Here is a 55,809-nt window from a genome sequence, read left to right as displayed (position 1 = left end):
GCTGGCCGCCCAGGCGCACTGCCGGGGCGGCGCGGCCCGGGTCCGGTTCTGGTGTGCCGCGGCCGCCACCGCCCTGTTCGGCGTCGCCGTGCTGACCTCCGCCGCCGGGCGGTCCGCGGCGGTGCATTCCCGGGTTCTGGCCCTGGCCGCCGGGCTGCTCTACCTGCTGGCCTTCGTCCCGCCGCGCCGGCTGAGCCGGTTCTGGTCCACCGGCGCCGCGTACGCGATGACCCAGCGGTTGCTGACCGTGGCACCGGACGCGGACGCGGCGGAGACGTGGCGACACTTCTGCCACGGCGCCAGCCAGGTGCTGGGCGCCGACGTGGCGGCGGTTCTGCTGCCCACGACCCCCGGGCGTCTGTCGGTGATGGCGTACGACGACCGGGTCCTTCTTTCCCGCGAGGCCGATGACCGCGACGTCGGCGACCTGCTCGCCGCCGGCTGCACCATCGACGCGCTCGCCGGCTGGACCGGACCGCCGGCCGTCGCGGTCGAGCTGGCCCAGGCCACCGGCACCCGCTACGTCACCGCGACGCCCATCACCACGGTGGCCGGGCGGGGCGCGCTGGTGATGCTCAGCCGCTACCGGAGCCTGTTCGCCGACGACGACATCGCCCTGTTCACCGAGCTCGCCGACCAGGCGGCCGCCCTCGCCCAGCGGGCCGTGGTGCTGGCCGAGCGGCAGCGCCTGGCGGTCATCGTCGAGTCGTCGCCCAACGCCGTCATCGGCCGCTCCCTCGACGGCGTGATCACCAGCTGGAACGCCGGCGCGGAACGCCTGTACGGCTACCCGGCGGCCGAGGCCCTGGGCCGCGACATCGCCTTGATCTTCCTGGAGGGGCAGGAGGAGACCGAGCGCGAGCTGGTGGCCCGGGCCGCCGCCGGCGAACGCGTCGAGCAGGACAGGGTGCGGCGCCGTCACCGGGACGGCCGCATCGTCACCGTCGCGCTGACCCTGTCGGCCATCTGCGGTCCGGACGGGCAGGTCACCGGCGTGGCCGGCATCTCCCGCGACATCAGCGAGCGCCGCCGGGCCGAGCTCATGTTCCAGGGCCTGCTCGAGGCGGCGCCCGACGCGATGGTCGGCGTCACCGAGGACGGCACGATAACCCTGGTCAACGCGCAGACCGAGAAGCTTTTCGGGTACGCCCGCAAGGAGCTGCTCGGGCGCAACGTCGACATCCTGGTCCCCGAGCGGGTGCGCGCGGCCCATCCGGGGCAGCGTGCCCGCTACTTCGCCGAGCCGAGAACGAGGCAGCTGGGCGGGGGCGCCTCATTGGCGGCCGTACGCAAGGACGGCTCGGAGTTCCCGGCGGAGATCAGCTTGTCGGCGTTGGAGACCGATCAGGGCATCATCGTGTCGGCCGCCATCCGCGACGTCTCCGACCGGGTGGCCGCGCAGGCCGAGCGGGAACGCCTGATCACGCAGGCCGAACGCGACGCCGCGGAACGGCGCCTGCAGCACACCCGCCGTTTGGAGAGCCTCGGCCAGCTGGCCGGCGGTGTGGCCCACGACTTCAACAACATCCTGGCCATCATCGGCAACTACACGGAGCTGGTGCTCGACACACTGGACGCTCCGAACCCGGCCCCGGCCGACCTGGCCGCGGCCCGCGACGACCTGGGCCAGATCAGGCATGCCGCCGAGCGGGCGGCCCAGCTGACGAAACAGCTGTTGTCCTTCGGCCGCCGCGACGTCACGCAGGCGCAGGTGCTGAGCCTGAACCACGTGGTCGGCGACGTCGAGCAGATGTTGCGCCGCACCTTGGGCGAGCACATCCACCTGATCACCCACTTGGACCGCGAGCTGCGTACGGTGCACGCCGACCCCGGCCAGCTGGAGCAGATCCTGGTCAACTTGGCCGTCAACGCCCGGGACGCGATGCCCGGCGGCGGCACCCTGTCGATCGACACCGGCAACGCCGACCTGGGCCCCGACGACGCCGGCAACTACAACCTGCGCCCAGGTTCCTACGTACGCCTGCGGGTGAGCGACACCGGCGCCGGCATGCCGCGGGAGGTCCAGGAGAGAGCGTTCGAGCCGTTCTACACAACGAAGCCGCGCGGCGCCGGCACCGGCCTGGGCCTGGCCACCGTCTACGGCATTGCCACGGCAGCCGGCGGCGACGTGCACCTGTACTCAGAGCTCGACATAGGCACAACAGTCACCATCATGCTGCCGGCCACCGACCAGCCACTGGCGGAGGGCCCCGCAGCCGAGCCGGCAGGCGAACCCGCCGACCAGACACCCGCACACGAGACGATCCTGATGGTGGAGGACGAGGACGCCCTGCGCCAGACGACAGCCCGCATCCTGACCCGGGCCGGCTACGAGGTCTTGGCGGCCGACGGCGGCCCCCAGGCGATCCACGTGGCCCAAACTCACCCCGGCGGCATAGACCTGCTGCTGACCGACGTCATAATGCCCAAAATGATGGGCAACGAGGTAGCCACCCGGGTAGCCGCAGTACGCCCCGGCATACCCGTCCTCTACATGTCCGGCTACGCCGAACCAGTCCTCACCGACAACGGCACCCTTCCCGACGGCTTCATCATGGTCGAAAAGCCCTTCACGAGCCGCGAACTACTCCACCGAGTCCAAGACATCCTCACCCGCCAGTCCGCGGCAACCCCTTGACCCAGCCCAAGCGGTGATCGCGGCGACGCCGCTGACCTCCCATTCACCACGGAAAGCATTCGATCAGACAGGCAAGGAACGTTTACCGGTTCCATCCCTCACCGGTCGATGGATTCCCCGTCGAAATTCCGAACAGCGCCGTTCGAGAAAGCGCGCTAGAGTCGCTTCATTCGGCGGAGAGACTGCCGCGCTTACGAGTTGAATGCCGCCGAATACTGCGTAATGCCGCCTGCCCAAGTAACACTGCACACGCACGCCGGGCTCAGGCTGCGCCGAAACGTCCGACGCCAGATGGCGCGACCGCCGCTCACAGCCAAGACCCACGGCCGGCCCCGGAGACCCACACCGCCAGCCAAACCCGGTTCGCCCAGTGCCCTCCGCAGGCGCCGCCACCTCAGCCCTCGCTGGCACCCCGGCTCGGGCTGCCGTCCCGGCTTGGGCTGCCGTCCCGGCTTGGGCTGTCGCCTCAGCGTGCAGCACTACTGCCTCGGCCTGGGCCGTCGGCTTGGCCCGCGCTAGCGGCTCGGTTCGGGCTATTGCCTCCGGCTCAGCTTGCAGTGCTACTGCCTGGCCCTGGTCTGCCGGGTTGGCCCGCGCTGGCGTGTCGGCTGGGGTTGCGGCCTGGGCCTGGTCTGTCGGCTTGACCTGCGCTGGCGGCTCGGCCTGGGTTGTCGCTTCGACCGGGACTGCCGGGTTGGCCTGCGCTGGCGTCTCGGCTTGAGCTGTTGCCTGGGCTGTCGGCCCAGCTTGCAGCACTACTGCCTGGGCCGGGGTCGTCGGCTCGGCCTGCGCTAGCGTCTCGGGCTGGGCCGACGCCGCCGGCGCAGCCAGCTCGGCTTGCGCTACTGCTTCGGGCGGGGCTGGCTTGTCCATGCGGGCGACAGGCGCAGCCGGCGGCACGGCGTCCGGGTGGCCAGCAGCTACGGCCTGGTCAGCGGGACCGCACGGGTCCGGCCGCACCCACGCGATGTCGTCATCCCATATGAGCGGCGGTATCCGCTCGTACGAATCGTGCAAGCCCAGCTCCCCGCACCTCCGCGAACAGCCATGCAACCTGCATAACTTAAACGCATGGCGCCGCTTGAGGCCCCACTGCCGCCGGTCCGCGTGATCGAGACGGAACTGCACCATCTCCGGCGAATGGCTTGGCACCCCAGACCAATCCCGCCAACCAGCAATTACCGACCTGGAAAAGAATCCGAGCTGCGCCATAAGCCATTATCCCGCACTCGTAAGATCGATAACAATGAAACGATCACGCTAGTTGCGAAGAATATCACCGGATTTTCAGCAAGGCGGCGAATCAGCGCATTTCCCGGTCAGTGAGACGCGCATTCTGATGCCGTGTCTGGTGCACGGAACGCGCCCTCTCATTGCTCGGCGTGAGTAATGAGAGGGCGCCGGGCACATACGAGGGCGGCGGGCCGCCGTTGAACCCCGAGCCGGCGTGCAAGTAAGGCTGGCCGAGTCCGGCGGGCTTGACCTGCGGTGCGCAAGCTCTCGGGCTGTGGGCTGGATCGCGAAGGAAAGAGGGGCGCGGGCCAGGCCGAGGGGAGCGGGGGCGCGGGCCAAGTCGAGGAAAGAGGGGTGCGGGCCAAGTCGAGGAAAGAGGGGTGCGGGCCAGGTCGAGGAAAGTGGGGTGCGGGCCAGGTCAAGGAACGAGGGGCGCGGGCCGGGCCAGGTCAAGGGGGAGTGGGGCGCGGGCCGGGCCGGGAAGTGAGGGCGCGGGCTGGACCGGTCAGGGGAAATGGGGTGCGGGCTGGACCGGTCAAGGGGCGTGGGGCGCGGGCCGGGCCGGTCAGGGGAAATAGGGCGCGGGTTGGACCGGTCAAGGGGAATGGGTGCGGGCCGGGCGGTCAGGGTGGTGAGGGCGGGGGTGTGCTGGATCGGCCTGGGGAAGCGGGCGAGGGGTCTGGGCTGGGTCGACCTGGGGAAGCGGGGGCGGACTGGGTTCAGGCTTTGACTCGGTGGTGGATTAAGGTGGCGCCTACCGCTATCAAGGCGAGTGGGATGCCCAGGCGCCAAGCGGCGACGATCATCAGGCCTCGGGGATCTGTGGCGGCGGCTACCTCCTCGGTGGCTGTTATCAAGCCTGCGGACAAGGCCAGGCCGGTGGCCAGCAGGATGCGCTCGTCGATCAGGGTCCAGAGCAAGAGGGCGATCATCAAGGCTGACTGGGACCATGGGGGCATCGTGTAGTCGACGGCCCAGGCGATGGCCAGCAGGATCGGGAGCGGGTTGCGGACCGGGAGCGGTGGGCCGGGGAGCAGCAGCAAAACGGCGGCCAAGGTGTACGCGGCTATCGCGGCCGTGCTTGTCTGGTCGGTGCCGGCCAGCAGCAGGGCCGAGAGGGACAGGCCCAGGGCAGGCACCCGGGTGCCCAGCATGACGGCGGCCGCGGCCAGGCCGGCGCAGATCCAGGTGGCGATCATGAGGTTGTTGAGCAGGATCACGCCGTACCTCAGGTCGAGGATCGGCGCTGTGGCCCCGGCGACCAGGAGCATGAGAGCGGCCGCGCGCGTGGCGTAAAGCCAGCGCAAGCGGGCCGGATGGCCGCCGCCGCTGCGGGCGCGCAGCGCGCCCAGCAGAAGCGATGGGGCCTCTCGGTGCCAGCGGCGGCCGGTCTCCTCGAGCACGCCCAGCATCTCGTCGCGGGGATGGTCGGAGGGATAGAGACGGACCATCGCCTCGTACGGGGTCATGCCGGCCTCACCCGCAGGACGATCCGGGCCGCCTCGGCCATCCGGGTCGCCTCCACCTCCAAGGCCGTGCGGCCGTCGGGGGTCAGCGCGTAATGCCGGCGGGCGCGGCCGTTGACCACCTCGTCGCGGACCACCTCGATCAGGCCGTCCCGGGACAGGCGGTCGAGGGCCTGGTAGAGCGTGCCGGTGGACAGCGTGACGCGCTGCTGGGACAGCTCGGCGGCGCGCGTGATGATCGCGTAGCCGTGGCGCGGCTCGTCCTGGAGCGCCGCGAGGATGAAGTACGTCGGCTCCCTCATGCGGACACCATATGTTGGTTACTTACATATGTAAAGCGTTCATGTAGCGGGCGATGCGGCCGTCCTCGACCGCGCGGATCCAGAGCTCTGCCACGCGTGGGTCGCTCTCCCGGCGTACACCGGAATGAAGTTGATCTTTGGTCAGACGGAAGGTGTCGGCCGGGATCGCGGCCAGCGTGCGGGCACGAGCGATGGCGGCGTCGAGAGGGCCGATCTCGTCGATGTGGCCGGCGGCTAGCGACTCCTCGGGAGTGAGAGTCGCGCCGGTCAGTACGGCCTGACGAGCGGCACGCCCTCCGAGGATGTCCAGTGCGAGCGCCGGGAACGGCACGCCCACCAGCAGCTCGGTCACGCCGAGGGTGCCACCGCTCATGACCCGCTGGTCGCACGCGAAAGCCAGGATGGCGCCGCCCGCGATGGCGTGCCCGTTGATCGCGGCGACGGTGGGCTTGCCCAGGGAGAGGACGGCGTGGAAGGCGTCCTCGAGCGCGGGCAGGAACTCGCGGACGTACGCGGCGCCGCCCTCGATGACGCGCCAGAGGTCGACGCCGGCCGAGAAGGCGCGACCGCCGCCGGTCAGCACGGCGGCGGTCGCATCGTTGTGGTCGAGCTCGGTGAAGGTGGCGGTCAGGGCGTACAGCAGCTCGAGATCGAGGGCGTTGACCTTTCCGCGGGTCATCCGGACGACCGCGACACCATCGCGGTCATCGACCTGGATCAGTTCATCCGTCATGCACCCATCGTCGAGGCCTCGGGCAAGCGCTCCTCATGGGTGATCGGGTGGCTGCGTTCGAGAGCCGCGCCCTCGACGTCCACGTTGGGCAGGATCCGGTCGAGCCAGCGCGGGATCCACCAGGCCGACCGGCCGAGCAGGTGCATCACGGCCGGGATGACCAGCATGCGTACGAGGAAAGCGTCGGCCAGCACGCCGAAGGCCAGGCCGAAACCGAGGGACCTGATCATCGCGGTGTGCGAGAAGATGAAGCCGCCGAAGACCGAGATCATGATGATCGCGGCCGCGGTCACGACCGTACGGCCGGCGTGCACGCCCTGCCGGACGGCGAGACGGGCCGGGGCGCCGTGCGCGTACGCCTCCCGCATGCCCGACACCAGGAAGAGCTGGTAGTCCATGGCCAGGCCGAACAGGATGCCGATCAGGATGGTCGGCAGGAAGCTCAGGATCGGCCCCGGATCGTGCACGCCGAAGACCGCGCCCAGCCAGCCCCACTGGAAGATCGCGGTGATCGCCCCGAACGTCGCGAACAGCGACAGCACGAAGCCCAGCGTGGCGGTCAGTGGCACCAGGAGCGATCGGAAGACGAAGATCAAGATGATCAGCGAAAGACCGAGGACAACACCGAGATAGAGCGGCAGTACGTCGGAGAGCTGCTCCGAGATGTCGATATTGCCGCTGGCGCTGCCGGCGACGCCGAGCGTGACGCCACCGTCCAGAGGTGACAGGTCGCGCAGGTCGCGGACGAGCTGCTCGGTCGACTCGCTGGACGGGCCCTCGGCCGGAATGACCTGGAAGGCCAGCAGCGAGCCGTCCTTGGACTGCCCGATCGGGGCGACGGCGGTGACGTCGTCGGCGCCCATCAGGGCGGTGCCGACGCGGACCTGCTCGGCCAGCACCTTGTCGCCGGTCACCGCGGCCGGCAGCTCGGCCACCACCAGCAGGGGGCCGTTGACGCCGGCGCCGAACTTCTCCTCGGTCAGCTTGTAGGCCTGATATTGCGAGGAGTCCTGTGCCTCCGAGGAACCGTCGGGCAGGCCGAGGCGGATCGACAGCGCCGGGATGGCGATGACGATCAGGGCGGCCAGGCCGGCGAAGGCGGTGAGCAGGGCACGGCGGGTGCTCATCGGCTGGCTGGGCGGGGTGACGGCGGTCTGCTTCCGCCGGCCGAGGACCCTGGGGCCGATCAGTGAGAGCAGGGCCGGGGTCAGCGTGACGGCCACGACGACGGCGACCGCCACGCAGATGGCGCCGACCGTGCCCATCATGCCGAGGAAGCCGATGCCGGTGACGTTGAGCGCGAGCAGGGCGACCAGCACGGTGGCGCCGGCGAAGACGACGGCGTTGCCGGAGGTGCCGTTGGCCAGGCCGATCGACTCGTGCAGGTCCACACCGGCCCGCAGTTGGCGGCGGTGCCGGTTGAGGATGAACAGGCTGTAGTCGATGCCGACGGCCAGGCCGAGCATGACGCCGAGCACCGGGGTGATCGACAGCATGTCGACCGCGCCGGACAAGGCGAGGGAGGCGGTGACGCCGACGCCGACGCCGACGAGGGCGCCGACCAGGGGCAGGGCGGCGGCGATCAGGGAGCCGAGCATGACCAGCAGGACGATGGCGGCGACGACGACACCGACGACCTCGCCGACGCCGAGGACCTCGGGGACACCCTGGGTGATGTCGTTGGAGAAGGCGGCCTCGACGCCGACCGGGACACCGTCGGTGACGTGGTCGACGACGCCGTCCTTGGTCTCCTGGGTGACCTCCATGCGCGGCTTGTCGAAGACCACGGGTGCGGTGGCGGCGCTGCCGTCCTCGGAGACCAGCCGGATCTCGGCGGACATGGCCAGCAGCCGCTGCGACAGCTTCAGTTTCTCGCTCTGCCCGCCGGGCTGCTGCGCCGCTTGCTCGAGCTGGGCGGCTTGCTGGGCCGCCTGCTGCTGGGTGGTGAACGGGTCGGTGGCCGACGCGACCCCGTCGAGCTCGCCGGTGGTCTTGAGCAGCGCGGCCACGACGGCCTGCTGCTCCTCGGTGAAGGCGGACCCGTCGGTGGTGTGGAAGACGATGGTGCCGGAGCCGCCGCTGGCGCTCGGGAAACGCTGCGCCAACTGCTGGGTGACCTGGTCGGTCTTCGTGCCGGGGATGGTGACCTGAGACGACAGGGTGCCGCCGAAGGCGAAGTACGCGGTGACGGACAGCCCCAGGATCACCACCCAGGCGATCAAGACGGTCCAGGCCCGCCTGGCGCTGAAACGCCCCAGACGGTAGAGCAACTCGGCCACGGGGGAGTGCCTCTCTGATATCAGGTGGGGTAACCGGTACGAATGCTGTCGATGAGCCGGTCGAGCAGGTGCTTCCAGAGACCTTGCGATTCCGCGTCGACCACGGCGCCGGTCTCGGCGATCCAGTGGTGGGCGATCACCTCGGTGCCGTGCATCAGCGAGCTGACCAGGATCTCCGCCCCGAGCGCGTCCAGATCGGCGTGCCGGTCGGCGAGAAGGCGGGCGAGGTCGATGGACGTACGGGAGAAAGTGGCTTGAAAGATCTGCTGTGGCCGCGGATCGCCGGCGCCGAAACCGCCGAGGGCGCGATAGAGAAAAGCGATCAGCGAGGGTACGTCGGTGGATCGCAACGCCGCGGAGACGGTCTCGAAGGTCGACGCGGCCGGTGCGGTGCTGATCCTGTCGAGCACGTTCTCGATGACGACGCCGAGAACCTCGGTGCACACAGTGGTCACCACGTCGTCGATCGACGCGAAGTGGTTGAAGATCGTGCGCCGCGAGACGTCGGCCCGCTCGGCCAGCAGATCGACGCTGAGCCGCGCGTTGCCGTCCTCGGAAATCAGCTCTTTGGCCGCGTCGAGAATGGCCCGCCGATGCCGTGCCTTGAGCGCCGCCCGCCGATCCGTCACGGTGCTTACATTAAGTGCATCGTTGCACTGGGCGCAAAGTAGGGTGTGATCATGGGCTTGGCCGATGACATCAACACCCTGGTGGACTTCTGCGCACGGCGTGACGTGCCCGCGCTGACTCCCGGAACGGCCGACGTGGCGATCCTGTTCGGCGGCAGCATCGTGGCCGGCGCCGAGGTCTTCGCCGACGCCATGCGGGCGGGCGTCGCCGGCCACTACATGATCGTCGGCGGCGAGGGGCACACCACGGCCGCGCTGCGGGAGACGCTGGGCGTGACGGGCGGAACGGAAGCGACGCTGTTCGACCGCTACCTCCGGGAGCGGCACGGCCTGGCGGCCGACTTCCTCGAGGAGGAGTCGACGAACTGCGGTAACAACGTCACTTTGGCGTTGCGCCTGTTGCGGGCCGAAGGCGTACGACAGGAAAGCCTGATTTTGATTCAGGACGCCACGATGCAGCAGCGGATGGACGCCGGGTTCCGCAAGCACGCGCCGGCGACCCGCCTCGTGAACTATGCCGCCCACCGGACTCTGGTGACAGAGAGCGATGGGCGGCTGTCGTACGTGGACCCGCCCGTCGGCATGTGGTCCATGGATCACTACATCACGCTGCTCATGGGCGAGATTCCGCGGATGACCGGTTACGGTCCCACGGGGCGTGACTTCATCGCGCACGTCGACGTGCCGGACGAGGTCCGGCGCGCCTTCGAGCGGCTGCGGCCGGTCTACCCGGTCAGGGAATGAGCAGGACCCGGCCGAAGGCGGCGCGGCTCTCGATGTAGCGGTGAGCCTCGGCCGCCTCCGACAGCGGGAACTCGCGGTCGATGACGACCTTGAGCTCGCCGGAGGCCACCCGGCCGATCAGCTTCTCGATCAGGGCGCGGGTGCGGGCCGGGTAGTGCGACATCTCGGCGCCGAAGTAGACGCCGTTCAGCGAGGCGCTCTTGCCCATCAGCGGGCCCAGCTGCGGCGAGTACGTGTCGCGGCTGGCCTGGCCGACCCAGCTGATCCGGCCGCGGTAGGCCAGGGCGTTGATGCTGCCCTCCAGCGTCCGGCCGCCGACCGGGTCGACCACCAGATCGACGCCGCGGCCGCCGGTCAGGTCTCGTACGCGCTCGACGACGTCCTGGTCCTTGTAGTTGATGGCGTGGTCGAGGCCGTAGTCGGCGAGGCGGGCCAGCTTCTCGTCGCTGGACGCGGTGCCGATCACCGTGGCGCCGGCCGCCTTGGCCAGCTGCACGGCGGCAAGGCCGACCCCGCCCGCGGCGGCCTGGATCAGGACCGTCTCACCGGCGCGGAGCCGGCCGAACTCGAACAGGCAGTCGTCGGCGGTGCCGAACTCGACCGGGATGCCGGCCGCGATCCGCGGGTCCATGTCGTCGGGCACCACGTAGACGTTGTGCAGCGGCACCGCGGCCAGCTCGGCGTGCGAGCCGGCCATCATGAAGGCGACCGCCCGCTGACCCTCGCGGACCGACGTGACGCCCTCGCCGACGGCGGCGATGGTGCCGGCCGCCTGATATCCGCCGATGTGCGGCGCCGACGGGAACGGGCTGACCTGCCGGTGCAGCAGGTCGCCGCCCTGCACGCCGACGGCCTGGACGCGCAGCAGCACCTCACCGGCCTGGGGCGCCGGGTCGGGCACCTCCTCGTAGCGCAGGACCTCGGGTCCGCCGTTCTCGTAGTAGACGGCCGCTTTCATGCGAGCTCCTTCAGAGTGGGGTAGTCGGTGTATCCGGTGGCGCCGCCGACGTAGAAGGTGGCGTGGTCCGGCGTGTTCTCGTGGGTGTCCTGCTGCCAGCGAGCGGCCAGGTCAGGGTTGGCGATGGCGGCCCGCCCGACCGCTACGGCGTCGCCGAGACCGTCGGCCAGCAGCCGCACGGCCTCCTCGCGGGTGGTCGGCGTGCCGAAGCCGGTGTTGACGATGGCCGGCGCCCCGATCGCGGACCGTAGCTTTCGCACCACCTCGCTCGACGGGTCGGCGTGCAGGATGTCGGCAAAGGCAAGATTCATAGGGGCCAGGCCTTCGGCCAGATTGGTGTACGTGGTGACGACGTCGGCCGGGTCGGTCTCGAGCGCGCCCTGGATGTTGTGCTCGGGCGACAGGCGGATGCCGGTGCGCTCGGCGCCGATCGCCGCGGCCACCGCGGAGACGACCTCGACGGCGAAGCGGGGCCGGTCGGCGTACTCGTCGGTGCGCACGTTGGCGGCGGGGGAGAGGAACTGGTGGATCAGGTAGCCGTTGGCGCCGTGGATCTCGACGCCGTCCATGCCGGCCGCGATGGCGTTGCGGGCGCCGGCGGCGAACCCGGCGACGATCTCCGCGATCTCGGCGGTGGTCAGGGCGTGCGGGACGGGCAGGTCGGCCTTGCCCTCGGGGGTCCGGATCTCGCCGGGAGCGGCGAGAGAGCTGGGTGCGACAGTACGCCCGGTGCCGCCGACCGCCGGATGCGAGATGCGCCCGCCGTGCATGATCTGCATGACGATGGAGCCGCCGGCCTCGTGCACGGCGTCGGTGACCCGGCGCCAGCCCGCGACCTGCTCGGCGGTCTCGATGCCGGGCTGCCCGATCCACGTGCGGCCCTCGCGGACCGGCCAGGTGCCCTCGGTGACGATGAGGCCCATGGAGGCCCGCTGCCGGTAGTACTCGACGAGCAGATCACCCGGTACGCCGTCGTCCTGCCCGGCGCGGATGCGGGTCAGCGGCGCCATCACCAGGCGGTTGCGCAGTTTGATGGAGCCCAGCTCCAGAGGAGTGAAGAGCATGTTTAACCATTTCTAGTGATAAATTGCCCGACCGGCCGCACTCAGGGCGTCTCGGTCAGGTTGGTGTAACGGCACGCCTCACGGAAGATCTCGAGCAGGTCGGCGTCCTCGCCGTCGTGCCGGCGCAGCGCCCAGTCGTCGAGGGAGGCCCGTAGCGCCACACTCACCGTCTCCATGACCACGCGTGCCCGCAGGGTGCCGCCCATCAGCTTCTGGTTGGAGTGACAGGCCTGGGTGTCGAAGGCGATCGCGGCCCGGTTGAGGTTGTCGTCCCGCGCGAGCAGGCATCGCACCCGCAGCAGCCGCTCGACGGCGCCGTCACGGGTCCGCAGCCCGGCCAGGGTCGCCTCGACAGCCTCGAAAACATTCCGCCCACGGGCCAGCTCAGCGGTGAACGCCTCCTGAAACGAGCGGTTGACCCCGAGCGCGGCGTCCTCCTTCGTCGGGAAATACCGGAAGAAGGTCCGCTGCGACACCCCGGCCGCGGCCGCGATGTCCTCGACGGTCGTCCGCTCCGAACCCCGCTCAGCGAACAGCTCGAGCGCCACCGCCTCGATCTCGCCCTGGGTGGCCAGGCGGCGCCGTTCGCGCAGGTCATTGGTGGCGGTCACAAGCAACATGCTAGCACCTGCCTACATGGCAGTGACCGGCACTTTGGCAGCCCTTGTCACCTGCTGCGGTTGTTTACAGGGCGCTGTGCCGTCCGGAAGGCGCCGTTTTCCACGGGTGCCGTGCTGTCCACAGTGCGCCGTGGTCCACGGGGCGCGGCGCCGTCCACAGGCCCCCGCGGTTTACGGGGCGCCACGCTGTTCACAGGGCGCGGCGCCGTCTACGGGGCGCGGCGCCGTCTACGGGGCGCGGCGCCGTCTACGGGGCGCGGCGCCGTCCACAGGCCCCCGCGGTTTACGGGGCGCCACGCTGTTTACGGGGTGCCGCGCCGTTTACGGGGCGCCACGCTGTTTACGGGGCGCGGCGCCGTCCACAGGCCCCCGCGGTTTACGGGGCGCCGCGCTGTTTACGGGGTGCCGCGCCGTCCACAGGCCCCCGCGGTTTACGGGGCGCCGCGCCGTACACAGGGCGCCGCGCCGTCCACAGGCCCCCACTTGACCTTGCGATTCCCGGGATAATGGGTCAGGCGGGGGCCCCCGAGGAGGGCGGGCTCTGCGGGGCGGGCTCTGTGGGGCGGGCTCTGCGGGGCGGGCTCTGCGGGTGCCCTCCGCCCTACGTGAAAGCGGCCACGCCCTCATAAGACCCGACTGGGGCGGCGCCCGCGTGGTCGAACTGGAGCAAGGCCAGACCCGACGGCGTGACCTCGTGGTGGGTCAGACGCAGGCCGATCGGGGCACCCGGGTGTTCCAGCAGGCGGCGGCCGGCGCCGAGGATCGTGGGGGCCACGACCAGGCGCAAAGTGTCGACCAGGCCGGCCTGCAGCAGGGTGGCGCCCAGGCGGGCGCTGCCGTGGATCTGCAGCTCGCGGCCGGACTTGGCCTTCAGGTCGGCGACGGTCTGGGCGGGGTCGCCGGGCAGGACCGTCGACGGGTTCCAGGTTCCTGACTTCAGGGAGTTGGAGACGACGTACTTGGGCAGGGTGTTCATCCGTACCGTGAACGGGTCGTCGCCCTTGATCTGAGGCCAGTCGCGGGCGAAGGCCTCGTACGTGCGGCGGCCCAGCAGCAGGCCGTCGGCCTGGTCGAGCCACTCCGAGGTGCGCTGGACGAAGAGTTTGTCCAGGTACGGGACGAGCCAGCCGCCGCGGGTGAAGCCGCCCGTCGTGTCCTCGTCGGGGGAGCCGGGGCCCTGGCTGACACCGTCCAGGGTGACGAACTCGGTCAGAGTGAGCTTCATTGTTCGACCTCCTTGGCCAGCTGGGAGGTGACGGTGCCCCAACCGTCGAGGAAGCCGAGATGCTCGTGGCGGGCCCGGGCGGCCGGGTCGCCGTGGCGGACGAGGATGCGGTAGTCGGTGCCGTCGGGGTGGTCGGCGAAGGTGATCTCGGCGGTCATGGCGACCGGCTGCGGGGTGGCGGGGCGCCAGGCGCTGTCGACGGCGTTGGTGAAGACGAGGCGTTCCAGGTCGTCGGCCACCAGGAAGATCGCGTCCATGTGCGGCACGAAGGCGGCGCCGTCGTCGCTCATGCGGGTCAGGAGGGCGCCGCCGGGGCGCGCTTCGAGACGGTCGACGCGGCACACCGTCGGGGCCGGGATCCACCACTTCGCGAAGCGGGACGGGTCGGTCCAGGCCCTCCACACGGTGGCGCGCGGGGCGCGGATGACGCGTTGCAGGGTCAGGTCCAGGTCGGGGTTCACGAGTCTTCCTCTCCGATGAACTGCTCGAGACGGTCGGTGCGCTGCTCCCAGACGTGGCGCTGCTCGGCGAGCCAGTCCTCGACGACGGCGAGGCGCTCGCGGTCGAGCACGCAGGTGCGGACCCGCCCGGTCTTGGCCGTGCGGATCAGGCCGGCGCTTTCCAGCGTGCGCACATGTTTCATGAAGGAGGGCAGGGCCATGGGGTACGCCCGGGCGAGCTCACCCACGGTCGCCGGGCCCTCGCCGAGCCGCCGGACGACGCCGCGCCGGGTCGGGTCGGCCAGGGCCACGAAGACATCGTCCAGCACTGCCGAATACTTAGCCACGAGGCTAAGTATTGACGCCGGGTGAGGAGGGGCGCAAGAGGCCCGGGAAGGTCAGAACAGGTAGTCGGAGAGGGCGCGCGAGCGGGCCGGGTGGCGCAGCTTGGCCATCGTCTTGGACTCGATCTGGCGGATGCGCTCGCGGGTCACGCCGTACACCTGGCCGATCTCGTCGAGCGTGCGCGGGTTGCCGTCGCGGATGCCGAAGCGCAGGCGGACCACGCCGGCCTCTCGCTCGGTCAGGGTGGACAGCACCGCCTCGATCTCGTCCTGAAGCATGCCGAAGCTGACCGCGTCGAGCGCGACGACGGCCTCGCTGTCCTCGATGAAGTCGCCGATCTGGGAGTCGCCCTCGGCGCCGAACGTCTGGTCCAGGGAGATCGGCTCGCGGGCGTACTGCTGGATCTCGTGGATCTTCTCGACCGGCATGTCCATCTCGGCCGCCAGCTCCTCGGGCGTGGCGTCACGGCCGTTGCGGTGGAGCAGGTCGCGCTGGATGTGCCCGAGCTTGTTGATGATCTCGGCCATGTGCACCGGGATGCGGATGGTGCGGCTCTGGTCGGCCATCGAGCGGGTGATGGCCTGGCGGATCCACCACGTCGCGTACGTGGAGAACTTGAAGCCCTTCGCGTAATCGAACTTTTCGACCGCGCGGATCAGGCCGACGTTGCCCTCCTGGATGAGGTCGAGGAACGCCATGCCGCGCCCGGTGTAGCGCTTGGCCAGCGACACCACGAGCCGCAGGTTGGCCTCGAGCAGATGGTTCTTGGCGCGGTCGCCGTCGCGGACGACCCACCGCAGGTCGCGCCGGTGCACGCCGTCCATCTCGGTGCCGTCGGCGTCGGCCGCCCGCAGCAGCTCGGACGCGTAGAGCCCGGCCTCGATCCGCTTGGCGATGGTCACCTCCTGCTCCGCGGTGAGCAGCGGAACACGGCCGATCTCGCGCAGGTAGGCCCGGACGGTGTCGGTCGTCGCGACGGTCTGCGCCTCGGCCGCGGCTTTACGCACGGCCTCCGACTCGGCCTCGTCGGTGTCCCACTCGAACTCGGAAGGGGCGGCGGTGCTGCGGGCGGTGCTGGATGTCATGCCCAGGCTCCCGGGATGGCTCGTGGCATCGCGGGCCGCAGAGTTGCACCGCGGAGAGGCCATCTGGTGTCCTCGCGAACCGCGAGGTCAGGGAATTATAACCGGGTGTGGGCCCGGCTCGCCGCCCGTGGCGCGGTCATGGGCTGACCAGCCCGGTGCGATAGGCGTAGACGACCGCCTGCACGCGGTCGCGCAGCGCGAGTTTGGTGAGGATCCGCGAGACGTACGTCTTGACGGTCTCGGGCCCGATGACCAGCCGCGCCGCGATCTCGCTGTTGGACAGTCCCTCGGCGATCAGCTTGAGCACCTCCCGTTCGCGTGGGGTGAGCTGCCGGGCCGCGGCGGCGTCGTCCGGGTCGGAGGGCCGCAGCCGCGACCCGTGCCGCCCGATCAGGTGCCGCGTCATCGCCGGGTCGACCAGGGCCTCGCCGCGGGCCACCGTGTGCACGGCCGCGATCAGCTGCTCCGGCGACGCGTCCTTGAGCAGGAAGCCGCTGGCCCCCGCGCGCAGCGCCTCGAAGACGTACTCGTCGATGTTGAAGGTGGTCACCACCAGCACCTTGACCGGGTCGGTCACGTCCGGCCCGGCCAGCCGCCGGGTCGCCTCGATGCCGTCCATCACCGGCATCCGCACGTCCATCACCACGACCGCCGGCCGCAGCCGCCGCGCCAGCTCGACGGCGGCCTTGCCGTCGGACGCCTCGCCGACCACCCTCAGATCGGGCTGCGAGTCGAAGATGGTGGTGAACCCCGTACGGATGATGGCCTGGTCGTCGCAGACCACCACCTCGATCGTCATGGCGCTCCTTCGAGAGGCACGTGGGCCCGCACGGCGAACCCGCCGCCCGGGCGCGGACCGGCGGTCATCTCGCCGCCGAACAGCTCGACCCGCTCCCGCAGCCCGGCCAGCCCGTGACCGGACCCGCCGCCGGCCCCGCCACTGGCCGCACGCTCGGTGATCACGGTGACCGTCACCCCGTCCGGCTGGTAGTCCAGCTCGATCGCGGTGGTCTGCCCCGCCGCGTACTTCATGGCGTTGGTCAGCGCCTCCTGCACCACCCGGTAGGCGGCCAGCTCACGCCCCGCGCCCATGTCGGGCGCCGTGCCGTCCTCGACCAGGGTGACCGGCTGCCCGGCGGCCCGGGTCGACGCGACCAGCTCACCCACCTGCGCCAGCCCCGGCAGCCGGTCGCGCGGCGCCGGCCGCTCCGGGTCGAGCACCCCGAGCAGGTCGCGCAGCTCGGTCAGCGCCCGTTTCCCGGTGTCCGCGATCACCTCGAGGCTGTCGGCCGCCGGCCCGGGACCGGCCACGAACCGCGTCGCGTTGGCCTGCACCACGATCGCCGTCACGTGGTGGGTGACCACGTCGTGCAGCTCCCGCGCGATGCGCACCCGCTCGGCCACCCGGGCCTGCTCCCGGTCGGCCGCCCGCCGCCGGCGCACCACGGCTCCGGCCACCGCCGTCAGCGCGACGAGCGCGAAGAAGATGACGTGGTCCTGCACCCGTGCCGCCGACCCGGCCGCGTGCAGCGCCACGCACAGCGATACGTAGGCGACGACGGCCGCGGCGCCCACCTCCCGCCGGAACCGTTCCTGGTGGACCCCCGCGCTGTAGAGCGCGACCAGCAGACCGGCACCCGCCGCGCTCTGGTAGCCGCGCAGTTCCTGCACGGCGAACCCGGCCCCGACCACCGCCAGCACCACCGCCGGCCACCGGCGCCGCGCGGCCAGCGGCACCGTCATGGCCACCGCGGCCAGCACCGCCAGCACATCGGCCGGCCGCCGGGGCAGCTCGCCGAGCCTCGTCCCGGCCGCCGTCAGCGGCGGCACGAACGCCAGTGCCAGCAGCAGAAGCCCGCCGATCCCGTCGCGCACCCACGCCGGCCGCGCCCGCCACCATTTCACCGCCGCAGCGTACGGCTCGGGCCGAAGCGCGCCGGCACGAAGCTGGCCCGGCGCAGGAACAGGTAGGTCAGGATCAGCCCGGCCAGGATCGCGAAGACGCTCGCCTCGGGGCCGAACTCGCCGCCGCTGATGGCGGCCGGCCCGTGTGCCACGCCGCGCAGCAGGCCGCCGGCCGTGCCGTCGGAGCCGGAGACGGTCGCGCCGAACAGGCCCGACTCGGCGAAGTTCCAGCCCAGGTGCAGCCCGATCGGCAGCCACAGCGAGCGGGTCAGCGCATAGGCCGCCCCGAGCATGAGCCCGGCCTCGGCCGCGATGGCCAGCGCACCCCAGATGGTGGCGTGCGGGTTCAGCAGGTGCAGCGCGCCGAAGAGCAGACCCGAGCCGGCCAGCGCGACCACCGTGCCACCCCACCGCTCAAGCAGCCGGAACAGCACCCCGCGGAACAGCACCTCTTCGAGCACGGCGATGCCGGTCATCATGCCGAAGGTGGCCACCATGTCGCCGGCCGAGCCCCACCCGGCGATCCGGTAGCCCCCGAAGATCGCGATGACCGCGATGACCAGTGCGAACGCGCCCACCCCGATCGCGAAGCCCTGCCATGCCAGGGGCCGGAACCGGGCCAGCGGCGGTTCTTCGTGCTCGAGCCGCCGCACCAGCAGGCGATAGAGGAGCAGCACCAGGGCGGCCACCGCGAAGCCGGTGAGCAGCCCGGTGAACCAGTGGCCGCCGGCCGCCGCGAGCAGCGGCGCGAGCAGGAGGTCGGCCACGACGAACGTGACGATCAGGATCAGTGCCTTCATGGGAACGACGCTAGGGAAACCGGCCCCCGTCGATAGTCACCGTGCGGTGGGCAATCGGGGGTAGCTCTCACGGGGGATCCCGGTTAATCTCAACACGTGTTGATATTTTCGAAGTCCCACCCTCTCGAGCCGGGCGACCGCTACGGCATCCTGAGCGATTTCGACCCCGGCACCCGCACCCTGCCGGCCGGCTTCCAGATCGCCCCTCAGTTCCGGCCCACCCCGGTCGACATCGTGTTCGACAAGGACGTGCCGGTCACCCTGCGCGACGGCGTGACCATCCACGTCGACGTCTTCCGGCCCGCCGGCGCGGAGAAGGTGCCGGTCATCGTGGCCTGGAGCCCGTACGGCAAGGGCCAGGGCACCTCGGCCAGCGTGATGGGCGTGTTCGGCCTGGTCGGCCTGGACAACGCGATCGTCTCGGGGCTGGAGAAGTTCGAGGGCCCCGACCCGGCGTACTGGTGCGCTCAGGGTTATGCGATCTGTAATCCCGACATCCGGGGCGTGGCCCACTCCGAGGGCGACAGCGTCCTCTGGGACCGCCAGGAGGGCCGCGACTGCCACGACCTCATCGAATGGCTGGCCGTCCAGGAGTGGTGCACCGGCAAGGTCGCCATGAGCGGCACCTCCTACCTCGCGGTCTCCCAGTGGTTCACCGCGGCCGAGCAACCGCCGCATCTGGCCGCGATCAACCCGTGGGAGGGCGTCAGCGACGTCTACCGCGACCTGGTACTGCGCGGCGGCATGCCCGACACCGGCTTCGCCCGGCAGCTGCGCGACTACAGCTTCTGGGGCAACAGCCGCAAGGAGGACATCATCGCCGAGGCCGAGCAACATCCCCTCATGGACGAGCTCTGGGAAGGCAAAATCCCGGACTTCGATCAAATTCGGGTTCCGGCGTACGTCGTCGCGAGTTACTCCAACACTCTGCACACCGCCGGCACGTTCCGGGCGTGGCGCCGGATGGCCTCCGAGCACAAGTGGCTCCGCGTCCACAACACTCAGGAATGGCCCGACTACTACGACGAGGACAACGTCGAAGACCTGCGCCGCTTCTTCGACCACTTCCTCAAGGGCGAGGACAACGGCTGGGAGCAAACGCCCCGGGTCCGTTACTCGATCCTCGACCTCCAGGGCGGCGACCAGGTGAACGTGCCCGCCGACGAGTTCCCGCCGGCCCGGGCCGTCTCGACCAAGTACTACCTCGACGGGCGCACCCGCACCCTGGCCACGAGCGTTCCGGAGCAAGAGCATTCGGCGGCGTACGACATCGGCGCCAACCCGGACGCGGTGTCGTTCGTGGTCCGGTTCGACCAGGAGACCGTGCTCGCCGGATATCCCAAGGCGCACCTGTGGGTCGAGGCCCGCGGCGCCGACGACATGGACCTGTTCGTGCTGGTGCAGAAACTCGACGCCTACGGCACCCCGTTGCAGCAGTTCACCGTGCCCAACCAGGGCGCGCCGGCCCAGGACCTCACCGAGCGCGGCGCGTCGATCCTGCGCTACAAGGGCTCGGACGGCCGGCTGCGGGTCTCGCTGCGGCACCTGGACGAGAAACTGTCGACCGGCGACGTGCCCGCGCACAGCTTCGACCGGGTCGAGAAGCTGTCACCCGGCGAGATCGTCGACGTCGAGATCGATCTGCTCCCGGTCGGCCTGGCCTTCCACCCGGGCGAGCAGCTGCGCCTGATCGTCAGCGGCCGCAGCCTGCTCGGCCCGATGATGCCGCGGCTGGTCGAATACGTCCCGGCCAACAGCGGTCGGCACGTCGTGCACACCGGCGGCGCGCACGCCTCGTACCTTCAGCTGCCGGTCGTGGGGGCCAGGACGACCTGAATCGCCGGCGCGACCGCAGCGACGATCGACTCCCGGTCCTCGGCGACGAGGGCCGGGACCCGAATGACACGACGGCCCAGGACGACACCGATGAGCATGGTCGACGCGATCCCCGCCCGTACCACCGAAGCCTTGTCGCCCGAGGCGTCCCACAGCCGGGCCTGGACGAACTCGCGCAGCTGTTCCGCCGCCCTCTCGTTCGTGATGGCCGAGCGCAGCATGGCCAGCAACGGCTCGGAGTCGGCCGGATCGCCCTCCCACAGATCGAGGTACGCCCTGGTCACCCGCTCACCGATGCCCTCGGCGGACCCGTCGAAGGCCGCACCGAACCGGGCCAGCGCCTCCGGCGAGATCGACATGACCGCCGCGAACAGCTCCTCCTTGGACCCGAAGAACTGCATGACCAGCGCCGCGTCCACCCCGGCCTCACCGGCGATCTTCCGAATGGTCGCCGCCGCATACCCTTCCCGGGCGAAACAGGCCCGCGCCGCGTCCAGCACCTTCTGCCGCGTCACGCTCGCACCGGGCCGGCGCCCCCGCTTCTTGCCCGCCTCGGTGGCCATGGCGCGATCGTACCGAGCCCGGAGCTCTCGGAGCTGCACCGGGCCTGGGGCCATCCGTTCGCCGTCGCGCTCATGCTCGGGCTGGGGGTGACGCTGTGCGGGATCTTCAAATACAAGCGCTGGCTGTGAGGCGTTTCGGGGCGGCTGGGATACTTCACGGGCCAGGACGGCTGTGACGGTAGGGGGATCGCGTGCCACAAGGTCCCCGGCGGCTCAGTTCACACCGGCTGGCCCTCGCGCTGGCGCTCGTCTCAGCCGGGCCGCCGCTGGTCATCCACGAGGGGTGGCCCGGGCTGGCTCTGGCTCTGGTCGCGGCCGTGTACGCCGCCTACCTGGTCCTGGGCAAGCGGTGGCCGCGGCTGCGGCGCCGCCGGTCGCGGCCGGAGCAGCGTTGACCCGTACCCCAAGGTCCGGGTTTATGGTCGCCCGGTGAGAGTCGGTGAGCTGGCGCGGCGCACGGGAACGACCGTGCGGGCCCTGCGTTATTACGAGGCCGCCGGGCTGGTCGTGCCGCGGCGGCTGAGCAACGGCTACCGGGAGTACGCGCCCGTCGCCGTGCGGCAGGTCGCGCAGATCCGCGAGCTCATGGCGCTGGGCCTCTCCGTCGAGGAGACCAGGCCGTTCGTCGAGTCCATCGCCAACGGCGACGACGTCTGCGCGGCGGCCATCGCGACCTTTCGCAGTACGGTGTCGAGCCTGCAGAAACGCATCGGCGAGCTGACCGCCCAGCGGGAGGCCCTCGACGCCCGCATCGACGAGGCGGCCCGCTCGGTGGTGACCGGCGCCCCGGCCGGGAGCGGGTCCGGCCTGACCGGCCGTCCGATGCCCGAGCTGAGCTTCTACGCCACCGACGGCAGCCTGGTCGACCTGCGCGCCCTCGGCCCCGGTCGCAGCGTGATCTTCGTCTACCCGCTGACCGGCCGCCCCGGCGTCGACCTGCCCCGCGGCCTGCTGGAGATCCACGGCGCCCGGGGCAGCACCGACCAGGCCATCTGGCTGCGCGACCACCACGCCGAGATCCTGGCCGCCGGCGCCGCCCGGGTGTACGGCCTCTCCGCGCAGTCCACGGGCTACCAGCGTGAGCTCGTGCATCGGCTCCGTCTCCCGTACCCCCTGATCCCGGACCCGCGCCTCGGTCTGGCCGCCGCCCTCGGCCTGCCCACCCTCGCGGCCGGCGATCTGACCCTCTACGAGCGGCTGACCCTGGTCGTCACCGGAGACCGCGTGGAGCACGTCTTCCACCCGATCCCCGACCCGGCCTCACACGCGCTCGAGGTCATGCGCTGGCTCAATCGCGCTTGACCCGGACCCTGGGGTGCGGGTTTAGCGTTCGCCGCATGACGAGAACCTCCGGCGGCGACGTCGACTACGAGACCCTTGGCTTGGGGTACGCGGTGCAGCGGCGCCCCGACCCCAGAATCGCCGCGACCCTCCACGCGGCACTGCGCGACGCCCGCACGGTGCTGAACGTCGGCGCGGGCGCCGGCTCCTACGAGCCCACCGACCGGTACGTGGCCGCGGTCGAACCGTCGGCCCGCATGCGCGCCCAGCGCCCGCCCTCGGCCGTGCCCGCCGTGGACGCCACCGCGCAGGACCTGCCCTTCGACGACGGCGCGTTCGACGCGGTGATGGCCACGGTCACCGTCCACCAGTGGTCCGACCCGGCCCGCGGCCTGGCCGAGCTGCGCCGCGTGTCCCGCGGCCCGGTGCTCGTGCTGACGTTCGACGGTGACGCCCTCGACCGGTTCTGGCTGGCCTCGTACGTGCCGGAGCTCATCGCGGCCGAACGCCGCCGCTATCCCGCCGTCGACGTCATCGCCTCGGCCATCGGATCGCGCTCCGAGGTGCACGAGGTGCCCGTCCCGATCGACTGCACGGACGGGTTCACCGAGGCCTTCTACGCCCGCCCCTCGCAGTTCCTCGACCCGAGGGTGCGGGCGGCCCAGTCCGCGTGGGGTTTCGTCGACCCGCAGGTGGCGCGGCGGGCGGTCGAACGGCTGCGCTCCGACCTCGACTCGGGAGCGTGGGACGAGACGTACGGCCACTGGCGCACCCAGCCGCAATTCGAGGGTTCCCTGCGCCTGATCGTGGGTCACCGCTCGTGAGGGACTACTTGCGGGCCCTGCCCGTCTTCGCGGGGGAGTTGCCGGCCTTCGACCCGTCGGCGGCACCGTCGTCGCCGAGCGAGCTGTTCGCCGAGTGGCTGGTGGCGGCGGTCGAGGCCGGCGTCCGCGAGCCGCACGCCATGACCCTGTCGACGGCCGGAGCCAACGCCCGCGTCCTGATCCTCAAGAACGTCGACCAGCGCGGCTGGCAGTTCGCCGCGCACGCGGCCAGCCCCAAGGGCCGAGAGCTGTCCCAGGACCCGAGGGCCGCGCTCACCTTCTACTGGTCACCGCAGGGCCGCCAGATCCGGGTGCGCGGCCCCGTGCACCCGTCCCCACCGGAGGAGAGCGCCGCCGATTTCCTGGCCCGCTCACCGGGCGCGCGAGCCGAGGCCTCACTGGGCCGCCAGAGCCGCCCACTGACCGACCGGGCCACCCTCGACAACGCGGTGCGCGAGGCCCAGCGCGGGATCGAAGGCTACGTCGAGCCGCACTGGACGCTCTACACCCTGGCCCCCGGCCAGGTCGAGTTCTGGCAGGCCGACAAGGACCGCAAGCACACCCGCCTGCGCTACTCCCGGACACCCTCCGGCTGGACCCGCGGGTTGCTCTGGCCGTAGCCCCACATCTCGCGGGTCATCTCGTACTCCACTTCGCCCAGCTCCGATCCGGGCAGCGGGTCGTCCCAGGCCGGGAAGAACGTGCGTACGTACCGCATGCCGGCCTTTTCCATGACTCCCCGGGAGCCGGCGTTCACGGCCATCGTCTGTGCGATCACCCGGCTCTGCCCCGCCGTGCCGAAGGCGTGGGCGAGCAGGGCGCGCGACGCCTCACTGGCCAGCCCTTGCCGCCAGTGACGGCGGACGAGGCGGTACCCGAGCTCCCTGACGGACGGATCGGGGCCCGGGGCCGGCGGCAGCATCATGAGCCCTACGAAGTCGCCGTCGGATCTGGTGAAGGCCGTCCAGTAGCCCGTCCGCGCCATCCTCTCCGCGTGGCTCGCGGCCACCTCTTTGCGGGTCCGGGCCCGCCCCGACAGGTAGCGCATGACTTCGGGGTCGGCGTCGAGCTCGACCTCCAGCTCGAGATGCCGGTCGTCCAGCGGAACCATCAGGAGGCGCTCGGTGGTGAGTTGAGGCTGACGCATGCCGATCTTTATACGGCGAACAGCAGCGCCGCGCTGATCAATACCACCACCGCCGTGGCGAAGTGGATGCCGAAGGCGGTCGCCCGGGTGCCGCCGTTGCGCAGCACGATCACGGTGTCGCCGAACGGGGCGATCGCGACCACGAGCATGAACCAGCCCGCCGCCTCGGCGCCCGCGAAGGCCAGGAGACAGAGTCCGAGGATGCCGTACGTCAGGTCGCGCACCCCTTTGACGCTCAGGTACGCGCCGCGCGGCGACGGCACTCCGTAGCCGGCCGCCGCGGCTTCGGGCTGGAGCAGGAAGCGTGCGCCGATGAAGACGATGAACAGGTCGAGGGCGATGGCCAGGCCGTACGCGAGCATGATTTCCTCCGCAAAGCTAGCACTGCTAGAACTCCTGCCGACGCTAACAGAGCGATGACAGAAACGCTAGCGGTGCTAGAATCGCGGCATGACGCCCCAGACACGACGGCAGCGGGAACGGGCCGAGCGCGAGCAGCTGATCATCACGGCGGCCCGCGAGCTGGCCGAGGCCGAGGGCTGGGAGGCCGTCACCACACGGCGCCTGGCCGAGCGGGTCGAGTACAGCCAGCCCGTGCTCTACAGCCACTTCGCCGGCAAAGACGCGATCATGGCCGCCGTCGCCCTGGAGGGCTTCACCGAGCTGGCCGCCCAGATGCGGGCCGCGCGGGAGCATTCGGCCGACCCGCTAGCCGGCGTCTCCGCCGCATACATCGACTTCGCCGAGCAGCGCCCGGCCCTCTACGACGCCATGTTCAGCCGTTCGCTGACCCTGCCGTTCGCCACCCCCGAGACACCCGCCGCCATGCAGGCGTGCTTCGAGGAGCTTCTTCATGTCGTACGGCCGATAGCCGCCACCGACGACGAGGGCCTGCTCGCCGAGCTGCTCTGGAGCGCCCTGCACGGCCTGGCCACCCTGACCGCCGGCGGCCGTCTGCCGCGCGAGCTCCACGACCGCAGGCTGGCCCTGCTGCTGGCCCGCCTGTCCACGTGATCCGGGCTGGGCGGCCCGATGTCGGGAGCGCGACCGAGAGCACAGTGGATCGCCGGCGGGAGTGAGGATGAGGGGGCGGAGCGGCCCGGGTGTGGCCGCCGGTTCAGGGGATGATCGCGATGGCGTTGCAGCCGTGGCCGCTGGTGCGGCAAGGGGACAAGGCTCACCCCGTACCCAGCCTGCAATATCACCTGCGGGCTCGTGGGCACACGGTGACCGTCGACGGGGACTTCGGGCCCAGGACCGACGCCGCCGTGCGGGCCTTCCAGCAGTCGAAAGGCCTCGCCGTCGACGGCATCGCCGGGCCGCTGACCTGGAAGGCGCTGGTGACCACCGTGCGGCACGGCGATCAAGGTGACGCCGTGAAATCCGTGCAGGAGGAGTTCCAATATCGCAACCAGTCCGAGGACCCGGGCAACGCCCCACTCGTCGACGGGATCTTCGGGCCGGTCACCGAGGCCGCGGTCCGCGACTGGCAGCAGTTCCTGCACGACAACGACGAGCCCGCCATGGCGGTCGACGGCATCGCCGGCCCCATGACGTTCCAGTCGCTGATCAGCGGAATGTACGCGGGCTGACCCCCGCGCTCAGGAGGCAGCGGTTTCGGCGGCCACCACGGCCGGGACGACCGTGGGAACCTCGGCCCGGCGCCAGCGGTTGGCGACAGCCGGGGCCTTCTTCTCGACCTCGCGGCGGACGGCGGCCTCGCCGCGGTTCGGCAGGGACAGGCGGAAGACCTTGTACCAGGCCGAGGCGACCTGCTTGGGGAGCGGGCCGGCCGTGTACGTCAGCCCGTACCTCTGGAAAAGGTCCTGGATCTTCGGCGCGATCTCCTTGTACCGGTTGCTCGGCATGTCCGGGAACAGGTGATGCTCGATCTGGTGGGACAGGTTGCCGGTCATCAGGTGCATGGCCTTGCTGCCGCTGATGTTGGCCGAGCCGAGCATCTGGCGCAGGTACCACTCGCCGCGGGTCTCGCCCTCGATGGACGTCTTCTCGAAGGTCTCGACGCCGTTCGGGAAGTGGCCGCACATGATGACCGAGTGGCTCCACAGGTTGCGGATCAGGTTGGCCGTGGCGTTGGCGGCGATCGTGTGCAGGAACGACGGCCCGGACAGGGCCGGGTGCACCACGTAGTCCTTCAGGACCTGCTTGCCGATCTTCTTGCGGACCGCCTTCAGCGCGGCCCGGAACTTCGGGTCCCGGCGGCGCTCCTTGGTGGCCATGTTCTTGCCGAGCTCGAGGTCGTACGCGGCGATCCCGTACTCGAAGAAGCAGGCGTTGATGAAGTTCCACAACGGCTGGCCCAGGTGCATCGGGTGCCACTTCTGGTCCTCGTCGACGCGCATGATGCCGTAACCGAGGTCGTTGTCGCGGCCGACCACGTTCGTGTACGTGTGGTGCAGCTCGTTGTGCGAGTGCTTCCACTGCTCGGCCGGGGAGGCGTGGTCCCACTCCCACTTCGTCGAGTGGATCTTCGGGTCGCGCATCCAGTCCCACTGGCCGTGCAGGATGTTGTGGCCGATCTCCATGTTCTCGAGGATCTTGGCGATCGACAGGCCGGCCGTGCCGACCAGCCAGGCCGGCGGGAAGAGGGAGAAGAGCAGGACCCCGCGGCTTCCGATCTCCAACCCGCGCTGCCAGGCGATCACCCTTCGGATGTACGCGGCGTCGCGCTCGCCCCGGCTGCCCATGACCTCGTCGCGGATGGCGTCGAGCTCGACACCGATCTGCTCGATGTCCTCGGCGCTCAGGTGGGCGATCGGGTTGGACTCTTTGCGCTGGATCGTCGTCATGCAGGTTCCTCTTTGCTCAGGCGTCGATGGTGCAGGGGCCGGCGGGGGCCGAGATGCAGGTCTGTACGGGGATGCTGTCGCCGGGCTCGGCGACGGTCAGCTGTCCGTCGCGCAGGTCGCGCACGGCGCCCTCGCGCAGCGGCAGCACGCAGCTGAAGCAGATGCCCATCCGGCAGCCGGACGGCATGAGCACGCCGGCCGCCTCGCCGGAGTCGAGCAGCGGCTCCGAGCCGTCGGTCTCGACGACCGTGCCGGACTGGGTGAAGGTGACCGTGCCGCCGCCGTCCCCGCTGATCAGTGTGGGCCGGAAACGCTCGGTGCGCAGCAGGTGCGACGCTTCAGCGTCGGCCCAGTGCGTCTCCAGGTCGTCGAGCATCTCGTTCGGCCCGCAGGCCCAGGCCCGGCGCCCGAACAGGTCGGGCACCAGCTCGTCCAGGTCGGCCGGCTTGAGGCGGCCGTCGGCCCGGGTGTGCCGCTCGATCAGGCGGATCCGGCCGTCGGCGGCCATCGCGCGCAGCTCGGCGCCGAAGACGACGGCCTCGCGGGTGCCGGCCGAGTGCACGACGACGACGTCGGACAGCTCGTTCAGCGCGCTGCGCAGCATGCCCATGACCGGGGTGATGCCGCTGCCCGCGGTGACGAACAGGGCCTTGGCCGGGCGGGGCGCGCACAGCTGGAACTCGCCGGCCGGCGGGTCGAGGTGCAGGATCAAACCACGCTTGGCTTGGCGTACGAGGTGATTGCTGACCACACCCTCAGGGACGGCGTTGACCGTGATGGTGAACCGGCCGTCGGCCCGCCGGGGCGAGCTGGTGATCGAGTAGGAGCGCCACAGGCGTACACCGTCGACGTCGACGCCGACCCGGACGTACTGACCCGGCTCGTGCCGCACCCAGCCGCGGCCGGGCCGCAGGAGCAGGGTGACGCTGTTGGCCGTCTCCGGCCGCACGGCGTCGACCTTCGCGCGGAGCACGTTGGCGTTGCGCAGCGGGGCGATCACGTCGAGATAGTCGGCGGGCACCACCGGCGTGGTGATCAGCTCGACCACCCGCCAGGCACCGCCCCGTATGTTGCGTATCACAGCCACATAACGAGTTTCCTGCGTTCCGGAGGTAGATTCCTGACCGGAGGAAGTGAACACGACCGTGGTTTTTGTTCGCAGGAGACAAGACGAGGCGATTAAACGATGAGTGACGCTCTTCCAGATGTCAGAGCTTTCCGGCTGTCGCCGGAGGTCGTCGCCCCGTTGAAGATGCGCCTGCCCGACGTGGCGTTGCGGACCATCGATGCCATCATGACCGAGGTTCCGGCGTACGCCGTGCCCTTCGCGGGTGATCTCGGTCCCAAGATCGAGCGGGCGGTCCGGGCCGCGCTGGGTACGTTCCTCGAGTTGGTGTCGCGCGCCGACGGCCCCGAGCCGCAGTCCCCGCTCGGCCCGGCGCTCGAGGGGGCGTACGCGCTGGGAAGGGGTGAAGCTCGTAACGGCCGCAGTCTGGACGCGCTGCTCGGCGCCTATCGGGTGGGCGCCCGCGTCTCGTGGCACGAGCTGGCCGCGATCAGCGTGAGCAGCGGCCAGCCGGCCGCGACCATCGCGCACTTCGCCGAGCTGGTCTTCGCCTACATCGACGAGCTGTCGGCGGCCAGCGTGGCCGGGCACGCCGACCAGCTGGCCTCGTCCGGCCGGGCCCGCATCCGCGACCTGGAGCAGCTGGCGCAGGCCCTGCTGGGCGGCGAACCGGAGCATGTCGTCCGGGCCGCGGCCGAGCGCGCCGACTGGTCGCCCCCGCGCACGCTGACCGCGGTGCTGGTGCCCGAGCACGCCGCCCGCACGGTCGTCGACCTGCTCGACCCCCGCACGCTCCAGCTCAGCGAGGTGCTCCTGGTCCCGGACGTGGACGGCGGCTCACGGGCGGCGGTGCTCGGCCTGCTGCGCGGCCAGCGAGCGGTGGTCGGCCCGGCGCGACCGTGGCTTCAGGCCAAGGCGTCGTACGACCGGGCCCTGCGCACGGCGGATCTGATCGAGCCGGCCGCCGCCAGAACGGTCGTCGACACCGACGACCACCTGGCCGAACTGGTGCTCACGGCCGACCCGCAGGCCCTCGCCGACCTGCGGGCCAGGGTCCTGGCCCCCCTCACGCCGGGCGCCGACCCCAAGCTCGTCGAAACGCTCCGCAGCTGGCTGCGCCACCAGGGCCGGCGCGAGGATGTGGCGGCCGAGCTCTTCATCCATCCCCAGACGGTCCGCTACCGCATGACGAGGCTGCGGGAGTTGTACGGAGACAGGCTGCGCGACCCGGAGTGGACCTCCGCGCTGATCATCGCCCTGACCGTCATTTGATTCGTGCACATCAATGCATTGACACCTTGGAGCATGGCGCGGTTTGCTGGGGGGACCCCCAATTGTGAACGTTAACTACGCCGGAGATCCCCATGTCTGTCACCCGCCGGAGCCTGCTCGTGGCCGCCGCGCTGTCCCCTGTCCTCACCCGCGGAACGCCCGCCCTCGCCGCCGAGCTTCCCCCGGCCCGGCCCGATCTCGGCGTCGCCGCCCAGCCGTTCGAGCTCGGCCAGGTGCGGCTCACCGCCGGGCGGTTGCTCGACAACCAGAACCGGACGCTGAGCTATCTGCGCTTCGTCGACGTCGACCGGCTGCTGTACGTCTTCCGGGCCAACCACGGGCGCTCCACCGGCGGAGCCGCGGCCAACGGCGGCTGGGACGCACCGAGCTTCCCGTTCCGCAGCCACGTGCAGGGGCACTTCCTGACCGCGTGGGCGCAGGCGTGGGCGGTCCTCGGCGACACGGTCTGCCGGGACAAGGCCAACTACATGGTGGCCGAGCTGGCGAAATGCCAGGCGGCCAGCGGCTACCTGTCCGGCTTTCCCGAGTCCGACTTCACGGCTCTGGAGGCGCGGACGCTCAGCAACGGCAACGTGCCGTACTACTGCGTCCACAAGACCCTCGTGGGCCTGCTCGACGTGTGGCGCTACGTCGGCAACACCCAGGCGCGGACGGTGCTGCTCGCGCTCGCCGGGTGGGTGGACACGCGTACGGCCAAGCTGTCGGCCTCTCAAATGCAGGCGATGCTCGGGACCGAGTTCGGTGGCATGAACGCCGTACTCACCGACATCTACCAGCAGACCGGCGACGCCCGCTGGCTGACCGTGGCCCAGCGCTTCGACCACGCGGCCGTCTTCAACCCCCTCGCCTCCGGCGTCGACTCGCTGGCCGGGCTGCACGCCAACACGCAGGTGCCCAAGTGGATCGGCGCGACCCGCGAGTTCAAGGCCACCGGGACCACCCGCTACCGCGACATCGCGTCCAACGCCTGGAACTTCACGGTGGGCGCCCACACGTACGCCATCGGGGGAAACAGCCAGGCCGAGCACTTCCGCGCCCCGAACGCGATCGCCGGCTACCTGACCAACGACACCTGCGAGCACTGCAACACGGTCAACATGCTCCGGCTGACCCGCGAGCTGTGGCTGATCGACCCGAACCGGGCCGCCTACTTCGACTTCTACGAGCAGGCGCTGATCAACCACGTCGTCGGCGCGCAGAATCCGGCCGACGGCCACGGCCACGTCACCTATTTCACGCCGCTGCGCCCGGGCGGCCGCCGCGGCGTCGGCCCGGCCTGGGGCGGCGGCACGTGGAGCACCGACTACAGCTCGTTCTGGTGCTGCCAGGGCACCGGCGTCGAGGTCAACACGCGGCTGATGGACTCCATCTACTTCCGTGACGGCACCACCCTGACCGTGAACCTCTTCGTGCCGTCCACCCTGGACTGGTCGCAGCGCGGCATCACGGTCACCCAGAGCACCACGTTCCCGGACGGCGACACCACCACGCTGACCCTGGGCGGCACGATGAGCGGCTCCTGGAGCATCCGCGTCCGCATCCCGTCGTGGACCTCCGGCGCCACGGTCACCGTCAACGGACAGGCGGTCGCGGCCGCCACCGGCTCCTACGCCACGATCACCAGGGTCTGGGCTCCCGGCGACACCGTCGTCGTGCGCCTGCCGATGCGCCTGATCACCAAGCCGGCCAACGACAACCCCGACCTTCAGGCCATGGCGTACGGGCCGGTGGTGCTGGCCGGCAACTACGGGAACACGGCGCTGGCGGCGCCGCCCGCGCTCGACGTCGCCTCCGTCCGGCGCACGAGCGGCCTGGCCTTCACCGCCACCGCGAACGGCGCCACGGTCAACCTGGGCCCGTTCCACGACGCGCACGGCTTCAACTACGCCGTCTACTGGAGCACCACCCGGACGTACAAGCTGGTCAACGCGGCCACCGGCCTGGTCCTCGGCATCAAGGACATGTCCAAGGACAACGGCGGCCTCGCCCTCACCTGGGACGACAGCGGAACCCCGGACCACCAGTGGGTCCAGGTCGCCGACGGCAGCGCGGTCCGCCTGCGCAACTTCAACAGCGGCAAGGTGCTGGGCGTCGAGAACATGTCCACCGCCGACAACGCCCGCGTCCTGCAGTGGGACGACAACGGCACGGCCGACCACCGCTGGCAGCTGGTGGCCGCCGGCAACGGCACCTACAAGATCCGCAACGTCAACAGCGGCAAACTGCTGGCGGTCCTCAACGGCAGCACCGCACGGGGCGCCCAGGTGGTGCAGGACCCCGACAATGGAAGCGCCGACAACCTGTGGCGCATCGTCTGACTCCGCGCCCGATCGAGGAGGTCACGCCGTGCCCGACGTCATCGACGACCTGGAAGCCGAGCAGGACCAACTCGAGACGGTTCTGGGCGAGCTGACACCGGCCGAGTGGCTGACACCGTCGGCGGCCGCCGGCTGGACGGTCACCGACGTGGTCCTGCACCTCGCGCAGACCGAGGAGGCGGTGTCGGCCCCGTCCGGCGCCCCGGACTGGCGGCGCTTCGGCGCCACCGTCGACGAGGCGATGGACGCCATGGTCCGGGCCGAGGGCGCCGGCCCGCCGGCGGTCTTCGAACGCTGGCGGGCGGCCCGGCGGGCCTCGGTACGGACCCTGCGCGCGGCCGATCCGGAGAAGCGGATCCCGTGGGTGGCCGCCGCCCTGAAACCGCGCACCCTGGCGACCACGCGGCTGGCCGAGCATTGGGCGCACGCCCTGGACATCACCGATCCGCTGGCCGTCGACTACCCCGACACGGCCCGCCTGCGGCACATCGCGTGGCTCGGCCACAGCACGTTGCCGTACGCCTTCCGCCTGGCCGGCCTCCCCGCGGCCGAGGTCCGCTGCGCCCTGACCGCCCCCGACGGCGCCACCTGGCAGTTCGGCGCCCCCGGCGCCGCATCCGTCATCACCGGCCCCGCCGCCGCCTTCTGCCGCGTCGGAGCCCGCCGCCTCACCCCATCGGACTCGGGCCTGCGGACCGAGGGCCCGCACGCCGGCACGGCCTTGCGCCTGCTGCGCAACTACGCCGACGTCTGAGCCACCGCCCGCTTGCGCCGCGTCTCCAGCACGGCGATCACCACGAACGCGAAAGCGCCGGCCGCCACCGCGACGATGTAGCACCACGGCGCGGGCAGGTAGTTGGCCGCCACGAGCCAGCTCGGCTCCTTGTCGGTGAAGACCCGGAAGATGATCGCGATGGGCCCCTGCCAGATCCCTATGAAGAGCGTGAGAATCATCGCCAGCCGGTACCAGCCGTCGTCCACAGTCAACCCCCGTCGAGATACGAACGTACCCACGACATCACCGGCGATGGCACCGGACAAGACCGAAGCGGCCGAAACGTCACGGTGAATACGCTGGGAAGGTGCGTGACGAAATGAGCTGCCAGGTCTGCCGGGGGCCGCTGCGGCCGTCCCCGCGGGGCCGTCGCCCGGTCTACTGCTCCCGCGCCTGCCAGGCCCGGGCCTATCGGTCACGCAGGAACCCGCCGGTCCCGGCCGGCCCGGACCCCGAGCCGGACGGGCGCCGGCGTCAGATCGTCGAGGCGGTCTGGCGGATCGCCTCCGAGCACGGCCTGCGCATGGCCACCATCCGGGGCGTCGCCGCCGAGGCCGGAGTGACGCCGCGGGCGGTGCAGTACCACTTCACCAGCAAGAACCACCTGCTGGTCACGGCGCTGCAGGCCCTCCACCGCGACAACGAGCGGCACGGCCGGGAGAGGATCGAGGCCCGGTCCGGCGCGTCGGACCCGCGGGTCATGCTGCGGGCCACCCTGGAGGAGTTGCTGCCGCTCGACGAGCAGCGGCGCGCGAGCCTGCGGGTGATGACGGCCTACTACGCGTGGAGCCTCACCGACCCCGTGCTGGCGGCGGTCTTCCTGCACCAGGAACATCAGCTGGAGGACCTGGTCGCCGCGCTGATCACGGCGGCCGGCGCCGTGCCGCCGATCGACGCCGCGCAGGAGGCGAACCTGCTCGTCGGCGGCGTCAGCGGGCTCGGCCTCGACCTGCTGCACCGTCGCCGCACGCGGGCCGACGTGCGGCGCACGCTGGACTATCACCTGGGCCGCGTGCTGCCGCGGCGGCCGTGATCAGGCCGGCTCCAGCCGGACGCAGCAGCGGCCCGGCCGGGGGTCGAGCACGGGGCGGACGCTGAGATCGCCGGTGCCGTCGGTGAGGCCGCGGAGCAGGTCGAGGTTCACGCCGCAGACCAGGTCGGTGTATCGGCGGGCCAGCCGGTGGAACGGGCAGTTGTGCAGGTCGACGGCGCCGGACGGGTCGCGGCGGGGCTCGTAGCCGGCCTCGGCCAGGGCGGACTCCAGGCCGGTGGCGCGGGTTCCGGTCTCCAGGCCCGAGTCGTACGCGGTGCGGTGCAGCACCTCCTGGACGTCGGCGCCGGTGCCGATCGACTCGGAGACGGCGGCGGCCAGCAGCTCGCCGACCACGTCGTAGTGGCGTTCGGGCACCGAGACCGCGACCTCGTCGCCGGCGCGGCGGTAGAGCTTGGCCGGGCGGCCGGCGCCGGGGCCGCCGCGGCCGGGTGGGCGGCGGAACTCGAACTCCAGCAGGCCCTGCTCGGCCAGCCGGTCCAGGTGCAGGGCGGCGATGCGGCGGCTGATGCCGAGCGCCTCGGCCGTCGCGTCCCGGCCCAGCGGCTCATCGGCCCGGGCGACCAGGTCGAAGACGGCGCGGCGCACCGGGTCGCCGAGCGCGGCGACGGCGGCGAGACGGTCGGGCAGCGATCGAGGGGCCATGATTGCAAGTCTAAAACACGGGTGCCTTGACTTTAGAGGGGTGCGCTTTCTAACGTACAAAAAGAGGGTTTTAGAAGAACGGAGAACACGATGGTCACCGACGTCCCTCTGTCCCGCACCCGCACCACCACGCAGGCATTTCTCTTGCTGCGTACGGTCTTCACGGTCGCGCCGATCCTGTTCGGGCTCGACAAGTTCTTCAACCTGCTGACCGACTGGCCCGGCTATCTGGCCCCGTGGGCGGACGACATCCTGCCCGGCACCGCGCAGCAGTTCATGTACGTCGTCGGCGCGATCGAGATCGTGGCCGGCCTGATGGTCGCGGTCCGCCCGCGGATCGGCTCGCTGGTGGTCGCCCTGTGGCTGGCCGGCATCATCGTCAACCTGCTGATCCTGGGCTCGTACTACGACGTGGCCCTGCGCGACTTCGGCCTGCTGGTCGGCGCGCTCGCCCTCAACCGCCTGGCGACGTGAACGTTCTCCACGCATCGAGGCAGACCCGGCGGAGTCGTACTCCCCTTGACGGCTCCGCCGGGCCTTCTCTCACTCGATGCCCACGGCGCAAACTCACGTCGGGACGTGTGAACGCTAACACGTGACAGAGATCGATACTAGGGCTTCGGAATGGCGGCGGGGCGGCGTCCTTTCATGCCGATGTGCCGGCGCAGGAGCGCCTTCACTCTCTCGTACGCCTCGTCGATCTCGCTGTGCGGAAAGAACTCGATCTCGTCCCGGTTGAAGTCGCCGCGCAGAGTGGCCAGGGCCGGGAACTCCCGGCCGTCGCTCAGCAGGCGCCCGACACCCAGCGGCTGCCCCAGCGGCGCGGGCAGGGTGGGCACGGCCCGCCGCCGCGAGTCCTTGACCGACTCCTGCAGACGTGCCTCGAGGATCATCTCGTCCAGCCGGTGCTGCCGGACGACCCGCAGGTAGTGCCGCTCGTACTCCAAGATCAGCGGCTTGAGGTACACCCGCATCCGGTGGAGCTGCCGGCGCAGCTCCGAGTCGTGCTGGTAGGCCTCGGGCAGGGCCATGATGCGCCGCAACAGCGTGCGCAACTCACGGCACTTCTCGATCAGATCGGCGTAGGTCTCCGCGGTGGCATCCGAGATCAGCCGCATGGTCGCGCCTTCGACGGCGTCCTGGCCCACCGCCAGGTCCTGCAGCATCGTCGTCCACGCCTCGCGCTTGGCCCGCGTCACCTCGGCCTGCCGCAGCACGGCGGTGATGAAGCCGGTGCCCGCGAGCACCGTGCCCAGCTGCAGCAACCATTTGCCGATCTCGAACGACGTGCTGGCCGACGAGGGCGCGCCGCGCAGAAGGACGATTCCGGCGACCGCCGCGCCGACCGCGAGCACGAACAGCGCGCCGGCCAGTGCCACCAGCCCGCGCGGCCGCCAGGCGCCGACCCACATGAGAATGCTCCCGTCGTACGGCCGATTCAGTTGATGTCCGTTGCCCTCTACATTGTGGCCCATGGGGCAACTCATCGATCGGCAGCGATGGCTTCAGGGTGCGGGGAAAGATCATGCTGCGCTCGTCGATGCTCTCGACGCCGAGCTGAGAAGGCGATGGCACTTCGACCTCGAGCATCGGAGGTGGTTCGACGCCGGGCGCAGCGGCAGCCCGGTGGCGAGCGTCATCCGCCGGAACCCGGGTGCCGAGCACCGCATCCTCAAGTTCTGCACCAACCGGCAGGCGCAGGAGCTCCGCCATGCCCTGTCCACCCAGAACGCCTTCGTGCGGCGGCATCTGGTCGAGATCGGGGACGAGACGATCGTCCTGGGTGACGACAGCTGCGCCGTGCTCATGCGCGTCGCCGGTGACAACATCGAGGCGCTGCAATCCCTGCGCGACCTGCGGGCCGCCGAACGCGCCGTCGACTACCGCACGATCGTGGCCTCGCTGATCGGGGAATGGAACGACCTCGAGCCCCGGCCCGAGCCGCGCACGGTCCGCTCCGTGGTCGGCGGCATCGTCGGCCCCAAGCGGGGCCGGGCTCTGCGATGGATCCGCAAGACGGCGCCCCGCAATCTCGCACCAGTGTCGCTGCTCGCCGGCGAGGCCGGCCGCTGGATCATGCCGGAGGTGTTCGTGGGCAGGGCGCACGGCGACCTGAACACGCGCAACATCCTCATCCCGGCCGTGCCGTCCGTGACGTCGGCCGGCTTCCAGCTCATCGACTTCGACCACTTCGCGCCGGACGCTCCGCTCGCCCGTGACCCGATGCATCTGCTGGTGGCGATGGCGCTGGAGGAGTTCGACGACCGGCCGGCGCAGCGCCGCGACTTCCTGAAAGCCATCGTCGACCCGGATCAGGAGGGCATCTCGGTCAAGGCGGCCGACTTCGTCGAGGTCAGCCGGGCCGTCCACGCCGCCTGCGCCGCCGCCTTTCCCGAGAGCAAGGGTTTCGCCGGGCACTGGCGCGAGCAGTGCCTGCTGGCGCTGGCCGGGGTCGCCCTCCGCCACACCGGCCGCGACCCGCGAACCAAGAACCCGGAGAAGGCGCGCCAGTGGTGTTACGACCTCGCGGTGGCCGCGGCCAAGGGCTTCACCGAGATCCAGAAGAAACGCAAGGACTCGATCCCGCGGATGCCGGCGCCGGCGAGCGACACCGCCGAGACGAAGATCATCGACCGGTTCTTCGAGCGTGAGGCGCTCACCGACCGGTTGGCCTACGGCCCGCACGGCGTCGTGTCCGTCGAGGGGGAGAGGGGCGTCGGCAAGAGCAAGCTGATCGACGTCGCCATCCGGAGCGTGCCCGCTAAGGCCGGGGTCGAGCGTGCGCCGCGGCGGTACCACGTCCGGCACCTCGACGTCCGCACCCTGGTCGAGCTGATCGGTGGCCCGGCTCAGGAGGGAAGCGGGTCGGCGCTGGTGCAGCTCGAGTCCGTCCTCGACCGGCTGGGTGACACCCCGGTCGTCGTCGCCGTCGAGTACGCCGAGAACCTGCTCGATCAGACCCACCGGATCGACGATCCGGACCTGGCTGACGCTTTCGACATGCTCGCCGACGAGCCGGACCATCGCGTGTCGGTCGTTCTCGAGACGCGGCACGGCGCCGTGCTCTCGGCGGCTCGGCCATGGCCGGACGACACGGTGGTGGTGCCCGCCCTCGAGCAGGATGACTTCCTGACCCTGGTCCGCGACAAGCACCCGGACATGGGCGGCCACCTCGACGCACTCCCGGTCGCCGCGCGGCGGCAGCTCTGGGAGTACGCCGGGGGCAACGCTCACGCCGGTGAGCTCATCTGCGCCGTCGTCGGCGACGCGGCGGTCATGACCCTGCCCGAGCTCATCGGCAGTCTGCACGACAACCGGCACCGCCCGGTGCGCCATCTGATCGAGGTCCTCGTACCGGGACTGCCGCAGCGCTCACAGGACGTCCTGCGAGCGCTGGCCGCCCTGCGCACGCCGGTGCCCGCCAAAGCGGTCACGGAACTCGTGCCCGGAGCCCAGCCGTCGCTGACGAAGCTGCACCGCCAGGGCCTCGTCCTGCGGCAGGGAAGGTTGTACTGGCTCTCACCGGCGGACGCCAAGGTCATCCTCGACCAGGTGCCGAAGCCGGACCGCTCGCAGTTGTTCTTCGACGCCGCCGAGGCCCTCGAGGTCCATGAGGTCCACGACCCCCGTTCCGTCAGCGACCTGCGCTATCACTTCGCCGAGCTCGACTGCCTGCTCGACGCGGGGGAGTACCCGTCCGCGGTCGAGCTGATCTCCGAGCTCGACGGATACCTGGGGGAGTGGAACTGTTCCACCCTGCTGCGCCAACAGCGAGAACGGATTCGTAAGGAGCTCGAGGACCCGGCACTCGCCATGTCCAACGAGAGCGCGCTCGGCGGCATCTACGTCGACCTCGGGCGGCGCGGCGCCGCCGGGATCGCGTACGGGAACGCCCTGAAGCTCGCCGGACCGGACGCCGCACCGGGCGTCCTGGGCCGGTTGCACGCCAATCTGGCCGCGATGGAATGGGCGGCCAACGACATCGACCGGGCTCAGAGCCACTTCGAGTACGCGTGGGAGAAGGCAACCGAAGCCGGCGACCGGGACGCCGTCGCGGGCTCAATCACCGGCCTGGCCGACTGCCACCGGCGGCGGGGCGACTTCTCGGCCGCGATCGATCGCGCCGCCGAGGCGTTCGCCGCCGCCACCTCCGAAGATCCGGCCAGGGCGGGCACGAGCACCGACGGCCGGACCGCCGCGGTCGGCCTGGCAGTGCGGCTGTCGCGCTGGAACGCCGAGCAGGAAAGGAGGGATGAGGCCCACAAGTGGCTGGAGAAGGCCCGCCTGCTGGCCGAGAGCGGGCGTGACTGGCACCGCGCCGCCTACCTCGACGGGCTGGCCGATCTGCGCCTGGCCGAAAGGCTCGCGGACGGCGAAGTCGAAGAGGCCGTGACCACAGCCCGGAACGCGGCCGATCTCGCGCGCCGCGTGCACGACGGCGCGATCCTCCTGCAGGCCCGCACCACGTTGTGCGTGGCCCACCTGAGGGCCGGGCGCTACCCGGAGGCCTCCCGCGAGATCATCCGGGCCGACCGCTACCGGAGCCGGGGCCGCCATCTCGTCGTGCACGGTCTTCTGGCCCTCACCGCCCGGCTGACCGGCGATCGCCGTGCCGGCCAGCACTTCGACGACCTTCTGGAGGAGGCCGAGGCGCGCATCGCGGCCGACATCGGGATGCGCGACACCATCGACGGCCGGCGCATCGACAGCGGCCCCGGCGACTTCGGCGCCCGGCATCTGCGGGGCTTCGCGCAGTGCGGCCTGGCGGTCGACGGCCGCGGCGACGTCGAGGCGGCTGTCGAGACGTTCCGCATGACCGACCTTCCGAGGCGGCCGCACGCGCCCGGCCTGGTCACCCGTTTGAGATTCCTTCTCGAAAAACTCGACCGGTCCGGTGGCAGTCCCGGGCTCCTGGGACCGGCCATCGACGCCCTGGATTAGATCCAGCCGCGGTCGCGGGCCCGCATGATGGCCTCGATGCGGTTGTTCACGCCCATCTCCCGGTACAGCCGGGTCAGCAGCCGGAACATCGCGCGCTCCGAGTAGCCGGCCTCGGTGGCCAGGCGGGCCACTGTCGCCCCGGCCGCCAACTGGCTCAGCCACCCGATCCGGTCGGGCGGGACGGTCTCCGGGTCCGCGGCCGGCCCGGCCGCGAGAAGCCCGGCCACCGCGGCCGGAAGCACCGACTGCCCGCTGATGGTGGCCTCCACGGCGAGCCGGAGGGAGGCCGGAGCGGCGTCACGCGACACGACGGAGCGGGCGCCGGCCCGCACGGCGCGAAGGCCCTCCCTCGGGGAAGCCGCGTCCATCACGGCCACGACCGGTGGCTTGCTCCGGGCCTCGCGCATCCGGGCGAGCACCCGCCACTGTGGCGCGCCGGCGATGGTCAGCAGCACCAGGTCGGACGTGGGCCGCGCGGCCCACTCGACGACGTCCGCCGGTGTCTCCGTGTGGTGACCGGCCGCCGCGAGCACGGTGACGACGCCCTCCCGGAACAGCGGCAGGGGATCGACGACCGCAACTCGTGCCGTGGCATGATCCCTTCTCCCCGCGGCGTCACCTTCGGGCCGCCGGCCTCCAGGATCATCCCGTATGGCCGTCGAGGGCCCGGCCGTGGCAGGGGTGCGACCGAACCTGACAGGACCAGGACCATGTATCAGTCGTAGACCCGCGCCCTGGGCCGTTCCTAGCGTCGACGGTGGGGGTGCGCATGGTTTACGACGATGAGACCGGAAAGCTGGTACGCCTCAGCCTGCCTCTGCCGACCATGCGGGAGATGGCCGCGGCGATGGAGGAACGACCTTCCCCAGAGGTCATAGACGCGATCATTCGGTCCGCGAAGCGACGTATCAGGCGGCTCGGCCGCCCGAAGTTGAACCCGCGCCGGATCGGGGCCGCGCTACGGCGTTCGCGGCGCCCGGTGTCGGACGAACAGGTCGCCTGGGTGCTGCTGTCCTGGCTACGCGTGCCGGAGTGACGGCGGCGGGGCCACGCTCTCGCGGGTGATCAGGGTGGGTGTGATGACGCGGCGGGCGACGGTCGGGGCGGTGCCGGTCTCGATCTGGGTCAGCAGCATGTCGATGCCGGCGCGGGCCACGGCGACGAAATCGGGGCGGACGGTGGTCAGTGGGGGTGTGTAGTAGGCGGCCTGGGGCACGTCGTCGAAGCCGACGATGCTGATCTCGGTGGGGACGCGGCGGCCCTGCTCGTTGAGGGCACGCAGCAGGCCCAGCGCCATGTGGTCGTTGCCGGTGAAGACCGCTGTCACCTCGGGGAGGCGGGCCAGGAGCTTGCCGTTGCGGTAGCCGGACTCGGCGCTCCAGTCGCCGATCAGCAGCGGGGGTGGCTCGACGCCGGCCGCGCGCAGCGCTTCCTCCCAGCCGCGGACGCGGCCGTTGGCGTCGAACCAGTCCTGCGGGCCGGAAAGGTGCCAGACGGTCTCGTGGCCGGCAGCCAGCAGATGCTCGGTGGCGGCGCGGCCGCCGGCCACCTGGTCGACAGTGACCCTCGTGCTGGAGCGGTGGGGGTCGCCGTCGATGGTGACCAGCGGGATGTCCGCGGGCAGGGCCGCCAGCGCCGACTCGGCGCTGGTCACCGGGGCGATCACCACCAGGCCGGCGACGCGCTGGTCCAGGTGGCGTTCGACGGCGTGGGCTATGGAGCGTTCGTCGAGAGTACGGACGTTGCCCACGTTCACGGCGAAGCCGCTGTCCTGCGCCGCCTGCTCGAACGCGTTCAGCATGGAGGCGGGACCGTAGAGCGCGGTGTTCGGGGCGACCACACCGATCACGCCGGAGGTGCCGGTGACGAGAGCCCGGGCCGTACGGTCGGGCCGGTAGCCGAGCTCGGCGATCGCGGCGCGCACCTTGAGCCGGGTCGGCTCGCTGACATTCGGGTGTTCGTGCAGCACCCGCGAAACGGTCTGGTGCGACACCCCGGCCAGCCGGGCGACATCCATCATGCCCGGCGGCCGCTCGCGTTTGACCCTCACCCGCACCCCACATCTCGCTGTTGCCGGAAGGATAGTCCCGCGCGAAGCCCGCCCCCGTCGCGAGACGCGCCAAGGAAACGCAGCACACACCGCGGGCGCGTCCCTGGGGAGAGGGCGGCGCGCCATGCGGTGGCCCGACGGGCGGAGCGAAGAAGGGTGAGGGCTTGCCGGCTGAGCCGTGAGGCGGGACCGGCGGCCGCGTGGCGCGGCGCTATGACGAGCGGCCCGATTTCCGGTGGCACGTCGTCATGCTGGGCCGCCTTGGGCGACCGAACGCGCCCGCTTCCTACGCTCCCGCGGGGCCAACGCGGGCCAGCGTAGAACCTGAAGGCCGCCATCAGCGTCCCCGGGACATCGAACCGAAGGCCGGTGGGGGAGAGCCGTGGGGGCGGTTTGTGGGCGTGGGTGAAGATCGTCGAGTGGTGGAGGATTTGTTTCCTGATGTGGTGCTGCGGACGGGCCGGCTGACGTTGCGGGCGCCGCCCGCGGGTGACGTGGACGCGATCGTGGACGCTGTGTCGGATCCGGTCACGCGGCGCTGGCTGCCGCTTCCCGATCCGTACGGGCGGGATGAAGCTCTGGCCTTCGTGGCTGAGAAGGCGCCGGCGGTGCGGGCGAGCGGTGCCGGCCTGATCCGCGCGATCGAGTGCGACGGCGATCTGGCCGGGATGATCGATCTGAAGAAGACCGACTGGCGGCATCGGGCGACCGAGATCGGCTATTGGGCGGTGCCCGCGGCCCGCGCCCGGGGTGTGATGACCGAGGCGACCGTCGCGCTGTCGCGCTGGGTGCTGACCGGGGCGGCTTTCGAGCGGGTGGTTCTGCGCATCGCGCCGGGCAACGAGGCGTCCATCAAGGTCGCCGAGAGGGCCGGTTTCGCGTACGAGGGTGTCGCCCGCAACGCCGGCATCGTCCCCTCGGGCCGGGTCGACCTGGCGATCTACTCGCTGATCCCGGCCGACTTGAGCTAGCGGAGCGGGGGAGGGCCGGTGCTGGCCCGGGGGACCAGGTGGGGCGTCACGAGGACCTGGTCGGTGGTGGAGTCGCCGGCCATGTGTTCCAGCAGGAGGGCCAGGGCCCGGTGGCCCAGCTCGCGGAAATCCTGGCGGACCGTGGTCAGTGGGGGCAGGAAGTAGCCCGCGTCGGGCATGTCGTCGAAGCCGATGATGCTGACGTCGTCGGGGACCCGGCGGCCCGTCTCGTGCAAGGCCCGCAGGACGCCCAGGGCTATCCGGTCGTTGGCGCAGAAGATGGCCGTCACCTGGGGGTCGGCGGCCAGGACGCGGCCCCGGGCGTAACCCGACTCGGCGTCCCACCAACCCGGGTCGGCCGGGGGGACCACGGCGCCGGCCTTGTACAGGGTGTCGCGCCAGCCCTCCACCCGTTCCTGGGCTTCGGGCCAGTCGGCGGGGCCGGCCACGTGGTGGACCGTCGCGTGGCCCAGGTCGAGCAGGTGCTGGGTGGCCAGGCGGGCGCCGGCCGTGTTGTCGATGCCGACCGTGGGGGCCGCGTCCGGCTCGCCGGCCGTGCCGACCGCCACACAGTGCAGTGATGGTGGGGCCTGGGCCAGGGCGTTCGTGACCGTCAGCTTCGGGGCGATGGCGATGACGCCGTCGACCGCGTGCTGGGTGAGGCGGTCCACGGCTTCCACCACGTGGCGGCGTTCCAGGTCGCGTACCGAGGCGATGCTGACCATGTAGCCGGCGTCGCGGGCGGCGCTCTCGATGGCGTACAGCATCGACGCCGGCCCGAACAGCGTGGTCTCGAAGCCGATGATGCCGAGCGTGTCGGACTGGCGGGTGACCAGCGTGCGGGCGGCCAGGTTGCGCCGGTAGTTCAGGGACTGCATGGCTTCGAGCACGCGCAGCCGGGTCTCCTGCCGCACGTTGGGGTGGTTGTTCAGGACCCGCGACACGGTCTGGTGCGAGACGCCGGCCAGCTTGGCGACGTCGCGCATGACCGTGAGCCGGGGGCGGCCGCGGTCACCGTCGGTCGATGGCAAGAACGAACCTCCGATGGCAGTTTGTGAGCGTGAACATCGCACAAGGTCTGCCCGGATGTCCATAGCGGATCTGCCCGCCACCACCCCGGGCAATGGTCCGGTAACAAACCGATGGCGAAACCTTGACGGAGCGTTTGAGAACGGTAACACTGCTGAAACGCGGTGCCCGGATCGGCCGCGACTCTCCTCTCGATGCTCCGCTCGGTGTTTCTCGGTCGCGGTGACGACCATCTCTGAATGCGTGAACGTTAACAATTTGGAGGGCCCTGTGCTCAAGAAGATTTCCGCGGCGATGGTCGGCGGGCTCCTGCTCGCCTCGACCCTGGCCGGTTGTGGCGGCGACGACGGTGGCTCCGGCTCGGGCGGCGGCGATGACAAGATCACGCTCGGCTTCTCGCAGGTCGGCGCGGAGAGTGGCTGGCGTACCGCCAACACCAAGTCCATTCAGGAGGCGGCGGCCGCCGAGGGCATCGACCTGAAGTTCTCCGACGCCCAGGGCAAGCAGGAGAAGCAGATCGAGGCGATCCGCTCCTTCATCACCCAGCGGGTCGACGTCATCGCCTTCTCGCCTGTGGTCGAGTCGGGCTGGGACCCGGTGCTCAAGGAGGCCAAGGACGCCGGCATCCCGGTGATCCTGACCGACCGCGCGGTCGACTCCAAGGACACCTCGCTCTACAAGACCTTCCTCGGCTCCGACTTCGTCGAGGAGGGCAAGAAGGCCGGCGACTGGCTGGCCAAGGAGTACCAGGGCAAGTCGGACCCGGTCAACATCGTCGAGCTGCAGGGTACGCCGGGTGCGGCGCCCGCGATCGACCGCAAGACCGGCTTCGAGGAGGTCATCAAGACCGACCCCAAGTTTAAGATCGTCGCGTCGCAGACCGGCAAGTTCGAGCGCACCAGCGGCAAGCAGACGATGGAGACGTTCCTGCAGTCCGTCAAGGACATCGACGTGCTCTACGCGCACAACGACGACATGGGCCTGGGTGCCATCGAGGCGATCGAGGCGGCCGGCAAGAAGCCCGGCACCGACATCAAGATCATCACCGTCGACGCGGTCAAGGACGGCATGACGGCGCTCTCCGAGAACAAGATCAACTTCATCGTGGAGTGCAGCCCGCTGCTCGGCCCACAGCTGATGCAGCTGGTCAAGAAGGTCAAGAACTCCGAAGAGGTTCCGACCCGGATCCTCACCGAGGAGACCACCTTCACCCCCGAGCAGGCGAAGGCCGCCCTGCCCGACCGCAAGTACTAAAGGACCGCTGATCAGGGTCACCCCGGCCGCCACCGGGGTGACCCCCAGCCCATGAACGGAGTGGATGAATGGGTGAGCCACCCGCGGTCCTCGAGATGACCGGAATCCAGAAGATCTTCCCCGGCGTCGTCGCCCTCGACGGCGTCGATTTCCGGCTGTTGCCCGGCGAGATCCACGCCCTCATGGGCGAGAACGGCGCCGGCAAGTCGACCCTGATCAAGGTGCTCACCGGCGTGTACGGGATCGACGGCGGCGACATCAAGCTGAGCGGCCGGGACGTGCTGTTCACCGGCCCGCTGCAGGCGCAGGAAGCCGGCATCAGCACCGTCTATCAAGAGGTCAACCTCTGCGCCAACCTCTCGGTCGCCGAGAACATCTTCATCGGCCGCCAGCCGCGCCGCTTCGGGCGCATCCAGTGGTCCGAGATGCGCAAGCGCTCGGCCGGCCTGCTGGCCCGCCTCGACCTCGACCTCGACGTCTCGGCCCCGCTGAACACGTACTCCCTGGCCGTGCAGCAGATGGTGGCGATCGCCCGAGCGGTCGACATCGAGGCCAAGGTGCTCATCCTCGACGAGCCCACCTCCAGCCTCGACGCGTCCGAGGTGGCCCAGCTCTTCGCGATCATGCGGCGGCTGCGCGACTCCGGAGTGGCCATCCTGTTCGTCTCCCACTTCCTCGACCAGATCTACGAGGTCGCCGACCGGATCACGGTGCTGCGCAACGGCGCCCTGATCGGCGAGTACCGCACCGCCGAGCTGCCCCAGGTCGAGCTGGTCCGCAAGATGATCGGCAAGGAGCTGGCCACGCTCGAGCAGTTGGAGAGCCGCCCGCGCGAGTCGGCCGAGCAGATCGAGCGCGGCGAGCCGATCCTGCGGGCCGAACAGCTGGGCCGCGACGGCGCCATCGCGCCGTTCGACCTCACCATCCACGCGGGGGAGGTGGTGGGGCTGGCCGGTCTGCTGGGTTCCGGCCGTACGGAGTTGGCGCGGCTGCTGTTCGGCGCCGACAAGGCCGACAGCGGCAAGCTCGAGCTCGACGGCAAGCCCGTGTCGATGCGCTCGCCCCGGGCCGCGATGGCCCACGGCATCGCCTTCTCGTCGGAGAACCGCCGCACCGAGGGCGTGATCGGCGAGCTCACCGTCCGCGAGAACATCATCCTGGCCCTTCAGGCGGCGCGCGGCTGGACCCGCCCGATCGCCAAGCGGCGCCAGGACCAACTGGTCGGCAAATACATCAAGGCCCTGCAGATCAGACCCGACAACCCCGAGATTCCCGTACGGAATCTGAGCGGCGGCAACCAGCAGAAGGTGCTCCTGGCCCGCTGGCTCATCACCGAGCCCAAGCTGCTGATCATCGACGAGCCGACCCGCGGCATCGACGTGGGGGCCAAGGCCGAGATCCAGCGCCTGGTCGCCGAGCTGTCGTCCGGGGGCATGGCGGTGCTGTTCGTCAGCGCTGAGCTCGAGGAGGTGCTCCGCCTCAGCCACAAGATCGAGGTGCTGCGGGACCGGCGCCTGGTCGAGGAGCTCGACAACACCGGCGACGTCGACGCCGATCGCATCATGCGGACCATCGCCAGCGGAGCAACCTCATGACCTTGCAAAAGATCCTCAAGAGCCGGCTGATGTGGCCGGTCGCCATGCTCGTGGTGCTGTTGCTCTGCGCGCTGATCTTCTCCGACGGTTTCTTCGACATCCGGATCCAGGACGGGCACCTGTTCGGCACGCCGGTCAACATCCTGCGGGCCAGCGCGCCCCTGGTGCTGGTCGCGATCGGCATGACGCTGGTCATCTCGACCGGCGGCATCGACCTGTCGGTCGGGTCGGTGATGGCCGTCTCCGGTGCCATGGCCTGCCTGATCATCGGCGACCTGTCCAACCAGAACAGCGTCGGCGGCGTGGCCGTGGCCGTGGTCGCGGCGATCGCGCTGTCGCTGGTGCTCGGCCTCTGGAACGGTTTTCTGGTGGCGGTGCTGGGCATCCAGCCGATCATCGCGACGCTGATCCTGATGGTGGCCGGCCGCGGCCTGGCCCAGCTGATCACGTCCGGGCAGATCATCAACGTGCAGTCGAGCCCGTACAAGGTGATCGGCGCCGGCTACGTGCTCGGCCTGCCGGTGTCGGTGCTGATCGCGGCCGTGGTCCTCGCGATCACGGTGCTGCTCACCCGGCGTACGGCCCTCGGGCTGCTCCTGGAATCCGTCGGCGGAAGCCCGGTGGCCAGCCGCCTCGCCGGCATCCAGGCCCGCCGGTTCACCGTGATGGTCTACATCGCGTCGGCCGCCTGCGCCGGCATCGCCGGGCTGATCTACAGCTCGAACGTCTCCAGCGCCGACGGCAACAACGCCGGCAACCTGATCGAGCTCGACGCCATCCTGGCCGTGGTCATCGGCGGCACCGCCCTGACCGGCGGCCGGTTCTCGCTGGCCGGCACCACGCTGGGCGCGCTGCTGATCGCCACGCTGGACACCACCGCCCAGTCGGTGGGCATCCCGCCCGAGGCCACGCTGGTCTTCAAGGCCGTGGTGGTCGTGGTGCTCTGCCTGGCCCAGTCGGCGACCTTCCGGGCCATGTTGTTCCGCCGGTCCACTCCCAGGCCGGCCGCACGGGCGGAGGTCCCGGCATGATCGACGTCAGCACGACCCCGGCCACCAACAAGACCGGCCCGGCCAGCCGCCGGCGCACGTACCGGCCGAACGCGCAGTACATCCCGGTCCTGGCGACCCTGTCGCTGCTGATCGTCATGTACACCTTCGGCGCGGTGAGCTACGAGAACTTCACCCACCCCTCGGTGCTGCTCAACCTGTTCACCAACAACGCCTTCCTGCTGGTCGTCGCGGTCGGCATGACCTTCGTGATCCTGACCGGCGGCATCGACCTGTCGGTGGGCGCGGTGATCGCGATGACCTCGACCGTGGCCGCCACGCTGCTGCAGGCGGGCTGGCCGGCCGGGGTCGTGATCCCGGTCGTGCTGCTGGTCGGCGGCGTGCTCGGCCTCGGCATGGGCGCGGTCATCCACTTCTTCAAGGTGGAGCCGTTCATCGCCACGCTGGCCGGCATGTTCCTGGCCCGCGGCATCGCGCTGCTGATCAACCAGAACTCGATCCCGATCACGAACGAGTTCTGGACCAGCATCGCCGAGACGCGCATCGTCTTCGAGCCGGGCGTCTACATCTCCGGCATGGCCCTGGTCGCGCTGGCCGTGGTGGCCGTGGCGGCGGTCGTGCTGGCCTGGAGCCGGTTCGGCCGCAACGTCTACGCGATCGGCGGCAACGCCGACTCGGCCCTGCTGATGGGCCTTCCGGTCGGGCGTACGCGGATCGGCGTTTACACACTGAGCGGATTCTGCGCCGCCCTGGGCGGCCTGATCTACAGCATCACGACCACTTCGGGGTATGCGGGTCACGGCACCGGCACCGAGCTCGACGCGATCGCGGCCGTGGTCATCGGCGGCGTGCTGCTGACCGGCGGCTCCGGCTACGTGCTCGGCACGGTGCTGGGCGTCCTGGTCCTCGGCATGATCAACACGATCGTGAACTTCGCGAGCCTCAACTCGTGGTGGGCCCGGATGGCGATCGGCGTGCTGCTGTTCGCCTTCATCGTCCTTCAGCGCCTCGTCACCAGAAAGGCGAAGTGATGTCCCGCTACACGATCGGGGTCGACTTCGGAACGCTGTCGGGCCGCGCCGTGGTGGTGCGCGTCGAGGACGGGGCCGAGGTGGGCGCGGCCGTGCACGAATACGCGCACGGCGTCATCGAGCGCACGCTGCCGGCCACCGGGCAGCAGCTGCGCCCCGACTGGGCTCTTCAGGACCCCGACGACTACATCGACGTTCTCCGTACGGCTGTGCCCGAGGCCCTTGAGGTCGCGGGCATCGACCCGGCCGACGTCATCGGGATCGCGACCGACTTCACCGCGTGCACGGTGCTGCCGGCGCTGGCCGACGGGACGCCGCTGTGCCGTGTTCTCGAGGACCGTCCACACGCGTACCCCAAACTCTGGAAGCACCATGCGGCGCAGCCGCAGGCCGACCGCATCAGCGACCTCGCACACGAGCGGGGTGAGCCCTGGATCGCCCGCTACGGCGGGCGGATCTCCTCGGAGTGGCAGTTCGCCAAGGCCCTGCAGGTGCTCGAGGAGGACCCGGAGGTCTACGCGCGGACCGAGCGCTGGATCGAGGCGGCCGACTGGATCATCTGGCAGCTGTGCGGCCGGGAGACCCGCAACGCCTGCACGGCCGGCTACAAGGGGATCTTCCAGGACGGCCAGTACCCGGACAAGGCGTACCTGGAGGCGCTGAACCCGGCCTTCGCCGACTTCGCCGAGACCCGGCTGGCCCATCCGCTGTCCGCGCTCGGCGAGCGGGCCGGCGACCTGACCGAGCAGGCCGCGGCCTGGACCGGGCTGCCGGCCGGCATCGCGGTCGCCGTCGGCAACGTGGACGCGCACGTCACCTCGCCGGCCGCCCAGGCCATCACGCCCGGGCAGATGCTGGCCGTGATGGGCACCTCGACCTGCCACATCATGAACGGCGAGGCCCTGGCGCCGGTGCCGGGCATCTGCGGCGTGGTCGACGGCGGCATCCTGGCCGGGCTCTACGGATACGAGGCCGGGCAGAGCGGCGTCGGCGACATCTTCGGCTGGTTCGTCGAGCAGGGCGTGCCGCCGGAGATCCACGAGCAGGCGCGCGCGGACGGCCTCAGCGTGCACGACTTCCTGTCGCGGCAGGCGGCCGCGCAGCCGGCCGGCGGGCACGGGCTGATGGCGCTCGACTGGCACAACGGCAACCGCTCGGTGCTGGTCGACCACCACCTCTCCGGCGTGATCATCGGCCAGACCCTGGCCACCCGGCCGTTCGAGATCTACAAGGCGCTGGTCGAGGCCACCGCCTTCGGCACCCGCAAGATCATCGAATCGTTCGAGCAGGCCGGCGTGCCGGTCACCGAGTTCGTGGCCGCGGGCGGGCTCAAGCGCAACACGCTGGTCATGCAGATATACGCCGACGTGCTGCGCCGGCCGCTCAGCGTGGCCACCTCCGATCAGGCGCCCGCGCTCGGCTCGGCCATCCACGCGGCGGTGGCGGCCGGGGCCTACCCCGACGTGGCGACCGCGGCGGCGACCATGGGCCGCGTCGAGAAGGCGGTCTTCGAGCCCGACCCGGCCGCGGCCGACGTCTACGACCGGCTCTACGCGGAGTACTCGGTGCTGCACGACTACTTCGGGCGTGGCGAGAACAAGGTGCTGCACCGGCTGCGCGACCTGCGGAACGAGGCACTCTCATGAGCGTGCTCGACGCCGTACGAGCCGAAGTCTGTGCATTGCACACGCACCTCACGCGCTGGAACCTGGTCACCTGGACCGCCGGAAACGTCTCGGCCCGGGTGCCGGGTGAGGACCTGCTGGTCATCAAACCGTCGGGGGTCTCGTACGACGAGCTGACCCCGGCCGCCATGGTGGTCTGCGACCTCGACGGCAAACTGGTCGAGGGTGAGCACAGCCCGTCCAGCGACACCGAGTCGCACGCCTACGTCTACCGGCACATGCCCGAGGTCAACGGGGTCGTGCACACCCACAGCCCGTACGCCACGGCGTGGGCCGCCCGCGGCGAGCCCATCCCGTGCTCGCTGACCGCGATGGCCGACGAGTTCGGCGGCGACATCCCGATCGGGCCGTTCGCGCTGATCGGCAGCGACGACATCGGCCGCGGCATCGTCGAGACGCTGCGCGGCAGCCGCTCGCCGGCCGTCCTGATGCGCCAGCACGGTCCCTTCACCATCGGCGCCAGCGCCAAGGCCGCGGTCAAGGCCGCGGTCATGTGCGAGGACGTCGCCCGCACGATGCTCCTGGCCCGGCAGCTCGGAGCGATCGATCGACTGCCCGGCGAGGCCGTGGACAGCCTGTACGACCGCTACCAGAACGTCTACGGCCAGCGCTGATTTTGGGGAGAACAATGAGTGACCAAGAAATCTGGTTCCTGACCGGCAGTCAGGGGCTCTACGGTCCCGAAACGCTCGATCAGGTCGCCTCGCAGTCGCAGGAGATCGCCGGCACGCTCGGGTCCGCGCTCGACGTGCGGCTGGTCTGGAAGCCGGTGCTCACCAGCGCCGAGAGCATCCTCACGGTCATCCGGGAGGCCAACGCCGCACCGAATGTCATCGGCGTGATCGCCTGGATGCACACGTTCTCGCCGGCCAAGATGTGGATCGCCGGCCTGGACGCGCTGCGCACCCCGCTGCTGCACCTGCACACCCAGGCCAACGTGGCGCTGCCCTGGTCCGAGATCGACATGGACTTCATGAATCTCAACCAGGCCGCGCACGGCGACCGGGAGTTCGGCTACATCGAGGCCCGCCTCGGCGTGGCCCGCAAGACGGTGGCCGGGCACGTCAGCAACCCGCGGGTGATCGACCGTGTCGCGGCCTGGGTGCGGGCCGCCCGCGGGCACGCGGCGATCCGGTCGTTGCGGCTGGCCCGCTTCGGCGACAACATGCGCGACGTCGCGGTGACCGAGGGGGACAAGGTCGAGGCGCAGTTGCGCTTCGGGGTGTCCGTCAACACGTACGGCGTCAATGATCTGGTCAAGGTTGTCGACGACGCCCTGGACACCGAGGTCGACAAGCTGGTCGGCGAGTACGACGAGCTCTACGAGGTGGCGCCCGAGCTGCGCGACGGCGGCGAACGGCACGAGTCGCTGCGGTACGCGGCCCGCATCGAGCTCGGCCTGCGGCAGTTCCTCGACGCCGGCGGCTTCCGCGCCTTCACCACCAACTTCGAGGACCTCGGCGGCCTGCGCCAGCTGCCCGGCCTCGCGGTGCAGCGGCTGATGGCCGACGGCTACGGCTTCGGCGGCGAGGGCGACTGGAAGACCTCGGTTTTGCTGCACACGATCAAAGCCATGGCGCCGGGCGGCACGTCCTTCATGGAGGATTACACGTACGACCTGACGCCCGGCCAGGAGCGGATCCTCGGCGCCCACATGCTCGAGGTGTGCCCGTCGATCGCGGCCGACCGGCCCCGGCTCGAGATCCACCCGCTCGGTATCGGCGGCCGCGAGGACCCGGTGCGCATGGTCTTCGACGCGGCGCCCGGCCCGGCCGTGGTCGTCGGCATGTCCGACATGGGGGAGCGGTTCCGCCTCACGTCGAACGTCATCGAGGTGGTGCCGCCGACCGAGGCCCTGCCGAAACTGCCGGTGGCCCGCGCGGTGTGGAAGCCGGCCCCCGACCTCTCCACGTCGGCCGAGGCCTGGCTGACCGCGGGCGGACCGCACCACACGGTGCTCACCTCGGCCGTCGGCGTGGAGGAGCTGAGCGACCTGGCCGAGATGCTCTCCTGCGAGCTCCTGGTGATCGACGCGGACACCACGATCCGGGAGTTCGTCAAAGAGGTCCGCTGGAACCAGGCGTACTACCGGCTGGCCCGCGGCTTCTGACCTTCACCCGGTGCCGCACGGTGCCCCGCGGCACCAGGGTCGGCCGCAGCTGCACGGACTCGGGACGGCGTGCGCCCAGCAGCAGGCGCACGCTCTCCCGGCCGACCTCGGCGAACTCCTGCCGCACGGTGGTCAGCCCCGGATGGGTGTACCCGGCCTCGGGCACGTCGTCGAAGCCGACCACGCTGACGTCGCCCGGCACGGACCGGCCGTGCTCGGCCAGGGCCCGGATCAGCCCGATCGCGATGTCGTCGTTGGCGGCGAAGACGGCGGTGACCTCGGGGTCGGCGGCCAGCGCCTGCCCGCAGCGATAGCCCGACTCGGCCGACCAGGCGGCCCGCACGACGGGCGGCGCCTCGACGCCGGCGGCGGCCAGGGCGGCCCGCCAGCCCGCCTCGCGGGCCCGGCTGCCGTGCCACTGCTCGGGGCCGGCCACGTGCCAGACGGTGCGATGCCCGTGCGCCAGCAGATGGCGGGTGGCGAGCAGGCCGCCCGCGTACTGGTCGACGGCCACGTTGGCGGTACGCCACTGGGGCAGGCCGTCGACCGTCACGACGGGAAGCCCGCTCGGCACGGCCGCGAGCAGATCGGCCGCGGCGGCCACCGGAGCGACCACGATCAGGCCGGCCACGTCCTGGCCGACCAGGCGGCGGACGACCTCATAGGCCTCGGCGCCGTAGTCGGCGACGTGGCCGACCGACACCGCCAGGCCGGCGTCGAAGGCGGCGTCGCCGATCGCCTGCACCATGCTCGACGGTCCGTACAACATGGAGTTCTGCGCGACCACGCCGATGACCGTCATCCGAACTCCTCCGCGCCGTCACGCTGGGCCTGTTAACGCCAACATGTCGGGCTCATCGCGGCGAGTCAATCTCCTGTTACGGGCTTGTTACGTGGTTTCTTTCCGCCCATGGTCAGGGGAACGTCTGGTAAACAGCGGGGATGGCTCGCGGCACCCTGCAGATCAACGGCGTCCGGCTCGGCTACCGAACGGTGGGCGACCCGTCCGGCGTTCCGGCGCTGCTGGTACACGGCACCGGCAGCAGCGCCGGCACGTGGGACCGCTTCGCGGCCCGGCTGGTCCCGCTCGGCTACCGGGTCGTGGCGGTCGACCTGCGAGGACATGCGACAAGTGACCGCACCGGGTCATATGCGCTTTCGGCGCTCCGCGACGATCTGCTGGGCGTGATGGACGCTTTCTCCCTGGCCGGCGCCCTCGCGGTCGGGCACTCCGTCGGGGCGTACGCCTGCCTGGCCGTCGCCCAGCACTCGCCCGACCGCGTCTCCCGCCTGGTCCTCGAAGACATCGCGGCCCCGCCCCGCCGGGTCGGCCTGCCCCGGATGGACCGCTTCCTGGCCGGCCGTCCCGTGCCCGCGATCCTGCTCCAGGTGGCCCGAGCCGACCCGCAGTGGTGGAGCCGGCTGGCTCTCGTGACCCAGCCGGCCCTGGTCGTCTCGGGCGGCCTGACCAGCTGCATCCCGCCACGGCGGCTGGCCGCCGTGACGGCCGCGCTGCCGAACGCCCGGCTGGCGACGATCCCGGTCGGCCACCGAGTCCACAGCCTGGCCCCGGACGCCTTCTTCACCGCAGTGGCCGCCTTCCTGCCTGCGTCAGCTCCGGTGGTGTGACTCGGCCAGGCGGTAGACGGGCGTCGGCAGCCCTTCGTAGCGGGCCTTGAGTTGCAGCGCGAGATAGAGCGAGTAGTGCCGTGACTGGTGCAGGTTGCCGCCGTGGAACCACAGGTTCTCCTGCTGGGTCGGCTTCCACATGTTGCGTTGCTCGCCCTCCCACGGGCCTGGGTCCTTGGGAGTGTCCGAGCCCAGGCCCCACACCTTCCCGACCCGGTCGGCCGTCTCGGGGTCGACGAGGTCGGCCACCCAGCCGTTCATCGACCCGTAGCCGGTGGCGTAGACGACCAGGTCGGCCGGCAGCTCGGTGCCGTCGTCGAGAACCACCGCGTCCTCGGTGAGCCGGACGACCTGGCCCTGCGCCAGCTTGACCTGCCCGTCGGCGACCAGGTCGGCCGCGCCCACGTCGATGTAGTAGCCGGAGCCGCGTCGCAGGTACTTCATGAACAGGCCGGAGCCGTCGGCGCCCCAGTCGTGCCGGAAGCCGGCCTTCTCCAGCCGCGCGTAGAAGTCGGCGTCCCGCTCGGCCATCTGCTCGTACAGCGGAATCTGGAACTCGTGCATGATCCGGTACGGGATCGACGCGAAGATCATGTCGGCCTTGTCGGTGGTGACACCGGCCGCGACGGCCCGCTCCGAGTAGAGGTCGCCGAGCCCGATGTCCATGAGCGAGGCCGACTTGACGATATGCGTGGACGAGCGCTGCACCATGGTCACGTCGGCGTCGTGCTCCCAGAGCGCCCCGCAGATGTCGAACGCCGAGTTGTTCGACCCGATGACCACGACCCGCTTGCCCCGGTAGGCCTCGGGGCCCGGGTGCTCGCTGGAATGGTGCTGGTCGCCCCGGAAGACGTCCTGGCCGGGGATGACCGGCCGGTTGGGCTTGCCGGACATGCCGGTGGCGAACACGACATGAGCCGGGGTGAGCTCCACCGATCCGCCGTCCCGGTCGACGATCACGCTCCACTTCTTCGCCGCCGCGTCGAAGGTCGCGGACCGGACCGTCGAGGACGACCAGTACGGCACCTCCATGACCCGCGTGTACATCTCCAGCCAGTCCCCGATCTTGTCCTTGGGCGAGAAGACCGGCCAGTTCGAGGGGAACGGCAGATAGGGGAGATGGTCGTACCAGACAGGATCGTGCAGGCAGAGATTCTTGTAGCGTCCACGCCACTGATCACCGGGCCGAGCGTGCTTGTCGATAACCACGGCCGGCACGCCGAGTTGCTTGAGGCGCGCCCCGAGAGCGATCCCACCCTGCCCGCCACCGATCACCACGACGTACGGGTCCAGCTCGTCCTGGGTTTTGCCGTACGCCCGTCCTTTGCTCAGGGTGTGCTCCGCGCCGAGGGGCCGGCGCTCGCCCTGGCGCTCCTCGAAGCCTTTGAGCTCCCGCAGCGTGGTCAGCAGCGTCCAGGCGCCCTCGGGCTTGAGCCGCAGGTGCCCGGTGCCGCGCCCGGTCGCGGTCTCGAAGCGGATCCAGGCGTCGATCACACCGTCCGCCTCGGTCGGCTCCTCGGTGAGGGCGAAGCCGCCGGGATCGGCCTGCTCCAGGGTCTCGGCCAGCATGTCGGTGATCCCGTCGCGCCCTTCCGCGGTGGTGATGTTCCAGGTGAAGGCGACGAGGTCACGCCAGAAGGACTCAGGCGCGAACAGGGCGGCCGCGGCTCGCACGTCGCGGGCTTTCAGCGCGGTCTCGAACGACGCCAGCCAGTCGTCGACGCGCTGCTTGGGGGAGGTGCCGAGGGTCTGCGTCATACCTCCACGAAACCGGCATGCACGCCGCCCGCAACAGAGTTGCAACACATTGCATCGGCAACACTAGGCGCGAAGCAACGAGTCTCTTGACTAGTAGTCACGGAGTGCGGGAAGCTGTCTCCGCATCGATGTCAGGCGCGGAATGGGGGAAGCAGATGGGCGAGAGCGTGACTTCTGGTGTCGTGGCGCCGCGGGCGTCGCCGGCCCGCGACTACGACGGGTTGTACAAGGCGTTGTTGGGCCGGCCTGGCGCAGAAGTACCGCCGGTCGAGTCACCGGATCCAGCAGGTGGTGCTGTGGCCGCTGGGCGGCGGTTATCCGGGCCGGTTCGTCCGTGATCAGGCCCGGCTGGACTACCTGCCGGTCGATGTTCCCGGCGATCTGGATCCGGGGATGGTGTTGGCCACGCCGTTGGCGCCGTTGGCGTTGTGGTCGCCGAACGCGCCGGACGACGTGGTGGAGCAGGTGGCTGATCGGATCGCCGGCGTCGGCGCGCTCGAGGAGAAGTTGGTCCTGGTCGAGTTGGGAATGCTCGTGGGCGGTTCCCGAGCGGCCCAGGTTCTTGAAGCATTGCGGAGGAGTTTCAATGACCGTGTCAAGCCGCCTTCGCCGTGATCGGCGGTGAGGAATGGAACTCGCGGCCGTCGCGCAGCAGTGCCCAGATGACGTCG

53 protein-coding genes and 1 pseudogene (1 of these 54 only partly in view) are annotated in these 55,809 nt (G+C 70.6%); 26 read left to right on the top strand and 28 right to left on the bottom strand.

All coding sequences use genetic code 11. From position 1 onward, the window contains the following. A protein-coding gene (locus tag CRP55_RS14470) for a hybrid sensor histidine kinase/response regulator (protein WP_245922989.1) crosses the window boundary here: on the top strand, positions 1-2,638 show its 3' portion. The gene continues 395 nt to the left of window position 1, outside the view; the window shows 2,638 of its 3,033 coding nt (coding positions 396-3,033); its start codon lies beyond the left edge, outside the window; it ends in the stop codon at positions 2,636-2,638. Between the two features lie 1,952 nt (positions 2,639-4,590). On the opposite strand, the gene CRP55_RS14465 is transcribed toward CRP55_RS14470, so the two are convergent. The 5 genes from CRP55_RS14465 to CRP55_RS14445 are packed head-to-tail and all read right to left on the bottom strand — an operon-like array spanning position 4,591 to position 9,280. After that, positions 4,591-5,340, bottom strand: a complete 750-nt coding sequence (locus CRP55_RS14465; protein WP_097320419.1) for a hypothetical protein — start codon at positions 5,338-5,340, stop codon at positions 4,591-4,593. Then, on the bottom strand, positions 5,337-5,639 hold the full coding sequence (locus tag CRP55_RS14460; RefSeq protein WP_097320418.1) for a PadR family transcriptional regulator: 303 nt from the start codon (positions 5,637-5,639) through the stop codon (positions 5,337-5,339). Before CRP55_RS14460 ends, CRP55_RS14465 begins: the two co-directional genes overlap by 4 nt. A 22-nt stretch (positions 5,640-5,661) precedes the next feature. Then, positions 5,662-6,372, bottom strand: coding sequence for an enoyl-CoA hydratase/isomerase family protein (locus CRP55_RS14455; RefSeq protein WP_097320417.1), 711 nt, complete (start codon positions 6,370-6,372; stop codon positions 5,662-5,664). Beyond that, positions 6,369-8,651: an MMPL family transporter gene (locus tag CRP55_RS14450; RefSeq protein ID WP_097320416.1), complete on the bottom strand. Its 2,283-nt coding sequence runs from the start codon at positions 8,649-8,651 to the stop codon at positions 6,369-6,371. The genes CRP55_RS14455 and CRP55_RS14450 overlap by 4 nt, the downstream gene beginning before the upstream one ends. 20 nt (positions 8,652-8,671) lie before the next feature. Beyond that, complete coding sequence (locus CRP55_RS14445) at positions 8,672-9,280, bottom strand: TetR/AcrR family transcriptional regulator (protein WP_097320415.1); 609 nt, start codon at positions 9,278-9,280, stop codon at positions 8,672-8,674. A 51-nt stretch (positions 9,281-9,331) separates the two neighbouring features. On the opposite strand from CRP55_RS14445, the gene CRP55_RS14440 reads away from it, so the two are divergent. Then, positions 9,332-10,024, top strand: a complete 693-nt coding sequence (locus CRP55_RS14440; protein ID WP_179855164.1) for an ElyC/SanA/YdcF family protein — start codon at positions 9,332-9,334, stop codon at positions 10,022-10,024. Here CRP55_RS14440 and CRP55_RS14435 read toward each other — a convergent pair. The 10 genes and pseudogenes from CRP55_RS14435 to CRP55_RS14390 all read right to left on the bottom strand — a co-directional run bounded on the left by CRP55_RS14435 (position 10,014) and on the right by CRP55_RS14390 (position 18,466). Further along, complete coding sequence (locus tag CRP55_RS14435; RefSeq protein ID WP_097320413.1) at positions 10,014-10,982, bottom strand: quinone oxidoreductase family protein; 969 nt, start codon at positions 10,980-10,982, stop codon at positions 10,014-10,016. The genes CRP55_RS14440 and CRP55_RS14435 overlap by 11 nt on opposite strands. Then, entirely contained in the window at positions 10,979-12,046 is a 1,068-nt protein-coding gene (locus tag CRP55_RS14430) for an oxidoreductase (protein WP_097320412.1), read from the bottom strand. Before CRP55_RS14430 ends, CRP55_RS14435 begins: the two co-directional genes overlap by 4 nt. A gap of 41 nt (positions 12,047-12,087) precedes the next feature. After that, positions 12,088-12,666, bottom strand: coding sequence for a TetR family transcriptional regulator (locus CRP55_RS14425; protein ID WP_097320411.1), 579 nt, complete (start codon positions 12,664-12,666; stop codon positions 12,088-12,090). A 601-nt stretch (positions 12,667-13,267) separates the two neighbouring features. Continuing rightward, positions 13,268-13,891 (bottom strand): dihydrofolate reductase family protein, encoded by a 624-nt coding sequence (locus tag CRP55_RS14420; RefSeq protein ID WP_097320410.1) that lies wholly within the window; start codon positions 13,889-13,891, stop codon positions 13,268-13,270. Then, positions 13,888-14,352, bottom strand: a complete 465-nt coding sequence (locus tag CRP55_RS14415) for an SRPBCC domain-containing protein (RefSeq protein ID WP_097320409.1) — start codon at positions 14,350-14,352, stop codon at positions 13,888-13,890. The genes CRP55_RS14420 and CRP55_RS14415 overlap by 4 nt, the downstream gene beginning before the upstream one ends. Continuing rightward, positions 14,349-14,678: an ArsR/SmtB family transcription factor gene (locus CRP55_RS14410; protein WP_097320408.1), complete on the bottom strand. Its 330-nt coding sequence runs from the start codon at positions 14,676-14,678 to the stop codon at positions 14,349-14,351. Before CRP55_RS14410 ends, CRP55_RS14415 begins: the two co-directional genes overlap by 4 nt. Before the next feature lie 51 nt (positions 14,679-14,729). Then, positions 14,730-15,725: pseudogene (gene rpoD, locus CRP55_RS14405) on the bottom strand (RNA polymerase sigma factor RpoD); the annotation flags it as partial. A gap of 172 nt (positions 15,726-15,897) precedes the next feature. After that, entirely contained in the window at positions 15,898-16,560 is a 663-nt protein-coding gene (locus CRP55_RS14400) for a response regulator (protein WP_097320406.1), read from the bottom strand. Continuing rightward, positions 16,557-17,666, bottom strand: coding sequence for a sensor histidine kinase (locus CRP55_RS14395; RefSeq protein WP_097320405.1), 1,110 nt, complete (start codon positions 17,664-17,666; stop codon positions 16,557-16,559). The genes CRP55_RS14400 and CRP55_RS14395 overlap by 4 nt, the downstream gene beginning before the upstream one ends. Beyond that, positions 17,663-18,466 carry a CPBP family intramembrane glutamic endopeptidase gene (locus tag CRP55_RS14390; protein WP_097320404.1) on the bottom strand — a complete coding sequence of 268 codons (804 nt, stop codon included), beginning with the start codon at positions 18,464-18,466 and terminating at the stop codon, positions 17,663-17,665. The genes CRP55_RS14395 and CRP55_RS14390 overlap by 4 nt, the downstream gene beginning before the upstream one ends. A 96-nt stretch (positions 18,467-18,562) precedes the next feature. Between CRP55_RS14390 and CRP55_RS14385 the strand changes: the two genes are divergently transcribed. Beyond that, positions 18,563-20,302: a CocE/NonD family hydrolase gene (locus CRP55_RS14385; RefSeq protein ID WP_097320403.1), complete on the top strand. Its 1,740-nt coding sequence runs from the start codon at positions 18,563-18,565 to the stop codon at positions 20,300-20,302. Here the strand turns inward: CRP55_RS14385 and CRP55_RS14380 are convergent. Continuing rightward, the gene (locus CRP55_RS14380; RefSeq protein WP_097320402.1) at positions 20,269-20,865 is read right to left on the bottom strand and encodes a TetR/AcrR family transcriptional regulator; all 597 of its coding nucleotides are present in this window, start codon (positions 20,863-20,865) and stop codon (positions 20,269-20,271) included. The two genes, CRP55_RS14385 and CRP55_RS14380, sit on opposite strands and share 34 nt — an antisense overlap. A gap of 191 nt (positions 20,866-21,056) precedes the next feature. Here CRP55_RS14380 and CRP55_RS14375 point away from each other — a divergent pair, with 191 nt between their 5' ends. The 4 genes from CRP55_RS14375 to CRP55_RS14360 are packed head-to-tail and all read left to right on the top strand — an operon-like array spanning position 21,057 to position 23,590. Then, the gene (locus tag CRP55_RS14375; RefSeq protein WP_097320401.1) at positions 21,057-21,260 is read left to right on the top strand and encodes a hypothetical protein; all 204 of its coding nucleotides are present in this window, start codon (positions 21,057-21,059) and stop codon (positions 21,258-21,260) included. A 34-nt stretch (positions 21,261-21,294) separates the two neighbouring features. Beyond that, positions 21,295-22,167 carry a MerR family transcriptional regulator gene (locus CRP55_RS14370; protein WP_097320400.1) on the top strand — a complete coding sequence of 291 codons (873 nt, stop codon included), beginning with the start codon at positions 21,295-21,297 and terminating at the stop codon, positions 22,165-22,167. A 35-nt stretch (positions 22,168-22,202) separates the two neighbouring features. Next, positions 22,203-22,970: a class I SAM-dependent methyltransferase gene (locus CRP55_RS14365; protein WP_097320399.1), complete on the top strand. Its 768-nt coding sequence runs from the start codon at positions 22,203-22,205 to the stop codon at positions 22,968-22,970. Continuing rightward, a complete protein-coding gene (locus CRP55_RS14360) occupies positions 22,967-23,590 on the top strand; it encodes a pyridoxine/pyridoxamine 5'-phosphate oxidase (protein WP_245922988.1) in 624 nt (207 codons plus the stop codon). Before CRP55_RS14365 ends, CRP55_RS14360 begins: the two co-directional genes overlap by 4 nt. Here the strand turns inward: CRP55_RS14360 and CRP55_RS14355 are convergent. After that, a complete protein-coding gene (locus CRP55_RS14355) occupies positions 23,542-24,117 on the bottom strand; it encodes a GNAT family N-acetyltransferase (protein ID WP_097320398.1) in 576 nt (191 codons plus the stop codon). The genes CRP55_RS14360 and CRP55_RS14355 overlap by 49 nt on opposite strands. A gap of 8 nt (positions 24,118-24,125) precedes the next feature. Further along, positions 24,126-24,479 (bottom strand): DUF4267 domain-containing protein, encoded by a 354-nt coding sequence (locus tag CRP55_RS14350; RefSeq protein ID WP_097320397.1) that lies wholly within the window; start codon positions 24,477-24,479, stop codon positions 24,126-24,128. 88 nt (positions 24,480-24,567) lie between these two features. Here CRP55_RS14350 and CRP55_RS14345 point away from each other — a divergent pair, with 88 nt between their 5' ends. Both CRP55_RS14345 and CRP55_RS14340 read left to right on the top strand, forming a co-directional pair. Continuing rightward, on the top strand, positions 24,568-25,131 hold the full coding sequence (locus CRP55_RS14345; RefSeq protein WP_097320396.1) for a TetR/AcrR family transcriptional regulator: 564 nt from the start codon (positions 24,568-24,570) through the stop codon (positions 25,129-25,131). 119 nt (positions 25,132-25,250) lie between these two features. Further along, positions 25,251-25,709: a peptidoglycan-binding domain-containing protein gene (locus tag CRP55_RS14340; protein WP_245922987.1), complete on the top strand. Its 459-nt coding sequence runs from the start codon at positions 25,251-25,253 to the stop codon at positions 25,707-25,709. A 9-nt stretch (positions 25,710-25,718) separates the two neighbouring features. Here the strand turns inward: CRP55_RS14340 and CRP55_RS14335 are convergent, their stop codons facing one another. Beyond that, positions 25,719-26,927, bottom strand: coding sequence for a fatty acid desaturase family protein (locus CRP55_RS14335; protein ID WP_097320395.1), 1,209 nt, complete (start codon positions 26,925-26,927; stop codon positions 25,719-25,721). Positions 26,928-26,943: 16 nt separating this feature from the next. Continuing rightward, a complete protein-coding gene (locus tag CRP55_RS14330) occupies positions 26,944-28,014 on the bottom strand; it encodes a ferredoxin reductase (protein WP_097320394.1) in 1,071 nt (356 codons plus the stop codon). 99 nt (positions 28,015-28,113) lie between these two features. On the opposite strand from CRP55_RS14330, the gene CRP55_RS14325 reads away from it, so the two are divergent. The 3 genes from CRP55_RS14325 (at position 28,114) to CRP55_RS14315 (ending at position 32,358) form a co-directional block, all read left to right on the top strand. Further along, a complete protein-coding gene (locus CRP55_RS14325; RefSeq protein ID WP_097320393.1) occupies positions 28,114-29,265 on the top strand; it encodes a PucR family transcriptional regulator in 1,152 nt (383 codons plus the stop codon). A 92-nt stretch (positions 29,266-29,357) separates the two neighbouring features. Continuing rightward, positions 29,358-31,604 carry a beta-L-arabinofuranosidase domain-containing protein gene (locus tag CRP55_RS14320; protein WP_097320392.1) on the top strand — a complete coding sequence of 749 codons (2,247 nt, stop codon included), beginning with the start codon at positions 29,358-29,360 and terminating at the stop codon, positions 31,602-31,604. Between the two features lie 28 nt (positions 31,605-31,632). Next, entirely contained in the window at positions 31,633-32,358 is a 726-nt protein-coding gene (locus CRP55_RS14315) for a maleylpyruvate isomerase family mycothiol-dependent enzyme (RefSeq protein ID WP_218854432.1), read from the top strand. Here CRP55_RS14315 and CRP55_RS14310 read toward each other — a convergent pair. Beyond that, positions 32,343-32,585: a hypothetical protein gene (locus tag CRP55_RS14310; protein WP_097320390.1), complete on the bottom strand. Its 243-nt coding sequence runs from the start codon at positions 32,583-32,585 to the stop codon at positions 32,343-32,345. The genes CRP55_RS14315 and CRP55_RS14310 overlap by 16 nt on opposite strands. 101 nt (positions 32,586-32,686) lie before the next feature. Here CRP55_RS14310 and CRP55_RS14305 point away from each other — a divergent pair, with 101 nt between their 5' ends. Next, positions 32,687-33,412, top strand: a complete 726-nt coding sequence (locus CRP55_RS14305) for a TetR/AcrR family transcriptional regulator (protein ID WP_218854429.1) — start codon at positions 32,687-32,689, stop codon at positions 33,410-33,412. On the opposite strand, the gene CRP55_RS14300 is transcribed toward CRP55_RS14305, so the two are convergent. After that, a complete protein-coding gene (locus tag CRP55_RS14300) occupies positions 33,413-34,075 on the bottom strand; it encodes a helix-turn-helix transcriptional regulator (RefSeq protein WP_097320388.1) in 663 nt (220 codons plus the stop codon). Positions 34,076-34,165: 90 nt separating this feature from the next. Between CRP55_RS14300 and CRP55_RS14295 the strand changes: the two genes are divergently transcribed. Then, entirely contained in the window at positions 34,166-34,549 is a 384-nt protein-coding gene (locus tag CRP55_RS14295; RefSeq protein WP_097320387.1) for a DoxX family membrane protein, read from the top strand. Positions 34,550-34,686: 137 nt separating this feature from the next. Here CRP55_RS14295 and CRP55_RS14290 read toward each other — a convergent pair whose 3' ends face one another. Further along, entirely contained in the window at positions 34,687-35,550 is an 864-nt protein-coding gene (locus CRP55_RS14290) for a cation:proton antiporter (RefSeq protein WP_143234610.1), read from the bottom strand. On the opposite strand from CRP55_RS14290, the gene CRP55_RS14285 reads away from it, so the two are divergent. Then, positions 35,549-39,016: a hypothetical protein gene (locus CRP55_RS14285; RefSeq protein ID WP_143234608.1), complete on the top strand. Its 3,468-nt coding sequence runs from the start codon at positions 35,549-35,551 to the stop codon at positions 39,014-39,016. The genes CRP55_RS14290 and CRP55_RS14285 overlap by 2 nt on opposite strands. On the opposite strand, the gene CRP55_RS14280 is transcribed toward CRP55_RS14285, so the two are convergent. Further along, positions 39,013-39,549, bottom strand: coding sequence for a response regulator transcription factor (locus CRP55_RS14280; RefSeq protein WP_218854426.1), 537 nt, complete (start codon positions 39,547-39,549; stop codon positions 39,013-39,015). The two genes, CRP55_RS14285 and CRP55_RS14280, sit on opposite strands and share 4 nt — an antisense overlap. 224 nt (positions 39,550-39,773) lie before the next feature. On the opposite strand from CRP55_RS14280, the gene CRP55_RS14275 reads away from it, so the two are divergent. Then, positions 39,774-40,052, top strand: a complete 279-nt coding sequence (locus CRP55_RS14275) for a hypothetical protein (protein WP_097320383.1) — start codon at positions 39,774-39,776, stop codon at positions 40,050-40,052. Here CRP55_RS14275 and CRP55_RS14270 read toward each other — a convergent pair. Then, a complete protein-coding gene (locus tag CRP55_RS14270; RefSeq protein WP_097320382.1) occupies positions 40,035-41,036 on the bottom strand; it encodes a LacI family DNA-binding transcriptional regulator in 1,002 nt (333 codons plus the stop codon). The two genes, CRP55_RS14275 and CRP55_RS14270, sit on opposite strands and share 18 nt — an antisense overlap. A gap of 452 nt (positions 41,037-41,488) precedes the next feature. Between CRP55_RS14270 and CRP55_RS14265 the strand changes: the two genes are divergently transcribed. Further along, entirely contained in the window at positions 41,489-42,037 is a 549-nt protein-coding gene (locus tag CRP55_RS14265; RefSeq protein WP_218854420.1) for a GNAT family N-acetyltransferase, read from the top strand. Here CRP55_RS14265 and CRP55_RS14260 read toward each other — a convergent pair. Beyond that, positions 42,034-43,023, bottom strand: coding sequence for a LacI family DNA-binding transcriptional regulator (locus CRP55_RS14260; protein WP_097320381.1), 990 nt, complete (start codon positions 43,021-43,023; stop codon positions 42,034-42,036). The two genes, CRP55_RS14265 and CRP55_RS14260, sit on opposite strands and share 4 nt — an antisense overlap. A gap of 337 nt (positions 43,024-43,360) precedes the next feature. On the opposite strand from CRP55_RS14260, the gene CRP55_RS14255 reads away from it, so the two are divergent. From CRP55_RS14255 to araA, 7 genes are all read left to right on the top strand, one after another. Next, complete coding sequence (locus tag CRP55_RS14255; RefSeq protein WP_097320706.1) at positions 43,361-44,320, top strand: ABC transporter substrate-binding protein; 960 nt, start codon at positions 43,361-43,363, stop codon at positions 44,318-44,320. 68 nt (positions 44,321-44,388) lie between these two features. Further along, positions 44,389-45,915 (top strand): sugar ABC transporter ATP-binding protein, encoded by a 1,527-nt coding sequence (locus tag CRP55_RS14250; RefSeq protein WP_097320380.1) that lies wholly within the window; start codon positions 44,389-44,391, stop codon positions 45,913-45,915. After that, entirely contained in the window at positions 45,912-46,946 is a 1,035-nt protein-coding gene (locus CRP55_RS14245) for an ABC transporter permease (RefSeq protein WP_097320379.1), read from the top strand. The genes CRP55_RS14250 and CRP55_RS14245 overlap by 4 nt, the downstream gene beginning before the upstream one ends. Next, positions 46,943-47,956 carry a galactofuranose ABC transporter, permease protein YjfF gene (yjfF, locus tag CRP55_RS14240; RefSeq protein WP_097320378.1) on the top strand — a complete coding sequence of 338 codons (1,014 nt, stop codon included), beginning with the start codon at positions 46,943-46,945 and terminating at the stop codon, positions 47,954-47,956. The genes CRP55_RS14245 and yjfF overlap by 4 nt, the downstream gene beginning before the upstream one ends. Then, the gene (gene araB / locus CRP55_RS14235; RefSeq protein ID WP_097320377.1) at positions 47,956-49,602 is read left to right on the top strand and encodes a ribulokinase; all 1,647 of its coding nucleotides are present in this window, start codon (positions 47,956-47,958) and stop codon (positions 49,600-49,602) included. Before yjfF ends, araB begins: the two co-directional genes overlap by 1 nt. Continuing rightward, a complete protein-coding gene (locus CRP55_RS14230) occupies positions 49,599-50,255 on the top strand; it encodes an L-ribulose-5-phosphate 4-epimerase (protein WP_097320376.1) in 657 nt (218 codons plus the stop codon). Before araB ends, CRP55_RS14230 begins: the two co-directional genes overlap by 4 nt. A 14-nt stretch (positions 50,256-50,269) precedes the next feature. Continuing rightward, entirely contained in the window at positions 50,270-51,751 is a 1,482-nt protein-coding gene (gene araA, locus CRP55_RS14225) for an L-arabinose isomerase (protein ID WP_097320375.1), read from the top strand. Here the strand turns inward: araA and CRP55_RS14220 are convergent. Continuing rightward, entirely contained in the window at positions 51,699-52,553 is an 855-nt protein-coding gene (locus CRP55_RS14220) for a substrate-binding domain-containing protein (protein WP_097320374.1), read from the bottom strand. The two genes, araA and CRP55_RS14220, sit on opposite strands and share 53 nt — an antisense overlap. 140 nt (positions 52,554-52,693) lie before the next feature. Here CRP55_RS14220 and CRP55_RS14215 point away from each other — a divergent pair, with 140 nt between their 5' ends. Continuing rightward, the gene (locus CRP55_RS14215; protein ID WP_097320373.1) at positions 52,694-53,380 is read left to right on the top strand and encodes an alpha/beta fold hydrolase; all 687 of its coding nucleotides are present in this window, start codon (positions 52,694-52,696) and stop codon (positions 53,378-53,380) included. Here CRP55_RS14215 and CRP55_RS14210 read toward each other — a convergent pair. After that, positions 53,363-55,138 (bottom strand): flavin-containing monooxygenase, encoded by a 1,776-nt coding sequence (locus CRP55_RS14210; protein WP_097320372.1) that lies wholly within the window; start codon positions 55,136-55,138, stop codon positions 53,363-53,365. The two genes, CRP55_RS14215 and CRP55_RS14210, sit on opposite strands and share 18 nt — an antisense overlap. 288 nt (positions 55,139-55,426) lie before the next feature. On the opposite strand from CRP55_RS14210, the gene CRP55_RS14205 reads away from it, so the two are divergent. Next, complete coding sequence (locus CRP55_RS14205; RefSeq protein ID WP_097320371.1) at positions 55,427-55,753, top strand: hypothetical protein; 327 nt, start codon at positions 55,427-55,429, stop codon at positions 55,751-55,753. The last annotated feature ends 56 nt before the right edge of the window (positions 55,754-55,809 follow it).

This window comes from Paractinoplanes atraurantiacus (assembly GCF_900215205.1).
GTDB lineage: Bacteria > Actinomycetota > Actinomycetes > Mycobacteriales > Micromonosporaceae > Actinoplanes > Actinoplanes atraurantiacus.
Note: the sequence above shows the minus strand (reverse complement) of the source record. Positions and strands in the feature narration are given on the sequence as shown.

Excerpts from the sequence above, each read along its gene's own strand:
- CRP55_RS14420 (WP_097320410.1), bottom strand. The coding sequence starts at position 13,891 with ATGAAGCTCACTCTGACCGAGTTCGTCACCCTGGACGGTGTCAGCCAG.
- CRP55_RS14465 (WP_097320419.1), bottom strand. The coding sequence starts at position 5,340 with ATGACCCCGTACGAGGCGATGGTCCGTCTCTATCCCTCCGACCATCCC.
- CRP55_RS14390 (WP_097320404.1), bottom strand. The coding sequence starts at position 18,466 with ATGAAGGCACTGATCCTGATCGTCACGTTCGTCGTGGCCGACCTCCTG.
- CRP55_RS14250 (WP_097320380.1), top strand. The coding sequence starts at position 44,389 with ATGGGTGAGCCACCCGCGGTCCTCGAGATGACCGGAATCCAGAAGATC.
- CRP55_RS14230 (WP_097320376.1), top strand. The coding sequence starts at position 49,599 with ATGAGCGTGCTCGACGCCGTACGAGCCGAAGTCTGTGCATTGCACACG.
- CRP55_RS14355 (WP_097320398.1), bottom strand. The coding sequence starts at position 24,117 with ATGCGTCAGCCTCAACTCACCACCGAGCGCCTCCTGATGGTTCCGCTG.
- CRP55_RS14340 (WP_245922987.1), top strand. The coding sequence starts at position 25,251 with ATGGCGTTGCAGCCGTGGCCGCTGGTGCGGCAAGGGGACAAGGCTCAC.
- CRP55_RS14380 (WP_097320402.1), bottom strand. The coding sequence starts at position 20,865 with ATGGCCACCGAGGCGGGCAAGAAGCGGGGGCGCCGGCCCGGTGCGAGC.
- CRP55_RS14335 (WP_097320395.1), bottom strand. The coding sequence starts at position 26,927 with ATGACGACGATCCAGCGCAAAGAGTCCAACCCGATCGCCCACCTGAGC.
- CRP55_RS14270 (WP_097320382.1), bottom strand. The coding sequence starts at position 41,036 with ATGATGGATGTCGCCCGGCTGGCCGGGGTGTCGCACCAGACCGTTTCG.
- CRP55_RS14440 (WP_179855164.1), top strand. The coding sequence starts at position 9,332 with ATGGGCTTGGCCGATGACATCAACACCCTGGTGGACTTCTGCGCACGG.
- CRP55_RS14285 (WP_143234608.1), top strand. The coding sequence starts at position 35,549 with ATGGGGCAACTCATCGATCGGCAGCGATGGCTTCAGGGTGCGGGGAAA.
- CRP55_RS14210 (WP_097320372.1), bottom strand. The coding sequence starts at position 55,138 with ATGACGCAGACCCTCGGCACCTCCCCCAAGCAGCGCGTCGACGACTGG.
- CRP55_RS14220 (WP_097320374.1), bottom strand. The coding sequence starts at position 52,553 with ATGACGGTCATCGGCGTGGTCGCGCAGAACTCCATGTTGTACGGACCG.
- araB (WP_097320377.1), top strand. The coding sequence starts at position 47,956 with ATGTCCCGCTACACGATCGGGGTCGACTTCGGAACGCTGTCGGGCCGC.
- CRP55_RS14320 (WP_097320392.1), top strand. The coding sequence starts at position 29,358 with ATGTCTGTCACCCGCCGGAGCCTGCTCGTGGCCGCCGCGCTGTCCCCT.
- CRP55_RS14325 (WP_097320393.1), top strand. The coding sequence starts at position 28,114 with ATGAGTGACGCTCTTCCAGATGTCAGAGCTTTCCGGCTGTCGCCGGAG.
- CRP55_RS14245 (WP_097320379.1), top strand. The coding sequence starts at position 45,912 with ATGACCTTGCAAAAGATCCTCAAGAGCCGGCTGATGTGGCCGGTCGCC.
- CRP55_RS14260 (WP_097320381.1), bottom strand. The coding sequence starts at position 43,023 with ATGCGCGACGTCGCCAAGCTGGCCGGCGTCTCGCACCAGACCGTGTCG.
- yjfF (WP_097320378.1), top strand. The coding sequence starts at position 46,943 with ATGATCGACGTCAGCACGACCCCGGCCACCAACAAGACCGGCCCGGCC.
- CRP55_RS14365 (WP_097320399.1), top strand. The coding sequence starts at position 22,203 with ATGACGAGAACCTCCGGCGGCGACGTCGACTACGAGACCCTTGGCTTG.
- CRP55_RS14290 (WP_143234610.1), bottom strand. The coding sequence starts at position 35,550 with ATGGGCCACAATGTAGAGGGCAACGGACATCAACTGAATCGGCCGTAC.
- CRP55_RS14455 (WP_097320417.1), bottom strand. The coding sequence starts at position 6,372 with ATGACGGATGAACTGATCCAGGTCGATGACCGCGATGGTGTCGCGGTC.
- CRP55_RS14400 (WP_097320406.1), bottom strand. The coding sequence starts at position 16,560 with ATGACGATCGAGGTGGTGGTCTGCGACGACCAGGCCATCATCCGTACG.
- araA (WP_097320375.1), top strand. The coding sequence starts at position 50,270 with ATGAGTGACCAAGAAATCTGGTTCCTGACCGGCAGTCAGGGGCTCTAC.
- CRP55_RS14300 (WP_097320388.1), bottom strand. The coding sequence starts at position 34,075 with ATGGCCCCTCGATCGCTGCCCGACCGTCTCGCCGCCGTCGCCGCGCTC.
- CRP55_RS14255 (WP_097320706.1), top strand. The coding sequence starts at position 43,361 with ATGGTCGGCGGGCTCCTGCTCGCCTCGACCCTGGCCGGTTGTGGCGGC.
- CRP55_RS14215 (WP_097320373.1), top strand. The coding sequence starts at position 52,694 with ATGGCTCGCGGCACCCTGCAGATCAACGGCGTCCGGCTCGGCTACCGA.
- CRP55_RS14460 (WP_097320418.1), bottom strand. The coding sequence starts at position 5,639 with ATGAGGGAGCCGACGTACTTCATCCTCGCGGCGCTCCAGGACGAGCCG.
- CRP55_RS14350 (WP_097320397.1), bottom strand. The coding sequence starts at position 24,479 with ATGCTCGCGTACGGCCTGGCCATCGCCCTCGACCTGTTCATCGTCTTC.
- CRP55_RS14435 (WP_097320413.1), bottom strand. The coding sequence starts at position 10,982 with ATGAAAGCGGCCGTCTACTACGAGAACGGCGGACCCGAGGTCCTGCGC.
- CRP55_RS14295 (WP_097320387.1), top strand. The coding sequence starts at position 34,166 with ATGGTCACCGACGTCCCTCTGTCCCGCACCCGCACCACCACGCAGGCA.
- CRP55_RS14425 (WP_097320411.1), bottom strand. The coding sequence starts at position 12,666 with ATGTTGCTTGTGACCGCCACCAATGACCTGCGCGAACGGCGCCGCCTG.
- CRP55_RS14345 (WP_097320396.1), top strand. The coding sequence starts at position 24,568 with ATGACGCCCCAGACACGACGGCAGCGGGAACGGGCCGAGCGCGAGCAG.
- CRP55_RS14430 (WP_097320412.1), bottom strand. The coding sequence starts at position 12,046 with ATGCTCTTCACTCCTCTGGAGCTGGGCTCCATCAAACTGCGCAACCGC.